This is a genomic window from Streptomyces sp. NPDC002446, from assembly GCF_053595675.1.
Window position 1 is genome coordinate 1 of record NZ_JBSFYC010000065.1, and the last position, 47,001, is coordinate 47,001.

A 47,001-nucleotide genomic window follows, 5' to 3' on the forward strand; every position below is an offset into this window, starting at 1 on the left:
CGTAAAGCGAAGCAGTCCGGACACCCTGCCCCGGAGGACCGCCACCGCACCCCGAAAAGCCCCGCGCAGCGGCACGCACCGCCCGCCGCAGGCGCAACGGCGAGCAAGCCAAACGTCGGCCCAGGCAAAGCGCAGCGGAAGGGCCGCACACATGGAAAGCCAGCCCAGCGCAGCGGATAGGCTTGCGCGGTTGCCGACCGCCGACCCAGCCGACGGAGACCGTGACTACCACCACCAGTGCCACCAACAGCCATCACCTGTCCCCGGCCTTTCCGGGGCGGGCCCCCTGGGGTACCGCGAACAAGCTGCGTGCCTGGCAGCAGGCGGCCATGGACCGGTACATCCAGAGCCAGCCGAGAGACTTCCTCGCCGTCGCGACGCCCGGGGCCGGCAAGACGACCTTCGCGCTCACCCTCGCCTCGTGGCTGCTGCACCACCACGTCGTGCAGCAGGTCACGGTCGTCGCGCCGACCGAGCATCTGAAGAAGCAGTGGGCGGAGGCGGCGGCCCGGGTGGGGATCAAGCTCGACCCCGAGTACAGCGCCGGGCCGCTGGGCCGCGAGTACCACGGTGTCGCGGTGACCTACGCGGGCGTGGGCGTACGGCCGATGCTGCACCGCAACCGCATCGAGCAGCGCAAGACGCTGGTGATCCTCGACGAGATCCACCACGCCGGTGACTCGAAGTCCTGGGGCGAGGCGTGTCTGGAGGCGTTCGAGCCGGCCACCCGGCGGCTCGCGCTGACCGGTACGCCCTTCCGGTCGGACACCAACCCGATCCCCTTCGTGACGTACGAGGAGGGCAACGACGGGATCCGGCGGTCGGCCGCCGACTACACGTACGGATACGGCAACGCGCTGGGCGACGGCGTGGTCCGGCCGGTCATCTTCCTCTCCTACAGCGGCAATATGCGCTGGCGGACGAAGGCCGGGGACGAGATCGCGGCCCGCCTGGGCGAGCCGATGACGAAGGACGCGGTCTCCCAGGCGTGGCGGACCGCGCTGGATCCGCGCGGCGACTGGATGCCGAATGTGCTGCGCGCCGCCGATCAGCGGCTGACCGAGGTCAGGAAGTCCATCCCGGACGCGGGCGCGCTGGTCATCGCCTCGGACCAGGAGCAGGCGCGGGCGTACGCCAAGCTGATCCGGGAGATCACCGGGCAGGGCGCCACCCTCGTGCTGTCCGACGACTCCGGCGCCTCCCAGCGCATCGACGACTTCTCGCACTCGCAGGAGCGCTGGATGGTCGCGGTGCGGATGGTGTCGGAGGGCGTCGACGTGCCGCGCCTCGCGGTCGGGGTGTACGCCACCACCATCTCGACCCCCCTGTTCTTCGCGCAGGCGGTGGGGCGCTTCGTACGGTCGCGCAAGCGCGGCGAGACGGCCTCCGTCTTCCTGCCCACCGTCCCGACGCTGCTCGGCTTCGCCAACGAGATGGAGGTCGAGCGCGACCACGTGCTCGACAAGCCGAAGAAGGACGGGGAGGAGGACCCGTACGCCGAATCCGAGAAGGAGATGGAGGAGGCGAACAAGGAGCAGGACGAGGACACCGGGGAGCAGGAGCAGTTCTCGTTCGAGGCTCTGGAGTCGGAGGCGGTCTTCGACCGGGTCCTCTATGACGGTGCCGAGTTCGGTATGCAGGCCCATGCGGGGAGTGAAGAGGAGCAGGACTACCTCGGCATCCCGGGGCTGCTGGAGCCCGACCAGGTGCAGATGCTGCTGCAGAAGCGGCAGGCCCGGCAGATCGCGCACAGCAGGAAGAAGCCGGACGCGGAGGCGGATCTGCTGGAGATACCGGCCGAGCGGCGCCCGGTGGTGACGCACAAGGAGCTGCTGGAGCTGAGGAAGCAGCTGAACACGCTGGTGGGGGCGTATGTCCACCAGAGCGGCAAGCCGCACGGGGTGATCCACACCGAGCTGCGCCGGGTGTGCGGCGGACCGCCGAGCGCGGAGGCCACCGCCGGGCAGCTGACCGAGCGGATCAAGAAGGTACGGGAGTGGGCCACGCGGATGCGGTGAGGGCGTCCGGGGGAGCGCGGCGGGCGGTCCGGCGGGAGTGCCGGTGCCCGTCCTCCGGCCCGTTTCCCTGTGCCGGCGCCCGTCCGGCCGTCCGTCCCCTCGTGCCGACGCCCCCTTCGCCCGTCCCCCCGTGACGGGCTCCCCTTCGCGCCCCCTCCACCCTTCCGCCTATGTCCGCATAGGGCACCTCGTAGCCCAGCCTGAAACACAACACGTCCCCTTCAGCGGGCCAATCGGGATATTCCGGGCGGGGTAGCCCGGATTCTGGACGGACTCTTCCGCTGACCGGACTGGATCGCTACTGTCCCGGTCACGCACACGCCCCGTGGCAGCGCCGCCGCGGAGCGCAGCCGGTGCCATGCGGCCGGCGGCCTCTTGCGCGCGCTGCTCCGGGACCCGCAGCGCGTCGCCCCTCGGCCGCCACTGACCCAGGAGGGGCGTCGTGACCGCAGAGACCTCTCAGACACTCGACCGAGGACTGCGCGTCCTCAAACTTCTCGCCGACACCGACCACGGGCTGACCGTCACCGAGCTCTCCAACAAGCTCGGCGTCAACCGGACCGTGGTCTACCGTCTGCTGGCCACGCTGGAGCAGCACGCTCTGGTGCGCCGCGACATCGGCGGCCGGGCCCGGGTGGGCCTCGGCGTACTGCGCCTGGGGCGTCAGGTGCATCCGCTGGTCAGAGAGGCGGCGCTGCCCGCGCTGCGGTCGCTCGCCGAGGACGTGGGGGCCACCGCGCACCTCACCCTGGTCGACGGTACCGAGGCCCTGGCCGTCGCCGTCGTGGAGCCGACCTGGACCGACTACCACGTGGCCTACCGGGCCGGTTTCCGTCATCCGCTCGACCGGGGGGCCGCCGGGCGGGCGATCCTCAAGGCCCGCCAGGGCCGGCTCCAGGACGCCGGACTCGCCCTGACGCACGGGGAGTTGGAGGCCGGCGCGAGCGGCGCGGCGGCGCCGCTGCTCGGGGTGAGCGGGATCGAGGGGAGCGTGGGTGTGGTGATGCTCGCCGACAACGTTTCCGAGCGGATCGGCCCGCGGGTGGTCGACGCGGCCCGGGAGGTGTCCGAGGCGCTGCGGTGAGCAGGCGGTGGGCCCGGCCCCGGGCCCACGGAGTGTGAAGGCGGGGTGGCCGTGCGGTGAGTGCGCAGCGCCGTCCGGGCCTGGTGGGGCAGGGGTCATTTAGGGTGGCGGGGTGTCCTCACGCGCTCGCGCCCTGGCGCTCTGCACCGCCCTCGTCGTCGCCCTGCTCGTCACCGCGGTCCTCGCCCCGCTGCCGTACTCGGTGGCGTATCCGGGGATGACGGCGAACGTCCTCGGTGAGGACAAGGGCAAGCCGGTGATCACGATCAGCGGTGCCGGGACCCGCAAGACGAGCGGCGAGCTGCGGATGACCTCGATCGTCGCCACCGGCCCGGAGGCCTCCGTCCGTCTGCCGGACATCGTCGGGGGCTGGTTCCGCTCGGACGAGGCCGTGATGCCCAGGGAGGCGGTCTATCCGGTCGGCGACAGCACCGAGGAGATCGCCGAGCACAACGCGGAGCAGATGGAGCGGTCGCAGGACACCGCCACCGAGGCCGCGCTGGGGCAGCTGAACCGGTCCGCCAAGGACGTCGAGGTCAAGCTGAGCCTCGCGGACGTCGGCGGGCCCAGCGCCGGGCTGATGTTCGCCCTCGGGATCGTCGACAAGCTGGACGGCGACGGCGCGGGGCACGACCTGACGGGCGGCCGGACCATCGCCGGTACGGGCACGATCACCGCCGACGGCACGGTCGGCGCGGTGGGCGGGGTCCCGCTCAAGACCCAGGCCGCGCACCGCGACGGCGCCTCGGTCTTCCTGGTGCCCCGCAAGGAGTGCGCCGACGCCGCCGCGGAGCTGCCGAAGGGCCTGCGGCTGATCCCCGTCACGACGCTCGACGGCGCGGTCGACGCGCTGAAGGCGCTGCGGACCGGGGGCAAGGTGCCCAGCTGCGAGGCCCCGTAGCGCCCGGGCGCCCGGCCCTGACCCATGGGACAGGCCCTGGTCACCCCTCCTTGATGAACCCCTCCTGGAGCAGCCACTCCTTGGCGACCTCGTGCGGGTCCTCGCCGTCCACATCGACCTTGCGGTTCAGCTCCTGGGCGACGGTGTTGTCGAGCGCCTTGGTGACCGGGGCCAGCACCTTGGCCATGGCCGGGTGCTTCTTCAGCGACGCGGCGTTGATCTCGGGGGCGGCGTTGTAGTTGGGGAAGAAGTGCCGGTCGTCGGCGAGGAGCCGCAGGTTCATCGCCTTGATCCGGCCGTCGGTGGTGTACACCTCGCCGAAGGTGCAGCTGCCGCCCTGCCTGATCTGGGTGTAGATGACCCCGGCGGCCATCCGCTGGACCTGGCCGGGCGGGATCTTCATGCCGTACTTCCTGGTCATGCCGGGCAGCCCGTCGTTACGGGTGGCGAACTCGTTCTCCACGCACAGGGTGACCGCGGCCGGGTCCTTCTTCAGCAGTTCGCCGAGGTCCGAGAGTGTCTTCGTGCCGTACTTCTTCTCGTCGGCGGGGCTCAGCGCCAGCGCGTAGGTGTTGTTCAGTGTCGAGGGCGGCAGCCAGACGACGCCGTTCCTGCGGTCCTCGTCGCGGACCGCCTTCCACTGCTCGATCGGGTCGACGATGGGCTCGGTGTGGCCGAGGTAGGTGATCCAGCCGGTGCCGGTGTACTCGTACGCGGCGTCCGCCGTGCCGGACCGGACGGCCTCGCGCGCGCCGATCGAGCCCTGGATGCTGGTCCGGTCGACGACCTTGGCGCCGGCCGCCTCGAAGACGATGCCCATGATCTGGCCGAGGATGATCTGCTCGGTGAACTCCTTCGAGGCCACGGTCAGCTGCGCCCCGCTGAGCGGGCGGTCCGCGTAGCCGGCGTGCGGTCCGGGCCGTACGGTGTCGGTCATCGCACTGCCGCTGACCAGCCCGCAGCCGCCGAGCGTCAGGGCGGCCAGCAGGGCCACCACGGTGCGGGAGCGGGCGGCGGGCGGGCGCCGGCGGGGCTTCATGCGGCCACCTCCAGGCCGCGCGGCCGCAGCAGCAGTTCGGCGAGCGAGGCCAGCCACTCGACGAGCAGGGCGAGCGCCACGGTCAGCACCGAGCCCAGGACGAGGACGGGCATCCGCTGGGTGACGATGCCCGCCGAGATCAGATCGCCCAGGCCGCCGCCCCCGCCGAAGGTGGCCAGCGTCGCGGTGCCGACGTTCAGCACCAGCGCGGTCCGTACGCCCGCCAGGATCAGCGGCACCGCCAGCGGCAGTTCGACCTTGCTCAGTACGCCGGTGGGGGACATGCCGATACCGCGGGCCGCCTCCGTCAGCGTCGGGTCGATGCCGCGCAGCCCGGCGATGGTGTTGGCGAGGACCGGCAGCACGGCGTAGACGACCATGCCGACGATCGCCGAGCGGGCGCCGATGCCCAGCCAGATCACCAGCAGGATCAGCAGGCCCAGGGCGGGGACGGCCTGGCCGAGGTTGGCGAAGGCCATCGCGAAGGGGGTGGCGCGCCGCAGCCGGGACCGGGTCAGTGCGATGCCCAGCGGGATCGCGATGATCAGGACGAAGAAGGTGGAGACGGCGGTCAGCTGGATGTGCTGGCGCAGTGCCAGCCACACCTTGCCGTCGTCCACCGCCTGATGGGCGATGGAGTCCAGACGGGCGCCGCGGAACCACAGCCAGGTGGCCAGCAGCGCGGCGAGCAGAAAGGCCGGCATGAAGGTCCACTTCTGCCAGCTGATCCGGCGCGCGCCGGGCGGGGCGGACGGGGTGGGCGCCTCACCGGCCGCCACCTCCCGCTGCTCCATCTCGACGTCGTCGCGGAAGGCGAGGGCCTCGTGGGTGCTCGGCCGGTGCTCGCGCCGCCGCGGACCGCTCTCCTCGCGGCGCGGCCCACCGCCGCCGTCGCCGCTCACGCCCGGCTCCCCGGACCGCCCTCGGGGCCGCCCGCGGCGCCGGTGCCCTCCTGCTCGCGCCGGGTCTGCCGGCCGTGCTCCTCCCGGAGCTCGTGCCGCTGCTCGGCGGCCTCCAGGCGGTCCGCCTCCAGCAGCTCATGGACGTTGTTCATCAGCGTCTCCATGTCGACCACGCCGATGTACTCGCCGCGCCGCCCGGTGACCGCGACCCGGCCCGTGCTGTCGGTGAGCACCGCCTCCAGGGCGTCGCGCAGCGTCGCGTCCCGGGTGACCGTGTCGGCGACCAGGGTGCCGGCCCGCGCCAGCGACCCCTTGGCGCGGGTGAGATCGCTGCGCCGCAGCCACTTGTACGGGCGGCGGTTGCGGTCCAGCAGCAGCAGTTCGTTGTGCCCGCCGGAGGCGAGCTGGTCGAAGAGCGACTGCAGCGGGTCGTCGATCCCGGCGGTGGGGAAGTCGACCACGCCCACGTCCCGTACGCGGGTCAGGTTCAGCCGCTTGAGTGCCGCTCCCGCGCCCACGAAGCCGGAGACGAAGTCGTCGGCGGGGTGGGTGAGGATCGCCTCAGGGGTGTCGAACTGGGCGATGTGGGAGCGCTCGCGGAGCACCGCGATGCGGTCACCGAGCTTGATGGCCTCGTCGAAGTCGTGGGTGACGAAGCAGATGGTCTTGCGCAGCTCGTGCTGGAGCCGGATCAGCTCGTCCTGGAGGTGGTCGCGGGTGATCGGGTCGACGGCGCCGAACGGCTCGTCCATCAGCAGGACGGGCGGGTCGGCGGCGAGCGCCCGCGCCACGCCCACGCGCTGCTGCTGGCCGCCGGAGAGCTGGCGCGGGTAGCGGCCGTGGAACTCGCCGGGGTCCAGGCCGACCAGGTCGAGCATCTCCTCGACGCGGCCCGCGATCCTGGCCCGGGACCAGCCGATCATCTTGGGGACCAGCGCGATGTTCTGGGCGACGGTCATGTGCGGGAAGAGGCCGGAGGCCTGGATGGCGTAGCCGACCTTGCGGCGCAGTTTGACCGGGTCGATGCCGGTGACGTCCTCGTCGCCGATCCGGATCCGTCCCGACGTCGGCTCGATCAGCCGGTTGATCATCTTCAGGGTGGTGGACTTGCCGCAGCCCGACGGCCCCACGAAGATCACGATCTCGCCGGCCTTGATCTCCATGCTGACGTCGTCCACCGCGGGGGCGGGGCTGCCCGGGTAGACCTTCGTCAGGTTCTCCAGCCGGATGCCCGCGCCGGAGGCGGCGGCAGCACCGGTCTTCCCGTTCGTCTCAGGCACGGATCCCCCTGGAGATGGTCAGGCGTCCGATCAGGACGTATGCGGCGTCGAAGAGCAGGGCGAGCACGGCGATCCCGAGGGTGCCGGCGAGCACCTGGTTGAGGGAGTTGGCGCTGCCCAGTGAGGCGATCCCGCGGAAGATCTCGTTGCCGAGACCGGGGCCGGAGGCGAAGGCGGCGATCGCGGCGATGCCCATCAGCATCTGGGTGGCGACCCGGATGCCGGTGAGGATCGGCGGCCAGGCCAGCGGCAGTTCGACCCGCAGCAGCCGGGCGGCGCGCGACATCCCGATGCCCTTGGCCGCGTCGACCAGCGCCGGATCCACCCCGCGCAGCCCGACGATGGCGTTGCGGACCACCGGCAGCAGCCCGTACAGGGTCAGCGCGATGACCGTCGGGGCGACGCCCAGGCCGACGACCGGGATCAGCAGGCCGATCAGGGCCAGCGAGGGGATGGTCAGGATGGTGGCGGTCGTGGTGGTGGCGAGGCTGCCCGCCCACTCGCTGCGGTAGGTGACCACGCCGATGCACACCCCCAGCAGGGTGGCGATCACCATGCACTGGAAGACCGCGCTGGCGTGCTGGTACGTGTCCATCAGCAGCTGTGCGTGCCGGTTGCCGACGTACTCCCAGAAGCTCACCCGTCGCTCTCCTCGGTCGGTCAGTCTCCCGATGCCTGCTGCACCAGCGGGATGATCCGCAACGGAACCGGATTTTCCATGACGATCGCCGTCGAGGCCCGCACAATGCCATCAAAGCCCACCACCAGGTCGATCACCCGCTGCAGATCGGCGTTGGAGCGGGCGACGAGCCTGCAGAGCATGTCCCCATGTCCCGTCGTTGTATGCAGCTCCAGCACCTCGGGAACGGTGGTCAAGTGGGCCCGTACGTCATTGCCTTGCCCCTGTTTGATCTCCAGGGTCGCGAACGCGGTCACGGGGTAGCCGAGCGCCGCCGGGTCCACGTCCGGCCCGAAACCCCTGATCACTCCATTCGACTGAAGCCGGTCGAGCCTGGCCTGGACCGTCCCGCGCGCCACCCCCAGCCGCCGAGACGCCTCCAGGACGCCGATCCGCGGCTCCTTCGCGAGCAGCTCCAGCAGCGCCCCGTCCAAATGATCGATCGCCATCGCCGGCTCCCTCGTTTTCGATGGTCATCATGTACAGATAGCCCGGCTGATCTGCGCGGCTGCTATGCATAATGCCCAGCGGATTCACAAACTATTGCGCATCTTGTGGATCGGAGGGACTCTGCGGCCATGGCAGACACCACGATGCACACCCAGCCCACCACCCCCAGCTCGGCTCGGCAGGCGGACCCCTTCCCGGTCAAGGGGATGGACGCGGTCGTCTTCGCCGTCGGCAACGCCAAGCAGGCCGCGCACTACTACTCCACCGCCTTCGGCATGAAGCGCGTCGCCTACTCCGGGCCGGAGCACGGCAACCGCGAGACCGCGAGCTATGTGCTCGAATCCGGCGGCGCCCGCTTCGTGTTCACCTCCGTCATCAAGCCCGCCACCGCATGGGGCCGCTTCCTCGCCGACCATGTCGCGGCCCACGGCGACGGCGTCGTCGACCTCGCCATCGAGGTCCCCGACGCCCGCGCCGCCTACGAGTACGCCGTCGCCCACGGCGCCACCGGCCTCGAGGAGCCCCACGAGCTCAAGGACGACCACGGCACCGTCGTCCTGGCCGCCATCGCCACCTACGGCCAGACCCGGCACACCCTCGTCGAGCGCACCGGCTACGACGGCCCCTACCTGCCCGGCTTCGTCGCCGCCGAGCCCGTGGTCGAGGCACCGCAGAAACGGTTCTTCCAGGCGATCGACCACTGCGTCGGCAATGTCGAACTCGGCAAGATGAACGAGTGGGTGGCCTTCTACAACGAGGTCATGGGCTTCACCAACATGAAGGAGTTCGTCGGCGACGACATCGCCACCGAGTACTCCGCGCTGATGTCCAAGGTCGTCGCCGACGGCACCAAGAAGGTCAAGTTCCCGATCAACGAGCCCGCGATCGCCAAGAAGAAGTCGCAGATCGACGAGTACCTGGAGTTCTACGGCGGCCCCGGCGTGCAGCACATCGCCCTCGCCACCAACGACATCGTCGCGACGGTGCGCCAGATGCGGGCCGCGGGCGTCGAGTTCCTCGACGTGCCCGACTCGTACTACGACACCCTCGGCGAGTGGGTCGGCGACACCCGCGTGCCGATCGACGAGCTGCGCGAGCTGAAGATCCTCGCGGACCGCGACGAGGACGGCTACCTGCTGCAGATCTTCACCAAGCCGGTCCAGGACCGCCCCACCGTCTTCTTCGAGATGATCGAGCGGCACGGCTCCCTGGGCTTCGGCAAGGGCAACTTCAAGGCGCTCTTCGAGGCCATCGAGCGCGAGCAGGAACGCCGCGGCAACCTCTGACCGCCGGGGGCCCACGGGCCGTACACGATCTTCCGTGTACGGCCCGCCCGCCCGTCACCCGACCTCCACCCCCAGAAGACAGCGCTGCGCGCTGGCCCCTCGTGGGAGGCTGAAGGCATGGACCTCATCGAACAGCTGCGCACCGGGCTCCCGGAGGAGACGATCCTCACCGACCCGGACGTCACCGGCTCCTACGCCCACGACATGGCGAGCTTCTGCGCGGCCGGTACGCCGGCCGTGGTCGTCCTGCCGCGCACCGTCGAACAGGTCCAGCACGTGATGCGGACCGCCACCGCCCTGCGGGTACCGGTCGTCCCCCAGGGCGCGCGGACCGGTCTGTCCGGCGCCGCCAACGCCTCCGACGGCTGCATCGTGCTCTCGCTGGTCAAGATGGACCGGATCATCGAGATCAACCCCGTCGACCGGATCGCGGTCGTCGAGCCCGGCGTCATCAACGCCGTCCTCTCCCGCGCCGTGGGCGCCCACGGCCTCTACTACCCGCCCGACCCCTCCAGTTGGGAGCAGTGCTCCATCGGCGGCAACATCGGCACCGCCTCCGGCGGCCTGTGCTGCGTCAAGTACGGCGTCACCGCCGAGTACGTCCTCGGCCTGGACGTCGTCCTCGCCGACGGCCGCCTGCTGACCACCGGCCGCCGCACCGCCAAGGGCGTCGCCGGCTACGACCTCACCCGCCTCTTCGTCGGCTCCGAGGGCAGCCTCGGCATCGTCGTACGCGCCACCCTCGCCCTGCGGCCCGAACCGCCCCGGCAGCTCGCGCTGGCCGCCGAGTTCCCCTCCGCCGCGGCCGCCTGCGAGGCCGTCTGCGAGATCATGGCGCGCGGCCACGCCCCCTCGCTGCTGGAGCTGATGGACCGTACGAGCATCCGCGCCGTCAACGACATGGCGCAGATGGGCCTCCCGGACACCACGGAGGCGCTGCTGCTGGCCGCCTTCGACACCCCCGAGCCGGCCGCCGATCTCGCCGCCGTCGGCGCGCTGTGCACCGCGGCGGGCGCCACCCAGGTCGTGCCCGCCGAGACCGCCGCTGAGTCCGACCTGCTGCTCCAGGCCCGCCGGCTGACCCTGACCGCACTGGAGAAGGTCAAGTCCGCCACCATGATCGACGACGTCTGCGTACCGCGCTCCCGGCTCGCCGAGATGCTCGACGGGACCGCCGCCATCGCCGAGAAGCACGGCCTGACCATCGGCGTCTGCGCACACGCCGGCGACGGCAACACCCACCCCACCGTCTGCTTCGACGCCGCCGACCCCGACGAGTCCCGCCGGGCCCGCGAGTCCTTCGACGACATCATGGCGCTCGGCCTGAGCCTGGGCGGCACGATCACCGGCGAACACGGCGTCGGCGTCCTGAAGAAGGAGTGGCTGGCCCGCGAACTCGGGCCCGTTGGCCTGGAGTTGCAGCGCGGCATCAAGGAAGTCTTCGACCCGCTGGGCCTGTTGAACCCCGGAAAGCTCTTCTGACGCGCACCCCGCCCGGCCCCCTCCCGCGGAATCCCTCCCGCCCCCGGACCGTTGTCAGAACCACAGGGGGCGCACCCGCCTGTCGTGTCCATGGCCCCCGCCCCGCCGCCCCCGCCCGCCGCCTCATAGAGTCCCCCCATGGACTCCTTGATCCCCGGTATCGCCCTGCTCGTACTCGCCGTCGCCATGGTGGCCTCGGCCACCGACCGCCGCTCCAAGACCCTCGACCGCCGCCTCCAGCGGCTGGAGCGGAAGGTCGACCTGCTCCTGGCCGAGGCCGGTGTCCAGGAGCCCGCGGACCCCCGTATGGCCGAGATCGACGACCTGCTGGCGCAGGGCAAGAAGATCCAGGCGATCAAGGTGCACCGCGAGCTGACCGGCTCCGGGCTCGCCGAGGCCAAGGAGGCGGTCGAACGCCGGATGCGCTGACGGCCGCCTGGGCAGAGGATGGCCGGAAGGACCGCCGGGCCCGTCCGCCGGGCCGCCTGAGCCCACCCCAGGGAGCGAGAGCCGATGGCAGCGACCGAAGCGACCAGTGCCGCCGATGAGTACGACGTCATCGTGCTGGGCGGGGGTCCGACCGGCGAGAACCTCGCCGACCGGGCGCACGCCGCCGGACTGAGCGCGGTGATCGTGGAGAGCGAACTGCTCGGCGGCGAGTGCTCCTACTGGGCCTGCATGCCCAGCAAGGCCCTGCTGCGCCCGGTCACCGCCCGCTCCGAGGCCCGCCGGGTGCCCGGCCTCAAAGAGGCCGCGGACGTCCCGCTGGACGCCTCCGCCGTACTCGCCCACCGCGACGCCTTCGCCTCCTACTGGAAGGACGACGGACAGGTCCGCTGGCTCGACTCGGCCGGCATCGACCTGGTGCGCGGACAGGGCCGGCTGGCCGGGCCCCGCCGGGTCGTCGTCGACGGGGGCCGGGTGCTCACCGCACGGCACGCGGTCGCGGTGTGCACCGGCAGCCGCGCGGTGCTGCCCGACATTCCGGGACTCGCCGTCGCCAGGCCCTGGACCAGCCGCGACGCCACCAGCGCCAAGGCCGTACCGGGCCGGCTGGTGGTGGTCGGCGGGGGCGTGGTGGGCGTGGAGATGGCCACCGCCTGGCGGGCCCTGGGCGCCTCCGTGACGCTCCTCGTCCGCGGCGACGGGCTGCTGCCCCGTATGGAGCCGTTCGCCGGCCATCTCGTCGCCGAATCGCTCGCCGAGGCGGGCGCGTTCCTGCGCACCGGCGTGGAGGTGCGGGAGGTGCGCCGGGAGGCCCCGGGCGGCCCGGTGACCGTCGTCCTGGACACCGGCGACGAGATCGTCGCCGACGAACTGCTGATCGCCACCGGACGGGCCCCGCGCACCGACGACCTGGGCCTGGAGACGGTGGGACTTGCGCCCGGCTCCTGGCTGGAGGTCGACGACAGCTGCCGGGTGACGGGGGTGACCGGCGGCTGGCTCTACGGCGTCGGCGACGTCAACCGCCGCGCCCTGCTGACCCACCAGGGCAAGTACCAGGCCCGGATCGCCGGCGCCGCGATCGCCGCCCGGGCCCGGGGCGTCCCGATCCTGGAGTCCGACCCCTGGGGCGCGCACTCCGCCACCGCGGACACCCGCGCCGTCCCGCAGGTCGTCTTCAGCGACCCCGAGGCCGCCTCGGTGGGCCTGACCGCCGCCGCGGCGGAGCGGGCCGGGTACCGGACCCGGGTGGTCGACCAGGACCTGGGGGCGGTGGCCGGGGCCTCCCTGTACGCGGACGGCTACCGCGGCCGCGCCCGGATGGTCGTCGACCTGGACCGCGAGGTGCTGCTCGGCGCCACCTTCGTCGGCCCCGGCGTCGGCGAGCTGCTGCACTCGGCGACGGTCGCGGTGGCGGGCGAGGTCCCCATCGAGCGGCTGTGGCACGCGGTACCGGCGTACCCGACGATCAGCGAGGTGTGGCTGCGGCTGCTGGAGTCCTATCGCGGCTAGGCCCTGCCCCCTCCCCAGGGCCCACCGCAGCCGGAACCCGCCATCAGCGAGGCCGGCCCGGCTCGCTGCCGCGCCGGCCCCTGGAGCAGGCCCTAAGGACGCACTCCCCGGGTGCTTGCCGGGCACCCCGTTACGCCCCGGCCTGGGGAGGCTCGTCGGAGGACCAGGGCTCGCCCGGCCACGGATCGTCCCGCGACGTCAGCGCCAGCAGCTCGCTCAGCCCTTTGTCCAGGCCCAGATGCCGCTGCTCGGCCCCGGGCGGGACCACCCGCAAGGTGCGCTCCAGCCACGCCGAGACCGCCGCGGCCGGTGCCTGAAGGAGGGCCTCGCCGTCCGGGGAGTTCAGCGCCATACAGACCACGCTGCGGCCGTCCACCTTCGTCGGCCACACCCGCACATCGCCCTGGCCGCACGGCCGGAACACGCCCTCGACGAGCAGTTCGCGGGCGAACGTCCAGGTGACGGGCGAGTCCGAACCCACATGGAAGGTGACATGGACGGCATAGGGGTCATCCGTCCGGTACGTCAGCCGCGCCGGCACCGGAATACTGCGCTCCGGCGACAGGACAAGGCCCAGCTCCAGTTCTCGTTCCACCACGGTGTGCATGCGGTCCGCCTCTCGTGTTCTCCTGCGCGGACCTGGGACGGGCCCGCACCCACTAGAGAGGCGCCCGGCGCCCGACCCTTACGCGACTTCGTACAACTTTTTTCCCGGGCCTCTTCCAGGTGGTCGTGGGCGGGCAGGAGCACGCTGCGACCCGGGGTCTGATAGATGTGGACGCCGCGTTGCGGCAGACTGCTGCCCACACCCACCAGGCCGAGTACAGATACGGGACTTCGGACATGAGCGCCCCTACCTCAGGATCCGCCGGCGGCAGCCCCACGCCAGGCTTCTACCCGGACCCGTCCATCCCCGGCTACATCCGGTACTGGAACGGTGCCGCATGGGTGCCGGGCACCAGCCGGCCCGCCCCCGCGGAGGGCGAGGCGATGCCCGCGCCGCCGCCCGGCGCGGTCCCGGCGCCGTCCCCCAAGCCGTCGGTTCCCCTTGAGCAGGGCCCCGTGTCGGTCGTCGAGGAGACCGGGCCGGTCTTCCTCGACGAGGAGGCGGCCGGCGGCAGCGGGGTTCCCGAGGTCCGCCGCAGCGGTGAGACCGAGGCCCGGCCCGCCGCCGCGAGCTGGGACGACCCGGCCCGCCTGCACGGCACCGGCCCCGAACCGGCCTCCGCCTGGCAGGCCGACGCCTCCCGGCAGAGCGGCTTCGGCGGCGAGGCCGACCGCCGGGTCTCCTGGGGCTCGCCGGACCAGGCGCCGCCGGGGACGCCGTCGGGCGGCGCTTCCTGGGGCGGGGTGCCGCCGCAGCGCGACGAGCGGACCGGAGCGGCCGACGTACCCGGTACGTCCTCGTCGGCCACGCCCGCGCCGCGCCCGACCGAGGCCCCGGCCGACGGGACGGTCACCATCCGTGCCGTCAACCCGGCCGGGCGCCGCCCGGACTCCGGCGACCAGGGCACCACGGCGATCCGCGCGGTACGGCCCAACGCCGGTCAGGCAGCCCAGGCAGCCCAGCCCGCCAAGGCCAACGAGACCATGGCGATCCGCGTCTCCGGCGCCGGGCGGCCGCAGTCCACCGCCCCCGCCGGCGGCGCCCCGCAGTCGCTGCCGTCCGGCGGCCAGCAGCAGGGCCGGCCCGCACCGCAGAACCAGGCCCCCGCCCCGCACAGCCCCGCACAGCACCCCGGCCGGCAGGCGCCCGCGCCGTCGGCCGGGTTCCCCGCGCAGGGCGGCGGCGCGTCCCCGGCGCAGGGCGGCGGCGCCGAGGGCGTCATCCCCTGGAAGCCGCCGACCGACAACGACCCCTTCTTCGCCGCCGCGCAGGCCGCACAGGGCCACCCGGCCGGGCTCGGCCGCAGGCTGGCGGCCCGGCTGATCGACACACTGGTGCTGGGCGCGGTCACCGCCGCGGTGGCCGTCCCCATGTGGAGCACGGTCACCGACCACATCGACGCCAAGGTCGAGGCGGCCAAGCAGTCCGGCCGCCAGGTGACGGTCTATCTGATCGACGGCACCACCGCCCCGGTCCTCGCCACGATCCTGGCCGTCCTGCTGGTCGGCGGCGCGCTCTACGAGGCGCTGCCGATGCTCAAGTGGGGCCGCACCCTGGGCAAGAAGCTGTGCGGGATCAGGGTCCTGGACATCGAGAGCCATGACACCCCGACGCTGGCCGCCGCGCTCAAGCGCTGGTTCCTCTACAGCGTGCTCGGCGTGCTGGCCGTCGGCGTGGTGAACGTGGTGTGGTGCGTCTTCGACCAGCCGTGGCGGCAGTGCTGGCACGACAAGCTGGCGCGCACCTTCGTCGCGTCCGACTGACGGCCTTCGCGGCCGGCGGCCCGGGCCGGCCGCCGTCCCGGTGGGCGCGGTACCCCGCCGGTGCGGCCCCCGTACGCCGATCGGACCTCGCCGGATGCGGTCCGCCCCGGCAGGGGGTCGACTCGGGCCATGAGTACCGAGCAGCCCGGAAACGGCACCCCCGGCAACGGCTCACCGCAGGGCGGCGGCACGGGCGGCGGCGAAGGCCCGCCGCCTCCGGGAGGGCAGCCGCCCCCGGGAGGTGCTCCGCCGCCCCCGCCGCCGGGAGGATCGCCGTACGGCGTCGGCCCGTATGACCGTGACCCCTACGGCGGGCAGTACGGGGCGGCCGATCCGCTGGCCGGGATGCCGCCGCTGGCGCACCGCGGCCGGCGTCTGGTGGCGCGCATCATCGACGCGATCCTGATCGGTGTGCCGGTCTCCGTGATCATGTCCGTGCTCGTCGGCGGGGTGGACTACGTCAGCACCAGCAACGTCGAGGCCGGCAAACAGTGGACGGTATCGGGCGTCACGATGCTGGCCTACCTCGTCTACGAGGGGCTGATGCTCTCCAGCCGCGGTCAGACCGTCGGCAAGATGGCGATGAAGATCCGGGTGGCGATGCTCGTGAACGGCACGGTCCCGACCCCCCAGGCGGCCTGGATCCGGGCCGCGGTCTATACGCTGCCGGAGGTCGTGCCGTGCTGCGGCCCCATCTTCTGGCTGGTCAACGTCCTGTGGTGCACCTGGGACAAGCCGTATCAGCAGTGTCTGCACGACAAGGCGGCGAAGACCGTGGTGGTCTCCACGGAGACGGGCCGCGGGCCCGGCCCTGAACCGTCGTAGAGCCCTAGGACTCGGCGGCGCCGGCCTCGCGCGCCCCTGCCGCCGGGGCGACCCGCGCCCGTGCCGGGCGTCCGCACGGCGATGACGGCGAGGGCGCGGACGGCTGTGTCTGGGCCGGCGGGGCCTGCAACGCCACGGGCGCGGCCGGTGCCTTGGCCCTTCCGCCGTGCCGCCGCACCACCCTCACCACGCCCGGGATCGGCGCCGTCATGGCGACCAGCAGCCCGAGCCCGAGCCCGGCGATGGCGATGACCGCGACCCCGATCCCGGTCTGCGTCTGGGAGAGCAGCAGCATCGCGAGGGTGGAGAGAAAGACGGTGGCCGAACCGTAGGCGAGCTGGGTGGCAGTCGGACGAGGCATGGCGGAATCCGTCCTCGGAGGGTCGGCAGGGGGGTCGGTCAAGGTCGCGCCATCACACGAGCCTACGGTCCTTACTGCCCGAGCGGAACGCCAGGTAAGCGTGACCTAACCCACGGTGCGGAGGCACGGGGGCGCACACGGCACCGGTCCGGTCGAACACCTGGGTGTGTCATGGCTGTTCGGGACGGGGGCGCATGCGCGACAGGCATATACGCCCGGCTCCTGCCCCTGTGCGCGCCGCCCTGGGGCCCGTGTGCGACAGCCGCGATGCGAAAACCGCTCAACGTATTTCGCTGACGTGACCAAGTCAAGACCTGTCTTTTTCCCCGTACTTCCGGTCGAATGCCCTCGAACAGTGACCGCGTCTAGGGGAGGACAGCGCGAAGTGAGAGACCACAGAAGGGTGTTCAGACCGGCCGCCCTGGCCACGGCGATCGCCGCGATCGGGGCGGCCGCTTTGTCTTCGGGGGTGGCCACCGCCGACCCGCAGGGACCGTCGCCCGCCGCCAAGCGCCATGACCCGGCGCCCGAGCGGACCGTGGACCACGACCTCAAGGGGCCGTTCAGCGACAGGCAGGAGGCGGCGCGCAAGGAGGCCCTCCAGCAGGTCATCTCCGGTGACGCCAAGGCCACCGAGCGGGACGGCTCGCGGGTCGTCAAGCTCGGCCGCAGCAAGTACGTCGAGCTGGCCCGGGAGAAGACCGACCGGATCTTCACCGTCCTCGTGGACTTCGGCGACAAGGTCGACGACACCACGATGTTCGACCCGGACGGCGACGGCCCCAAGCCCCCGGTCAAGAAGTACGGCGGCGACGCCGGGCCGGCGCACAACCAGATAGCCGAGCCGGACCGTGCCAAGGACAACAGCACGGCCTGGCAGAAGGACTACAACCGGCAGCACTTCCAGGACCTGTACTTCTCGCACGACAAGAAGAAGCAGTCGCTCGCCAAGTACTACGAGAAGCAGTCCTCGGGCCGCTACTCCGTCGAGGGCGAGGTCTCCGACTGGGTCAAGGTCGACTGGAACGAGGCCCGCTACGGCTCCAACTACTGCGGCCAGACCAACTGCTCCAACGCCTGGGACCTGATCCGCGACGGCGTCAACCAGTGGGCCAAGGACCAGAAGGCGGCCGGCCGTACCGACGCCCAGATCAAGACCGACCTCGCCAAGTACGACCAGTGGGACCGCTACGACCACGACGGCGACGGCAACTTCAACGAGCCCGACGGCTACATCGACCACTTCCAGATCGTGCACGCCGGCGAGGACGAGTCCGCCGGCGGCGGCGTCCAGAAGACCAACGCCATCTGGGCGCACCGCTGGTACGCGTACGGCACCGACGCCGGCAAGACCGGACCGGGCGAGAACAAGGCCGGCGGTACCCAGATCGGCGACACCGGCCTGTGGGTCGGCGACTACACGATGCAGCCCGAGAACGGCGGACTCGGCGTCTTCGCCCACGAGTACGGTCACGACCTGGGCCTGCCGGACGAGTACGACACCTCCGGCACCGGCGAGTCCTCGGTGGACTTCTGGTCGCTGATGTCGGGCGGCTCCTGGCTCGGCACCGGCAAGGACTCCATCGGCGACCTGCCCGGCGACATGAGCGCCTGGGACAAGCTGCAGCTGGGCTGGCTCAACTACGGCAAGGCGAAGGCCGCCACCAAGTCCACCCACAAGCTGGGCGTCGCCGAGTACAACACCAAGGACAAGCAGGCGGTGGTCGTCGAGCTGCCCGCCAAGGCGGTCAAGACCGACATCGTCGCGCCCGCGGAAGGCTCCAAGCAGTGGTGGAGCGACATGGGCAACGACCTGAAGAACACCCTGTCCCGGCCGGTCGACCTGACCGGCAAGGCCAAGGCGTCGCTGACGCTCAAGGGCTGGTGGGACATCGAGAAGGACTACGACTACCTCTACGCCGAGGTCTCCACCGACGGCGGCGCCAACTGGACGGCGCTGGACGGCACCGCGGGCGGCAAGGCCATCCCGCGTGACGGCAGCGACAAGCCCGCGCTGACCGGCACCGTGACCGCCTACCAGGACCTCGTCTACCCGCTGGACGCCTACGCGGGCAAGAAGTTCGACCTGCGCTTCCGCTACCAGACCGACGGTGGCGCCGCCCAGAAGGGCTTCGCGGCCGACGCCGTCAGCGTGCTCGCCGACGGGCAGCCGCTGTTCAGCGACAACGCCGAGGGCGGCGACAACGGCTGGACCAGCAAGGGCTTCTCGCGCATCGGGGCGTCCTTCACCAAGGACTACCCGCAGTACTACATCGCCGAGAACCGCCAGTACGTGTCGTACGACAAGACCCTCAAGGTCGGCCCGTACAACTTCGGCTGGACCACCGCCAAGCCGGGCTGGGTGGAGCACTTCCCGTACCAGAACGGCGTGCTGATCTGGCTGTGGGACACCTCGCAGCCGGACAACAACGTCGGCCAGCACCCCGGCTACGGCCAGATCCTCCCCATTGACGCGCACCCCAAGGCCGAGCGCTGGGCCGACGGCAAGCTGATGCGCAACCGCTTCCAGTCCTACGACTCGACCTTCACCCGCTACCGGACCGACGCCCTCACCCTCCACAAGGACGGCAAGCCGGTGACGATCAAGTCCAAGCGCGGTGTGACGCTCTTCGACGACCGGCACGGCGTCTACTACGACAAGGCGAACCCGACCGGTGGTGTGATCGTTACTGACACCAACACCCGGATCAAGATCGCCAAGGAGGCCAAGGACGGCTCCACGGTGACGCTCCAGGTGGGTCCCGCAGGTAAGTAAAAGATAAAAGCCGCAGGTCAGAGTCGAATCGGCCGTCGCCCACTAGCGGGCGGCGGCCGATTCGCGTTTAGATGCATCCTGCAGTTCCTTGTTGACGTCGAGTCTCACGGGGGAGATATGTCCATGTCCGGTGGCGGCTTCATCAGGCTTCCCGGCGGAAGCGTGGTGGTCGCCCTGTCGCTGCCCAGACCGCCCCACGGCCCGCGGTCCGGCCCGTACGACTGCGGCTGCCGGGTCCGGGTCCTGGTCCACGCCGTGAACCGCCAGCGCGCCCTGACCAGGCTGCGCAACCTCGGCCTGCGCTCCGTCTACCTCCGCGGCAACACCGAGCCGCCGACGCCCGACGAGATCACCGCCGTACTCCACCACCCGGACGGCCTGGTCTGGCGCGAGACCCCGGACGACGACACGGAGTCCTGGCACCCGATACGCGCACTGCTGCGGCCCCAGGCCCACCCGGCCGCGACGGCCGGGCCCGCCCCGGCCCCGGCCGTGACGCCCGGGCCGGCTCCGGCTCCGGCGCCCATGCCGGCCCCGGTGCTCGGACCCCCGGGCGGCGGGACGGCGGGCAGGGGGCGGGCGGCCTGAGGCCGCGGCGGGCTCAGCCGCCGGCGACCACCGGTTTGCCGGTGAGCTCGGCGCCCGCCGCCCGCAGCTCCTCGATGGCCCGCTCGGTGGTGTGCGGGAGGACGCCGGCCGTCAGGTCCAGCAGGACATGGGTGCGCAGCCCGGCCCGCAGCGCGTCGAGGGCGGTGGCCCGTACGCAGTGGTCGGTGGCGATGCCGACCACGTCGACCTCGGTGACGCCGTGGTCGCGCAGCCAGTCCGCCAGCGGGGTGCCGGTCTCGTCGGTGCCCTCGAAACCGCTGTACGCGCCGGTGTGGGCGCCCTTGTCGAAGACCGCGTCGATCGCGCCGGAGGCGATGGCCGGCGCGAAGTTGGGGTGGAATCCGCTGCCCTCGGTGCCGGCGACGCAGTGCACCGGCCAGGTGCGTTCGTAGTCGGGGTGGTCGGAGAAGTGATCACCCGGGTCGATGTGGTGGTCCCGGGTGGCCACGACGTGCCGGTAGCAGCCGCCGGCCGTCTGCCCGATCAGATCGGTGATGGCCGCCGCGACGTCCGCACCTCCCGCCACCGCGAGACTGCCGCCCTCGCAGAAGTCGTTCTGCACGTCAACGACGATCAATGCCCGGTGCATGGTGCGTGCCTTCCGGCTGGGAGTCGGTGGGGGAGGGGCGCGGCGCGGTGGTGTGACCGAGGGTAGCCACTGGAGGGGGATTGCGGGAGCGCCCTACACATACTCGGTGGGAATGACCGCCTCCCCCCGCGACAGCTGGGTCGCCGACAGGGGCAGGCCGGCGCGGGCGGCGATATGCCGGTCCCGGGCGGCGTCCAGCGGCTCGCGGGCCACGATCTGGCCGGCGCTCACCAGCGGGACCTGCAGCTGCCGGTCGTCCAGCTCCGCCGGGACCGGCCCGGTGCCGACGACCTCGGCCGCCGCGACGCCGTCCTCGTCGAGCCGGCGGGCGGCCCACTTGCGGCCGCCGACCGAGGTCTTGGCGCCCATCGACTTCTTCGCCACCGGCCGCAGCGGCGCGCCCGGCTCGTCGCTGTCGGCGCGGGCGACCAGCTTGTAGACCATCGAGCAGGTCGGGTGCCCGCTGCCGGTCACCAGCTGGGTGCCGACCCCGTACGCGTCCACCGGCGCGGCGGCCAGTGAGGCGATGGCGTACTCGTCCAGATCGCTGGTCACCACGATCTTGGTCTTGGTGGCGCCCAGCTCGTCCAGCTGCTGGCGCACGCGGTGGGCGATCAGCAGCAGATCGCCGGAGTCGATCCGTACGGCGCCGAGGCCGGGGCCGGCCACCTCCACGGCGGCGCGCACCGCCTCGGTGACGTCGAAGGTGTCCACCAGCAGGGTGGTGCCGCTGCCGAGGGTGTCGACCTGCGCGGTGAAGGCGTCCCGCTCGGTGTCGTGCAGCAGGGTGAAGGCGTGGGCGCTGGTGCCGACGGTGGGGATGTTGTAGCGGAAGCCGGCCGCCAGGTCGGAGGTGGTGTGGAAGCCGCCGACGTACGCGGCGCGGGACGCGGCCACCGCGGCGAGCTCGTGGGTGCGGCGGGCGCCCATCTCCATCAGCGGGCGGTCGCCGGCCGCCACCGACATCCGGGAGGCGGCCGCGGCCACCGCGGAGTCGTGGTTGAGGATCGAGAGGATCACCGTCTCCAGGAGGACCGCCTCGGCGAAGGTGCCCTCGATGCGCATGACCGGGGAGCCGGGGAAGTAGACCTCGCCCTCCGGGTAGCCCCAGATGTCGCCGCGGAAGCGGTAGTCGGCCAGCCATGTGAGGGTCGGCTCGTCGAGGATGCCGCGCTCACGCAGAAAGCCCAGGATGGTCTCGTCGAAGCGGAAGTTCTCCACCGCGTCCAGCACCCGGCCGGTGCCGCCCACCACGCCGTAGCGGCGGCCCTCGGGCAGCCGGCGGGTGAAGACCTCGAAGACCGAGCGGCGGTCCGCCGTGCCGGACCGCAACGCGGCCTGCAGCATGGTGAGTTCGTACTGGTCGGTGAAGAGCGCAGTCGACGGCACGGCCACCGGCAGCCCCAGGTCTGCTGTGTTCATGGTCAAGATGCTACCCCCATTACTCGTCACTTTGACGATAGTGGGGCGGATGCCCCCGGGCGCCTCCGGGAGCGGATGTGCGCAACGCGCCGACGCGGCCTGCGCGAGGGGCATTTGTGCGCCGCCCGCCCCCGGGTGGCAGCATGGGGCCTGTGAGTGCCCACCCGTCCCCAGCGATCACGCTCCGGCCGTACCGCTGCACGCTCAGTGTCCCGGTCGAGATCGAGCGTCCCGAGTCGAGCGAGGCCCCCTTCGAGGTCGCCGAACCCGACGTCCCGTGGGTCACGATCGTCCACAACGACCCCGTCAACCTCATGAGCTACGTCTCCTATGTCTTCCAGACGTACTTCGGCTACTCCAAGGACAAGGCGCACCAGCTGATGCTCGACGTCCATCACAAGGGCCGCGCCGTGGTCTCCAGCGGCAGCCGCGAGGAAATGGAACGGGACGTGCAGGCCATGCACGGCTACGGCCTGTGGGCGACCCTTCAGCAGGACCGCCGATGACCGGGCACTTCGAGCCGCTGCCCGACGGCGGCGCCGCCGTACCGCTCGACGAGGTCGAGATCTCCATCCTGCGCAGCCTGGCCGTCCAGCTGATCGAGCTGCTCGGCCCGGGCGAGGAGGCCACCGACAGCGAGAGCGACGACCTGCTGGCGTCGATCTTCAACGACGGCCCCAGCGAACCGCCCGCCGACCCGGTCCTGGCCCGTCTCTTCCCCGACGCCTACGGCGGTCCCGACCTCGTCCCGGACGACGACGTACGCGCCGCCGCCGCCGAGTTCCGCCGCTACACCGAGAACGACCTGCGCTCCCGCAAGCGCGAGGACGCCCTCACGCTGATCCGCGGCCTGGACACGCTCGCGCCGGCCGGGGAGGACGCCGTGCTGCGGCTCAAGCCCGGCGAGTGCCGGCAGTGGCTGGGCGCCCTCAACGACCTCAGGCTGGCCATCGGCACCCGTCTGGAGGTCACCGACGAGGAAGACGGCGGCGAGCTGCTGCGCCTGCCGGACAGCGACCCGCGCAAGCCGATGGTGATGGCCTACCTGTGGCTCGGCGGCCTCCAGGAGACGCTGGTCGAGTCGCTGATGGGCTGACCGCCCCGGGCGCGCCGTCCGGGCGCCCGGGTGTTCGCTCAGCGGATGCTCAAATCCGGATAACGATCGCGTCACACCATCCCGTGCGTCTTGCCGGTCTATGTGTGGTTTGCCCCGATTTTCCCGCGGTGTGACGCGCGGCATCCGTAGTCGATCAACAAAGTTGCGTGATAAATGTTCACGACCTGCCGTAAGTGACGCCACCCCTGTCGCTGCGGGAGCGCTGTGCCGGCCGACCGTCGGCGTGCAGGAACTCCATCCGGGGGGATCGGGACCCGATCCGGACAGACCGGGTCGGTATGGAGAAAGGCACACCAACTAATGACCTCTGTGCAGGTCGGCAAGAAGAACGACGGCAGTGAGGCCGCTGACAACGCCCCCGAAGAGGGCTATCAGCGGGGGCTGGGGAACCGGCAGATCCAGATGATCGCCATCGGTGGCGCCATCGGTACCGGTCTCTTTCTCGGAGCCGGAAAAGCGATCTCGAAGGCCGGGCCGAGCATCATCCTCGCCTACGCCATCGTCGGTCTCGTCATCTTCTTCATCATGCGGGCCCTGGGCGAACTGCTCATGTACCGGCCCGTCTCCGGATCCTTCTCGGAGTACGGCCGCGAATTCCTGGGCCCGTTCGTCGGCTTTGTGACCGGCTGGACGTACTGGCTTTTCTGGGTCGTCACCGGCATCACGGAAGTGACCGCGGCGGCCACCTATATCCATTACTGGAACGCGGACATACCGCAGTGGCTGTCGGCACTGGTCTTCACCGTTGCGCTCTTCGGAATCAACCTGATCTCCGTAAAGCTCTTCGGTGAGCTGGAATTCTGGTTCTCGATGGTCAAGGTCACCGCGATCATCGGCATGATCCTCATCGGCCTCGGCGTGATCATCCTCGGCTTCTCCGACGCCGGTGACACCGCCTCCTTCAGCCTCCTGTGGTCCGACGGCGGATTCTTCCCCAAGGGCATCGGCGGCACGCTGATGACGCTGCAGATCGTGATGTTCGCCTTCCTCGCCGTCGAGCTCGTCGGCGTCACCGCGGGCGAGGCGACCGACCCGAAGAAGACCCTGCCCAAGGCCATCAACACCGTGCCGTGGCGGATCGGCCTCTTCTACATCGGCGCGCTGATCATCATCCTGTCGGTCGTCAGCTGGACGGTCTTCAAGCCGAACGTCAGCCCGTTCGTCGCCGCCTTCCAGCAGATCGGCCTGCCCGCCGGCGCCGGCATCGTCAACTTCGTCGTGCTGACCGCCGCGCTCTCCTCGGCCAACTCCGGGATGTACTCCACCGGCCGGATGCTGCGCGACCTCGCGCTCAACGGCCAGGGCCCGAAGTTCTTCACCCAGCTGAGCAAGAACGGGCTGCCCACCTGGGGCACCGGCGTCTCGGTCGCGATGATGCTCGTCGGCGTCTGGATCAACTACCAGTGGCCCGGCGAGGCGTTCAACTACGTCGTCTCCTTCGCCACCATCTCCGGTATGTGGGCCTGGATCGTCATCCTGGCCTCGCAGCTGCGCTACCGCGCCAAGGCCAACCGCGGTGAGCTGCCGCAGTCCGACTTCAAGGCTCCGGGAGCCCCGTACACCTCGATCTTCGCGCTGGCCTTCATCGGCATGGTGATCGTGATGATGGGCATCGACCCGGACGCCCGGATCTCGCTCTACGCGGCCCCCGTGTGGGCGCTGATCCTGACGGTCGGCTACCTCTGCATCAAGCGGCGGGACGCGGCCAAGGCCCTGACGAAGCAGGACTAACCGCTCCGCTTGTCCAGCATGCGGGCCCGTACGTACCACCCTTCGGTACGTACGGGCCCTCCGCTTATTCTTGGCGCCATGCTGACCCTCACCAAGGCCCTCTACGACCAGATCGTCGAGCACTCCCGCCAGGACCACCCCGACGAGGCCTGCGGCGTGGTCGCGGGCCCGGCCGGCTCCGGCCGCCCCGAGCGGTTCATCCCCATGCTGAACGCCGCCCGCTCGCCCACGTTCTACGAGTTCGACTCCTCGGACCTGCTCAAGCTCTACCGCGAGATGGACGACCGGGACGAGGAGCCGGTGATCATCTACCACTCGCACACCGCCACCGAGGCCTACCCCTCGCGCACCGACATCTCCTACGCGAACGAGCCCGGCGCCCATTACGTCCTGGTTTCCACCGCCGACACCGACGACGCCGGACCCTTCCAGTTCCGCTCCTTCCGGATCGTCGACGGCGCCGTCACCGAGGAAGACGTCGAGGTCGTGGCGGAGTACTCCTGACCGCACCGGGGCCGCCGGAGTGATCGCGTCCCACCTGTCGTACAGCAAACGTCCGCATCATGGGACGAGGTTCCAATACCCGGACCGGGAATCGATACGATGACCGCATGGTTGACCACGACGTGAGCGAGAAGAGCCCGGGCATGCAGCTGCTCGCTCCGCTCGCCACGCGTCGCTCCGCATCCGCCCTGCTGGGCGCGTTCGGCTGCGGAGCCGCACGGCTGCACGTCGATCTGTGCCGCCTCTCCAGCGCCATCTGTCCGCGCTGCGCCGCCGCCTGACCCGGCCCACACCGGCCGCCCGGCGCGCCACGCCGCACTCCGCACCTCCGCGTCACCCGGCGCCCCCGGCACGCCCGCCGCCGCGCCACCGGACGCACCGCACCCGCCACCGCACTCACTCCGACAGGAGCACTTCCCATGGCCATCGAGGTCCGAATCCCCACCATCCTGCGCACCTACACCGACGGCCAGAAGGCCGTCGAGGGCAGCGGAGAGACCCTCGCCGACCTCTTCACCGACCTCGACAGCCGGCACGCCGGCATCCGGGAGCGCCTCGTCGACGGTGAGCAGCTGCGCCGCTTCGTGAACGTCTACCTCAACGACGAGGACGTCCGCTTCCTGGAAGGCATCTCCACCAAGCTCGCCGACGGCGACAGCGTGACGATCCTGCCGGCGGTAGCCGGAGGAATGAGCTGACGGTGCGTTACGACTCCCCGCTGGCGGCGGTCGGGAACACCCCTCTCGTCCGCCTCCCGCGCCTCTCGCCCTCCGACGACGTCCGCATCTGGGCGAAGCTGGAGGACCGCAACCCCACGGGCTCCGTCAAGGACCGGCCCGCGCTGCACATGATCGAACAGGCCGAGAAGGACGGCCGGCTCACCCCCGGCTGCACGATCCTCGAGCCGACCAGCGGCAACACCGGCATCTCGCTCGCCATGGCGGCCAAGCTCAAGGGCTACCGCATGGTCTGCGTGATGCCGGAGAACACCTCCTCCGAGCGGCGCGAGCTGCTCGCCATGTGGGGTGCCGAGATCATCTCGTCGCCCGCGGCCGGCGGCTCCAACACGGCCGTACGGGTCGCCAAGGAGCTCGCCGCCGAGCACCCGGACTGGGTGATGCTCTACCAGTACGGCAACCCCGACAACGCCGGTGCGCACTACGCCACCACCGGCCCGGAGATCCTCGCCGACCTGCCCTCCATCACCCACTTCGTGGCCGGTCTGGGCACCACGGGCACCCTGATGGGCGTCGGCCGCTATCTGCGCGAGCAGGTCCCCGGCGTTCAGATCGTCGCCGCCGAACCGCGCTACGACGACGTGGTCTACGGCCTGCGCAACCTCGACGAGGGCTTCATCCCCGAGCTCTACGACGAGTCCGTGCTCACCACCCGCTTCTCGGTCGGCTCCGAGGACGCGGTCCGCCGCACCCGCGAACTCCTCGCCGAGGAAGGCATCTTCGCGGGCATCTCCACCGGCGCGGCGCTGCACGCCGCGATCGGCGTCGGCAAGAAGGCCGTCAAGGCGGGCCGCAGCGCCGACATCGTCTTCATCGTCGCCGACGGCGGCTGGAAGTACCTCTCCACCGGCGTGTACACCGCCGAGACGACCGAGGCCGCGATCGCGACGCTGCAGGGCCAGCTGTGGGCGTAGGGCCTGTCCCGGGCCGCTGACACCGGGCGGTGCGGCGCGGCCGGTGCGGTCCGCGCCCGACTCCCGCCGCCGTGGCTGACCGCCGCGGCGGCGGGAGTCTTTGAGGGCGGGGGTCTCCCGGCGCGATTTCGGGACACCCGGGCGGATTCCGGGACACCCGGGCGGAGAGATGCCCGCGGCGACGATGATCGGCCACAATGGCGGGAGTCCGGCGGCACGGCGGACGGCGGCCACGTCGTACGGCCGTACGCAGGCGACAGCCGGACTGGTGATTCCGCCCACAGCTCGCCCCGCCGGAGGAGCCACACGACCTTTTGCGCCTTACGCTCGTGGGCACCGCACAGACCGCCCAGGACCCGGCAGCTACCCGGCAAGGCCCCGCCGGGACACCCGCATGGAGCCTTCCCCAAGCTCTCAACTGCGTTCGAGCAGGGGAGGCCCAGCCCGCCGCCCCCGCCCACGGAGGTTCACGCCCGTATGAAGCTCACCGTCGTCGGATGCTCGGGGTCGTTCCCTTCCATGGAATCGGCCTGCTCGAGCTACCTCGTGGAGGCCGACGGCTTCAGGCTGCTCCTCGATATGGGCAACGGCGCCCTCGGCGAGCTGCAGCGCCACTCCGGCCTCTATGACCTCGATGCCGTGCTCCTGTCGCATCTGCACGCCGATCACTGCATCGACCTGTGCGGATACTTCGTCGTGCGCTACTACCGCCCGGACGGCGGACGGTGCGCGCCGATGCCGGTGTACGGGCCGGCCGGCACCGAGCGCCGGCTGACCGTCGCGCACGCCGATCTGCCGCACGACGGCGCGATGAGCGAGGTCTTCGACTTCCGCACGCTTGCGCCCGGCACCTTCACCGTCGGGCCGTTCACCGTCCGTACCGAGCGGGTCAGCCACCCGGTGGAGGCGTTCGGCTTCCGCATCGAGCACAACGGCAGCTCGCTGACGTACTCCGGTGACACCGGCCCCTGCGACGCGCTGGACACCCTGGCGTCCGGCACCGACTTCTTCCTGTGCGAGGCGTCCTTCACCTACGGCAAGGAGGAGATCCCCGATCTGCACCTCAACGGCCGGGAGGCCGGCGAGCACGCGCGGCGGGCGGGCGTCGGCCGGCTGGTGCTGACCCACATCCCGCCGTGGACCGACCCGGACATCAACATCCGTGACGCGCAGAAGGTCTACGACGGGCCGGTCGAGGTCGCCAAGGCGGGGGCGGTGTACGAGATCTGAGCGGCGGGCACTCGGGGGCCATTAGGGGGCGTGCGAACGCATTCCCTAGGGGATGCGAAGGCCCCCTGTGGGGCCACAACGGGGTGGGGCCGGGGCGGTATTCCGGCGTGGTACTCCGGCGTGGCGGGGGCGCGAGAGCTGCGAACCAACGTCGAAGGGCCCCGGAACCAGACGGTTCCGGGGCCCTTCGGCGTTCGTGCCGGGGCGGCTAGGCCTTGAACTGGGCCTTCTCCAGCTCGGCGATCTCCTCGTCGGACTCGCGGCCCGGTGTGGGGATGTTGAACTTGGTGATGGCGAAGCGGAAGACCACGTAGTACAGCGCGGCGAAGCACAGGCCGACCAGTGCCAGCATCAGCGGTTTGGTCGCGATGCCGAGGTTGAGGACGTAGTCGATGGCGCCGGCGGAGAACCCGAAGCCGTCCTTCATGCCCAGTGCCCAGGTCAGCGCCATCGAGACGCCGGTCAGCACCGCGTGGATCGCGTAGAGCACCGGGGCGATGAACATGAAGGTGAACTCGATGGGCTCGGTCACGCCGGTGACGAAGGCGGTGAGCGCGAGGGAGAACATCATGCCGCCGACCGCCTTGCGGCGCTCGGGGCGGGCGCAGTGGGTGATCGCCAGGCAGGCGGCCGGGAGGGCGAACATCATGATCGGGAAGAAGCCGGTCATGAACTGCCCGGCGCTCGGGTCGCCGGCGAGGAAGCGGGCGATGTCGCCGTGCTTGCCGTCGTAGTCGCCGGCCTGGAACCAGGGGAAGGAGTTCAGCAGGTGGTGCATGCCGACCGCGATCAGACCGCGGTTGGCGACGCCGAAGATGCCCGCGCCGACGGCGCCGGAGCCGACCAGCCACTCGCCGAAGTTGTGCAGTCCGGCGCCGAGGACCGGCCAGACGTAGCCGAAGACGACACCGATCAGCAGACCCGCGAAGGACGCCAGGATCGGGACCAGGCGGCGGCCGCTGAAGAAGCCCAGCCAGTCGGGGAGCCGCTTGCGGCTGTAGCGCTGGTAGAGCAGGGCGACCACGATGCCCATCACCACGCCGCCGAGGACCTTGGCGTCGGCGGGCTGGGCGACCTGGACGATCTTCCCGTCGACCACCTTGTCGACCTTGGCGAGGCTGTCGTCCGAGAACGTCGCCAGCACCTTGCTGAAGACCAGGTAGCCGACGACGGCGGCGAGTCCCGTGGAGCCGTCCGCCTTCTTGGCGAAACCGATGGCGATACCCACCGCGAACAGCAGCGGCATGTTGTCCAGGAGCGCGCCGCCGCCCGCCGCCATGAACTGGGCGATCTTGTTCAGGAACGCGGGGAACGACTCCCGGCCGAGCATGTCGTCCTGGCCGAGGCGGACCATCAGCGCAGCCGCGGGCAGCGTGGCGATCGGCAGCATGAGGCTGCGGCCGATGCGCTGGGCCACTGCCATGGCGCTGGAGCCGCGGCCCTTCTTGTCGGGGGCCGCTTGAGCGGTGGCCGAACTCATCGGATTCCTCCTGGTGGGGGCGGGCACAGGGGAGAGGGGGACGGCCCGCGGAGATTGGTCTGCACCTTGGTCTACACCACTGGTGGTTTAGACCATTCTTAGCACGTGGCCGCGGCATAAAGGAATCCATTCTTCCAAGTGGTGTGGACCACATGACGACCGGCCCCTGAGTCACGGGACTCAGGGGCCGGCAGAGGTCTCACGGAAGGCCGCGCGGAGCCCCGCAGGGCCGTACACGGCACGGGATTTCGGGGTGACCGGCGGGTATTCGGGCCGATGCCTACTTCTGCCTACATCTGCCTACTTCACGTTCTCCCGCTCCATCGCATCGCCCACCTCATCCGGCTCCCGCCCCGGCGTCTGCAGATCGAATTTCGTGATCACAAAGCGGAAGACGACGTAGTAGACCGCCGCGAAACACAGACCGATCGGAATGAGCAGCCAGGGCTTGGTCGCCAGACCCCAGTTGATGACGTAGTCGATCAGCCCCGCCGAGAAGCTGAAGCCGTCATGCACCCCCAGCGCCCAGCTCACCGCCATCGACACACCCGTCAGCACCGCATGCAGTGCGTACAGCGGCGGCGCGACGAACATGAACGCATACTCGATCGGCTCGGTCACGCCCGTCACCAACGACGTCAGGCCGACCGAGAGCATCATGCCCGCGATCTCCTTACGGCGGTGCGGACGCGCGCAGTGCGCGATCGCCAGCGCCGCCGCCGGCAGCGCGAACATCATGATCGGGAAGAACCCCGTGGTGAACTGCCCCGCATCCGGGTCGCCCGCCATGAAGCGATTGATGTCGCCGTGCACGACCGTGCCGTCCGGCTTGGTGAAACTGCCGAACTGGAACCAGATGAAGGTGTTCAGGAACTGATGCAGGCCCACGACCAGCAGCGCACGGTTGGCGACACCGAAAAGGCCCGAACCCCATTCACCCAGCGCCGTCAGCCGCTCGCTGAAAGCCGTCAGGGCGTCGCCGACCGGCGGCCACACGAACAGGCACACCACCGCGAACACGAGACCGATGAAAGCCATGATGATCGGGACCAGCCGGCGGCCGTTGAAGAATCCCAGCCAGTCCACCAGCTTCACCCGGTGAAAACGCACCCAGAACCAGGCGGAGAGGAAACCCATGACGATGCCGCCGAACACCCCCGGATTCTGGAACGCGGCCTGGGTCACCTTCGTATCCGCATCCATGCACACCCCGGCCCACAAGCCCGCCTGGGTATACGTCTGCCCCGGGCCGCAGCCCGCAGGGAAGGCGTGCAGCACCGAGAAGTAGACGAGAAAACCGGTCACCGCGGCCAGCGCCGTCGAACCGTCCGCCTTCTTCGCCATGCCGATCGCCACGCCGATGCAGAACAGCAGCGGCAGCCCCAGCCCCGAATCCAGCAGTGCCCCGCCCGCCGCCGCGAACACCCTGGCCACCGCGTCCCAGCCCAGCCCGTCCGCGCCGAACACATCCGGCTGGCCCAGACGGTTGAGGATCCCCGCAGCGGGCAGTACCGCGATCGGCAGCTGCAGACTGCGCCCCATCTTCTGCAGGACCTGGAAGAGGTTCGCCCCCCAGCTCCTTCGCGGCGCCGCCGCCTGGGAACTCATCTGCCTCCTCCCGGCGGCCGGCCCGTCGACAACCGCCCCGGCGCTTGCCGCATACTGGTGGTGTAGACCACTTGGTGCGCGCCGGCCGCCCTTCCGGCCGGCCGGCGCGCACCCCGGTGATCGCATCCGTGTGATCGCCATCCTTCGTCAGACAACGGACAAACGCCCGCATAGTTGGGCTGAACGTGCGTTACGGTGTGGAAACCGCGCGGCTGAACCGCCGGCGGCCGAGACAAGCAGGAGTGGACATGGCCAGCAAGGCTGAGAAGATCGTCGCCGGGCTCGGCGGCCTCGACAACATCGAAGAGGTCGAGGGCTGCATCACCCGCCTCCGCACCGAGGTCAACGACGCCTCCCTGGTCGACGAGGCCGCCCTCAAGGCCGCCGGCGCCCACGGCGTCGTCAAGATGGGCACCGCGATCCAGGTCGTCATCGGCACCGACGCCGACCCCATCGCCGCCGAGATCGAAGACATGATGTGAGCTGACCTGCGCACTAGGGCCCCGTTCCGGACCCCCTGACCACCACCGGAACGGGGCCCTCGCCATATGCCGATAGGGTCTACGCCATGTCTCGCATCGACGGCCGCACCCCCGAACAGCTCCGCCCGGTCACCATCGAACGCGGCTGGAGCAAGCACGCCGAAGGCTCCGTCCTCATCTCCTTCGGCGACACCAAAGTCTTCTGCACCGCCTCCGTCACCGAAGGCGTACCGCGCTGGCGCAAGGGCACCGGCGAAGGCTGGGTCACCGCCGAGTACTCGATGCTGCCCCGCTCCACCAACACCCGCGGCGACCGCGAATCCGTACGCGGCAAGATCGGCGGCCGCACCCACGAGATCAGCCGCCTCATCGGCCGCTCCCTGCGCGCCGTCATCGACTACAAGGCCCTCGGCGAGAACACCGTCGTCCTGGACTGCGACGTCCTCCAGGCCGACGGCGGCACCCGCACCGCCGCCATCACCGGCGCCTACGTCGCCCTCGCCGACGCCCTCACCTGGGCCAAGGACAAGAAGCTCATCCGCCACGGCCGCCAGCCCCTGACCGGCACCGTCTCCGCCGTCAGCGTCGGCATCGTCGACGGCACCCCCCTCCTCGACCTCTGCTACGAGGAAGACGTCCGCGCCGAAACCGACATGAACGTCGTCTGCACCGGCGACGGCCGCTTCGTCGAGGTCCAGGGCACCGCCGAGGCCGAACCCTTCGCCCGCGACGAACTCAACTCCCTCCTCGACCTCGCCGTCGCCGGCTGCGCCGAACTCGACGGCGCCCAGCGGGCGGCGCTGGCGCAAACGCTCTGACGAGGACGAGAGGCGGCTGACGGCGGCACCCCGCCGTCGAGGACGGGCAGGGCGGCCGCCGCCCCGCCCGTCCGGCCCCCGCCCCCGCTTTCCACCCCGGGCAACCAAACACCCCCGCCCCGCGTTTCTTCCATTGCCCGAGCACGACTCGACGGAAGGAACCGCTCCATGGCCCCCCGGACCTCCCCGACGCGCCGCCCCGCCACCACCGCGCTCGCCGCGTTAGCCGCCGCCACACTGGCGATACCGCTCCTTTCCGCCTGCGGAGCCGTCCAGAAGGCCGTGGACTGCGCCAAGACCGCCACCTCCGTCGTCAACGCCGTCGACAAACTCCAGCAGGCCGCGGACAACGCCCTCACCGATCCGCAGGAGTCCGAGCAGGCCCTCGACAACATCGACAAGAACCTGCGCAAGCTCAGCGACGAGTCCAACGACCCCGAGCTCTCCAAGGCCATCGACAAGACGAACAACGGCATCAAGGACGCCCGCAAGGCCCTCGCCGACAACAAGGCCCCCGACATCCAGCCGATCGTCGACGGCACCAGCGAAATGACCAAGATCTGCACCCCGGGCTAGCCGGAACGGACGACCAGGGCACTCCCGCCCACACCCGGGACAACCCCGTCCCGCACACGGGATAATCACGTCCCATGCAGTCACACACCGGCGGACGCTCCGCAACCCCCCGCCGCCTCATCCTCGCCACCCGCAACGCCGGCAAGATCAGCGAGCTCCGCGCCATCCTCGACGCGGCCGGCCTCGACGTCGAACTCGTCGGGGCCGACGCCTACCCCGAGGTCCCCGACGTCAAGGAGACCGGCGTCACCTTCGCGGAGAACGCCCTCCTCAAGGCCCACGCCCTCGCCAAGGCGACCGGCCACCCCGCTGTCGCCGACGACTCCGGCCTCTGCGTCGACGTCCTCGGCGGCGCGCCCGGCATCTTCTCCGCCCGCTGGGCCGGCACCCACGGCGACGACCAGGCCAACCTCGCCCTGCTCCTCGCCCAGCTCTCCGACATCGCCGACGAACACCGCGCCGCCCACTTCGCCTGCGCCGCGGCCCTCGCCCTCCCCGACGGCACCCAGCGCGTCGTCGAGGGCACCCTCGAAGGAACCCTCCGCCACACCCCCACCGGCACCGGCGGCTTCGGCTACGACCCCATCCTCCAGCCGGCCGGGGAGACCCGGACGTGCGCCGAGCTGACCCCCGACGAGAAGAACGCGATCAGCCACCGGGGGAAGGCGTTCCGGGCGCTGGCGCCGGTGGTGAGGGAGTTGTTGGGCTGACGCCGAAGGCCCACCCGGCTGCTTGTCCCGGGTGGGCCTTCGAATCACAGGTGTGCGGCCGGAGGGACTCGAACCCTCAAGGGATTTCTCCCACAACATCCTAAGTGTTGCGCGTAGGCCAATTCCGCCACGGCCGCATGCACCGCCATGGTACCGGTCACGGTGTGCCCGGTTGAGGGGAACGTCGGCGGCCGCCCCGACACCACGTACTCGTGACTGCGTGACAGTTGGGGCACAGCAACCGCAGGTTCTCGCGCCGGTTGTCGCTCCATTCCCCGTTGATGTGGTCGACCTCCAATGTCATGGGCCTCCCGAGCCATTCAGGACCGACACCGCACTCGGCGCACTCCTCGGGTACGCCGACTTCGCGAAGCGCACGACGGAGCAGATGGGTTCGCGTTCGGCGCCTGCCGTCGTGCTGGACCAAGATGTCTTCGGGACGTTTGGTAGGCACCGCACCCGGCTTTCCGCGCTGATGTGCCTGCCCCAGGAAGTGGGAGGTATCGAGACCGTCCTGGGCAACCCACGAGTGGAAGAGAGCACGCAGTCGGTTGCTATAGGGCTCCTTCCCGAGCGCGCGGAGAGCGCCGGCGATGGACGTCGCCTCCTCGACCGCGCGACGTAGCTCGTCACCGGCGGGCTTGGCAGGCGCTCCCTTGGCCCGCCGCCGACGTGGCATGTGGGAGACATCGATCCCGAAGTGGTCGAAGCGCCCGAAGAGATGGCGGCGGAGGTTGTCGTACGGCCGGGTGCCCAGGAACGCGATGACCTCGTCGATGTCGGAACACTGTGCGGCAGCCTCGGCCAACCGCTCGCGGGTGTACTGCACACCACGGCTCATACGGCGCCACCCCTGGTGCGCCCCTTGCCCCGCCCGCGGTAATTGTCCGTCGTCGAGTGGCAGTTGGGGCAGAGGAGCCGTAAGTTCTCGATGCGGTTGTCTCGCCAGTCGCCATCGATGTGGTCGACCTCTAGCGGCAGCGGGTGTCCTCGCCAGACCGCCTCCGCCCCGCAGAGGGCACACCGCTCCGGGACGCCCAGTGTCGCCATCGCCCCCTTGAGGCGGTCGCTCTGGATGCGCCGGGCCTGCGCCACCGGCTGCTTGACGAGCAGATCCTCCGGTGTCCGGGGGCGCCAGGGCCGGCCTCGCGTGGTCGGTACCTGAAAGTGCGAGGTGTCGATCCCGTACGCCTTGATCCGACGGCTGATGTGCGTGTGGTGCCCACCGACGACCTCAAGTCCGAGACGGCGCAGCACCTCGCACATGTTCGTCGAGGCCGATACAGCGGCTTGAAGGGTTTCTCTCGTCCACCGTACCCCCTCCCGCTCGAAGTGCGACGTGTCCACCCCCAGCTTCCTCATCCGCTCCCTGAGGTAGTGCCGCTTCGCCCACCCCGTGCGCGTTCTCGGTTCTCGAACGTGTCAACGAGTGGGCGGGTGGGTGGTTACGCAGAGTCAGAAGCGGGGTTCCTGGGTCTGGGCCGTGATGAGTTCTACGGCCTCTTCCTTGGTGGCCACGGAGGGTGGGGAGCCTTCCAGGGGCTGCTGGGCGGTCTCCTTCATGAAGGTGACGGCGATGATGCCGACGAGGGCGGCGCCCATCGTGTAGTAGGCGGGGACCATGACGTTCTTGTCGAAGGTGTCCATGAGGGCGGTGATCACCAGGGGGGTGGTGCCGCCGAAGAGGGAGACGGCCACGTTGTAGCCGATGGAGAGGGAGCCGTAGCGGACGTGGGTGGGGAAGAGGGCGGGCAGGGCGGCGGACATGGTGCCCAGGAGGCAGACCAGGCTGAGGCCGAGGAGGGCCATGCCGAGGCAGACGGCGGTCAGTGAGCCCTGTTTGACCAGGAGGAAGGCGGGGATGGCGAGGAGGAAGAAGCCGAGCATGCCGGTCATCAGCAGGGGTTTGCGGCCGTAGCGGTCGTTGAGTCTGCCGACGGTGCTGATGACGCACATGAGCGCGATCATCGTGCCGAGGAGGACCAGGAGGCCGTGGGACTCCTCGTAGTGGAGGGCGTCCGTGAGGTACGTCGGCATGTAGGAGAGCAGCATGTAGTCGGTGATGTTGTAGGCGCCGACCAGGGCTATGCACAGGATCAGGGTGGGCCACTGCTGGGCGAAGATCTCGCCCAGTTTCTTCTTGGGGGCGTTCTCGGAGAGGTGGGAGAACTCCGCCTCCGCCTCGATGACGGACCCCGTGGAGCTGTGGGTGTGCGACGCCTCGAATTTCTGGAAGGCGGGGGTCTCGTCGAGTTTGATCCTCAGGTAGAGGCCGACCAGGCCGAGGGGGCCGGCGATCAGGAAGGGCAGGCGCCAGCCCCAGGCGAGCATGGCGTCGTCGCCGAGGGCGGTGTTGAGGAGGAGGACGGTGCCGGCGGCGCCGGTGTAGCCGATGAGGGTGCCGAGTTCCAGGAAGCTGCCGAAGTAGCCGCGCTTCTTGTCGGGGGCGTATTCGGCGATGAAGGTCGAGGCGCCGCCGTATTCGCCGCCGGTGGAGAAGCCCTGGAGGAGGCGGAAGGCGATCAGCAGGACGGGGGACCAGAAGCCGATGGCCGCGTAGGAGGGGATCAGTCCGATGCAGAAGGTGCCCAGGGCCATCATGATCATGGTGAGGGCGAGGACCTTCTTGCGGCCGACGCGGTCGCCGAGGGGGCCGAAGTAGGCGCCGCCGAGGGGCCGTACGAGGAAGGCCACGGCGAAGGTCGCGAAGGACGACAGCAGGCTGGTGGTGTCGCTGCCGCCGGGGAAGAAGACCTTGCCGATGGTGACCGCGAGGTAGCTGTAGATCCCGAAGTCGAACCATTCCATGGCGTTGCCGAGCGCGGCGGCCTTCACCGCGCGCTTGACGACGCGTTCGTCGGTGACGGTGATGTCGGTGCGCCGCAGTCGGGGGTTCTTGCGGCGGGCGACGGCACGGAAGAGGACGCGGTGGCGTTTGAGTGCTGCCGGGTCCCGGTCGGGGGCGCGGTCGGCTTCGGTGCTGCCGGTCGGCACGGGGCGGTCCTCTCGTTCGGGCAGCGCGCGGTGCGCGGTGTGCGGTGGGATACGACAGGTACGTCTGCGCGGTGACGCGCGAGGCAAACCCAAACTGGCTGGATCGCGCCGGTGACGTCGCGGGTGGCCGTGCCGTGTGGCCCGGGTTCGCGGGGGCGCGCCAGAGGTGTCGCAGGGCTTGTTACAGGACTGGTACACAGCCGCGCGGTCACCGCAGTGTTCGGGCAATCAGCCCGTGCAGCGGGGACGGGAGAGTGTCTGCGCCGGGCGCGGCATTCGTGTTTGCTGGTGGGGGTACAGGGCGTGGTCCCTGGGAGGAGATCGTGATGACCGACCGCGAGGGGTCCCGCTGGGTCCGGGGCCGCACCGCGCTGCTGACGTTCGTCGTGGTGACCGCGCTGGCGGCCGGCGGGGTGTGGTTCAGCCAGGCGTCGGACCGTGCGTCGGCGGTGGGCGCGGCGCCGAAGACCTCCGCGGTGCAGGACGTCAAGGAGGACGCCAAGGAGCCGGGGGGCCTGCCGGGGGTGCGGGACTGCGGTTTCGGCGATCCGGAGATCAAGCCGCATGTGATTACGCTGACCTGCGCGGATGCCGGGATGGTGGCGACCGAGATCACCTGGAAGACGTACGGGACGCGGGACGCTCTGGGGGCGGGTGTGGTGCAGGTGGAGAAGACCGCCGCCGGTGTGGGCACGGATTCGGGGTTCCCGGCGAGGTTCCGGCTCTTCGGGCCGAAGCCGGTCGACGGGCGGATGGCGTTCACCGGGCTTGAGGTGACGTACGAGGGCTCGACACCGCTCGGTGACACGACGGAGATGTACAACCTCGCGTGATGGGCATACGGGGCCGGATCGCGCTGGCCATTTCGTGTATGACGGCACTGGCCGTGGTGGTGCTCGGGTTCGCCGTGCACCACATCGCCGATGCCGAGCGGGAGCGCTCGGCGCGGGCGTACCAGGACGACCGGCTGAGTTCGGCGCTGCAGATCTACGAGCGGGACGGCAAGCTGGCGCTGGGCGCGCAGTTGGACGATGCGACCTTGCCGGCGCCGCTGCGCGAGGCGGTGTTCAGGAACCGGTCGGGGACGTATGTCAGCGGTGGTGAGGATCCGCGGGTGTGGGCGGCGACCGGCGTCGGTGACGGTGCGGGGAGCGGTCCGACGCGTTCGTTGTCGGTGTCGGCGGCGTATCCGGACGATGATCCGGCGCAGGTGGCGCTGGACCGGGCGCTGTTGATCGCCGGGTGCGGCACGGTCGTGCTGATGGCGCTGGTGTCGTGGTTCGTCTCCCAGCGGCTGTCGCGGCGGCTGCGGCTGAGCGCGGCGGCGGCGCGGCGGATCGCGGCGGGTGAGGCGCCGGACGCGGACGCGCTGGCGAGTCATGGCCGGGACGAGGTGGCCGAGCTGGGCCGCAGTGTGCATCACATGGCGACGTCGCTGGCGGCGCGGGTGGAGGCGGAGCGGGAGTTCACCGCGGATGTGGCGCATGAGCTGCGGACGCCGGTGGCGGGCCTGGTGGCGGCCGCCGAGCTGTTGCCGCAGCCGCGGGCGGTGGAGATGGTGCGTGACCGGGCGCAGGCGATGCGGCGGCTGGTGGAGGATCTGCTGGAAGTGTCGCGGCTGGACGCGGGGGTGGAGCGGGCCGATGTGGACGCCTGTGAGCTGCCGTCGCTGGTGCGCGGGATCGTGAAGCGGGCGGCGCGGCAGCGCGGGGTGGACGAGGTGTCGGTGGCCGTGGAGGGCGAGCCGCGGATCGTGGAGACGGACCGGCGGCGGGTCGAGCGGGTGCTGGTGAATCTGCTGGCGAACGCGGCCAAGCACGGCAAGCCGCCGATCGAGGTGGTGGTGGCCGGGTCGCGGATCGTGGTGCGCGATCACGGGCCGGGGTATCCGGCGGAGCTGTGTGCGGAGGGGCCGCGGCGGTTCCGTACGGCGGCGCCGGAGCGGGGGACCGGGCACGGTCTGGGGCTGACGATCGCGGCCGGCCAGGCGGAGGTGCTGGGGGCGCGGCTGGACTTCGGCGCCGCCGCGGAGGGCGGCGCCGAGGCCGTGCTGGAGCTGCCGGACCGGGCGGTGGTGGAGCCGGGGGCTACAGCCCCAGATCCTTGATGATCTTGGCGACGTGGCCGGTGGCCTTGACGTTGTACAGGGCGCGCTCGACCTTGCCGTCCTCGTCGACGATCACGGTGGAGCGGATGACGCCGGTGACGGTCTTGCCGTAGAGCTTCTTCTCGCCGAAGGCGCCGTAGGCCTCCAGGACCTGCTTGTCGGGGTCGCCGAGCAGGGTGACCTTGAGGTCCTCCTTCTCCCGGAACTTGGCGAGCTTCTCCGGCTTGTCGGGGGAGACGCCGATGACGTCGTAGCCGTGGCCGGCCAGGAAGTCGAGGTTGTCGGTGAAGTCGCAGGCCTGCTTGGTGCAGCCGGGGGTCAGCGCGGCCGGGTAGAAGTAGACGATGACCTTGCGGCCCTTGCGGTCGGCGAGCGAGACCTGCTTGCCGTCCGCGTCGGGCAGGGTGAAGGCGGGGGCGGTGTCGCCGGGCTGCAGTCGCTCACTCATGGTTTCCTGGCTCTCCTTTTGAGTGGATCCGTACGTCCCGACATTAGCCAGGCGGGGCGGACGGTGGGGCCGGGGGCGGCCGCGGTGCGCGAAACGGGGGTGCTGTGGGGCGTGTACGGGGGTGAGCTGACAGACTGTCCATCACGAATGGCGCGAGACGACGGAGGCAGCGCGGTGGCGGAGGCCAGGACCCCGGCGCAGATCGAGGCGGACATCGCCCGCAGGCGGCAGGAGCTCGCCGTCACGCTCGACGAGATCGGGGTGCGGCTGCACCCGCAGACGATCATCGGTGAGGCGAAGGCGAGGGCGGCGGCCGCCGTGGACCGTACGGCGGGGCGGGCGTATGTGGCCGCCAACCGTGCGGTCTCCGACGTCCGGGCGCAGTTGGTGTCGGAGGACGGGGCGCCGCGGCTGGAGCGCATCGTTCCGGTGGCGATGATCGGTGTCGCCCTGGTGGGTCTGCTGGCGCTGCGCGCCAAGCGGCGCCGCTGAGCTGCGGGCGGATGGGACTGCGGTGAGCCGCTTTCGGCGCGGCGCGACGCGGCCCGCGGTGCGTGGCGGGCTGCGCGGGGCAGGTACGGTCGTGCCGTGAGCCCGAATAACACCAAGGACACCCACGACAAGCTGCCGATCCGAATGCTGCACGACCGTGTGCTGGTCCGGACGGACATCCCCGAGGGCGAGCGCCGCTCGACCGGTGGCATCGTCATCCCCGCGACCGCGGCCGTCGGCCGCCGCCTGGCCTGGGCGGAGGTGGTCGCGGTCGGGCAGAACGTGCGGACCGTCGAGGTGGGGGACCGGGTGCTGTACGACCCGGAGGACCGGGCCGAGGTCGAGGTGCGCGGCGTGGCGTATGTGCTGATGCGGGAGCGTGACCTGCATGCGGTGGCCGCGGAGCGGCTGGAGGGCGCGGACGATTCGACGGGCCTGTACCTGTAGCTCCGGCATGTGTCTGTGGCGGGCGGTGACCGGTGTCACCGCCCGTTTCGCTGCGCTTTGCTAGCCTCGGGAGGAACCCGACGAGACGCGCCGTACCGGGTCAGGACAAGACGACGCACCCCTGTTGAAGCTCTTTCCGGAGGTGCCGTCATGGCGTGGGTCCTGCTTGTGGTCGCCGGTCTGCTGGAGGTCGGCTGGTCGGTCGGGATGAAGTTCACCGAGGGTTTCACCCGGCTGTGGCCGAGTGTGTTCACCGGCGCGGGCATCGTCGTCAGCATGCTGCTGCTGTCGTACGCGGCGCGGACCCTGCCGATCGGCACGGCGTACGGCGTGTGGGTGGGTATCGGGGCGGCCGGTGCGGCGGTGGTGGGGATGATGGTGCTCGGCGAGCCGGCGACGGCGGCGCGGATCTTCTTCATCTGCCTGCTGCTGGTGGCGGTGGTGGGCCTCAAGGCGACGTCGGGACACTGAGGAGCCGCGCCCGTGCGGTGCGGCCGCCCCTGACCCATCGGACAGCCCCTAGCCGCGCCCCCGTGACCTCAGCCAGTCCGGCTCGTCCTCGTCCCCCGGGCCCACGGTCGGGAAGTCCTCCGTGGGCTCCTCGGTCGGCGGGGTCTGGGTCGGGACGGTGGGGGACGGCGGCTGGGTGGTCGGCGGCTTCGGGGCGGCGGTGGGCGGTGCGGCGTCGGTGGGGGAGGTGGACGGGCCGGGGACCGGTGAGCTCGTTGCGTCGGGCGACGGCGAGGCGGTGTCGGACGGTTCGGCGGACGGCGAGGCCTCGGCGCCCTTCGCCAGCCGCAGGTCGAAGTCGTGCACCGGGCGTCCGTGCAGGGCGGCCGCGGTGTAGTCGGCCCAGATCTGGGCGGGGAAGTCGCCGCCGTTGACCCGTGGCAGGCCCGCCGCGCCGTACAGCGGCTCCTGGGCGGCGCTGTCCGGGTGCTGGCCCAGTACGGCGACGACGGTGGCGAGGTCGGGGGTGTAGCCCGCGAACCAGGCTGCCTTGTCCTCCTCCGCGGTGCCGGTCTTGCCGGCCGCGGGCCGCCCGGCCGCCTGTGCGGCGGTGCCGGTGCCGCCGTCGACGACGCTGCGCAGGATCGAGGTGGTGGTGTCGGCGGCCTCGCGCGGGATGGCGGTGGTCCGTTCGCGGTCGGGCAGCTCGACCGTGTCATCGCTCTTGGTGACCTTGTCGACCAGGGTGTAGGGCCGGTGGCTGCCGTGCCGGGCGAGGGTGGCGTAGACCTGCGTCATGTCCAGGACGCTGGGGGTGGCGGTGCCCAGGGCGATCGCGCCCCGGGAGGCGGCGAGGCCGGGGGTGCCGGCGGGGATGCCCAGGCTGACGGCGGTGTCCTTGACCTTGTCGGGGCCGACGTCGATGCCCATCTGGGCGTAGACGGCGTTGACGGACTTGTCGGTGGCCTCGGTGACGGTGATCGGGCCGTAGGAGCGGTCGTCCTCGTTGGCGGGCGCGAAGCCGGTGGAGCGGCCCCGGCTGACCGTCATCCGCTTGTTGGTGCCGTCGTAGACGGTGTGCGGGGTGATGGGCACGCCGTCCTGGGTGGTGGAGCGGTTCTGTACGGCGGAGGCGAAGACGATCGGCTTGAAGGTGGAGCCGACCTGGTAGTCGCTGCGGGTGGCGCCGTTGACGTACTGCTTGGCGTAGTCGATGCCGCCGTAGAGGGCGACGACCCGGCCGCTCTTGGGGTCGATGGAGGCGCCGCCGGCCCGTACGTAGCGGTCGACCTCGCGGGAGTCGTCGAGCCGGTCCATCAGCCGCGTGTTCACCGCCTTCACGAAGGCGTTCTGGCGCCGCTTGCTGATGGTGGTGGTGATGCGGTAGCCGCCGCCGCGCAGGGTGTCCTCGTCGAGGATCCGGTGGTCGGTGAGGTAGTCCTTGACGGCTTCGACGAGGTAGCCGCGCTGGCCGGTCAGGCCGGGGGAGGTCCGGGCGGGCTTGGGCACGGGGAAGCGCATCGCGGCCCGCTCCTCGGGGCCGAGCCACTTCTGGGTGACCATGCCGTCCAGTACGTAGTTCCAGCGCGCCAGTACCCGCGGCCGGTTCCCGGGGTGCGCGGTGATGTCGTAGGCGCTGGGGGCGTTGAGGAGGGCGGCGAGGTAGGCGCCCTGAGCGGTGGTCAGCTGGTCGCTGTCGCGGCCGTAGTAGGCCTGGGCGGCGGCCTGGATGCCGTAGGCGTTGCGGCCGTAGTAGCTGGAGTTGAGGTAGCCCTCCAGGATGTTGTCCTTGCTCACCTCGCGGTCCAGCTTGATCGCGATGAAGAACTCCTTGGCCTTGCGGGTGAGGGTCTGTTCCTGGGCGAGGTAGTAGTTCTTCACGTACTGCTGGGTGATGGTGGAGCCGGACTGCTTGCCCTTGCCGGTGACGGTGTTCCAGGCGGCACGCAGCATGGCCGCCGGGTCGACGGCGGACTCGGAGTAGAAGTCGCGGTCCTCGGCGGCGAGTACGGCCTGCTGGACGTCCTTGGGGACCTGGCTGAGCCGCACGTTCTGCCGGTTGACGTCGCCGTCGCGGGCCAGTTCGGAGCCGTCGGAGTAGAGGTAGATGTTGCTCTGGGCCTTGGCGGCGCTGTTGGCCTGCGGGATGTCGACGAGGAGGTAGCCGCCGATCAGGCCGCCGATGACGATCAGCAGGAACAGCAGCACGGTGCCGAGCACCGTGCGCCAGCTGGGCAGGACCCGGCGCCAGCCTGTGCGTTGTCCGCTCATGTCTGTATGGACTCCTCGGCCGCCGCCGGAGGTTGTACCGCGGCGGAGGATTGGTGTCGTGTCGGGGTGTTCGCGCCGTACGCCGGAAAGCAACTGCCGCCCGTGGGGAAACTCTCGCATCATCCGCCCCGGTCAAAGGGGGTGGCGCGCACCCGGGACGGCCAGCTGACCGGCTGAATGGCGCCCATGGCTCACCCGAAGCGGTGATAAACCGATGGTGCCCGCCACGCCCACGACTTAGGCTCCGGTGCTTTGCCGTCCGGTGAGCGGGAGGAGGGGAGCGCGGCGTGTGGTACGTGGCGGTGGCGGCCGGGAGCTTTCGGCGGTACGCGACCTATCGGGTCGCCACCCTGGCCGGGGTGTTCACCAACAGCGTCTTCGGCTTCATCGTCGCCTACACGTACATCGCCCTGTGGGACGCGCGGCCGCATCTGGGCGGCTACGACCAGGCGCAGGCGCTGACCTTCGTGTGGACCGCGCAGGCGCTGCTGGCGGCGTCGGCGCTGATGTCCGGCGGCGGCCTGGACGAGCTGCAGGAGCGGATCCGTACGGGTGATGTCGCGGTGGACCTCTACCGGCCGGCGGATCTGCAGGTGTGGTGGCTCTCCGCGGACCTGGGGCGGGCCGCGCTGCAGCTGATCGGCCGCGGGGTGGTGCCGATGGTGGTGGGTGCGCTGGCCTTTCCGCTCGCGCTGCCCGCGGACGTGGCGACCTGGGGCTGCTTCCTGCTGTCGGTGGGGCTCGGTGTGGTGGTCAGCTTCGCCCTGCGCTATCTGGTGGCGCTGGCGTCGTTCTGGTTGCTGGACGGCTCGGGCCTGGCCCTGATCAGCGGTCTGGCCTGCATGTTCTTCTCGGGGATGCTGCTGCCGCTGCGGGTCTTCCCCGGTGGCTTCGGTGAGGTGGCGCAGCTGCTGCCGTGGGCGGCGATCCTGCAGGTGCCCGTCGATGTGCTGCTGGGCGCGCGCAGCGGCGGTGCGCTGGTGCGGGGGCTGCTGTTCCAGGCGGTGTGGGGTGCGGCGCTGCTGGCGGTGGGCCGGCTGGTGCAGTCGGCGGCGACCCGCAAGGTGGTGGTGCACGGTGGCTGAGAGGGGCCGGGACGGCGGCCGGCTCGCCCAGGGGCTCTTCGCGTACGGGCTGATCGTGCGGATGTGGGTGCGCTCCACGCTGGCCTACCGGGCGTCGTTCGTGATGATGACGGTCGGCAACTTCGCCGGCTGCGCCCTGGACTTCGTCGCGATCATGCTGATGTTCTCGCAGGTCGATGCCCTCGGTGGCTTCTCGCTGCCCGAAGTGGCGTTTCTGTACGGCACGTCCGGTGCCGCGCTGGGCCTGGCGGATCTGCTGCTGGGCAGCATGGAACGGCTGGGGCGGCGGGTGCGTGACGGCACCCTCGACCCGCTGCTGCTGCGCCCCGCACCGGTCTTCGCGCAGATCGCCGCGGACCGGTTCGCGCTGCGCCGGCTGGGCCGGATCACCCAGGCGCTGCTGGTGCTCGGCTGGTCGCTGACCGGTCTGGAGGTGGACTGGACGGTGGGCCGGGTGCTGATGGCGGTGCTGATGGTGGTGTGCGGTACGGCCATCTTCGGGGCGGTGTTCGCCACCGGGGCCGCCTTCCAGTTCTGGGCGCAGGACGCCGCCGAGGTGCAGAACTCCTTCACGTACGGCGGCAACGCCCTGCTGCAGTACCCGCCGACGGTGTTCGCCAGGGACCTGGTGCGCGGGGTGACCTTCCTGGTCCCGCTGGCCTTTGTGAACTGGCTGCCCGCGCTGCGGCTGCTGGGCCGCGAGGACCCGCTGGGGCTGCCGGGCTGGGTGGACTTCCTGGGGCCGGCGGTCGCGGCGCTGATGTGCGCGGGGGCCGCGCTGGCCTGGCGGTGCGGGCTGCGGGCGTACCGCAGCACCGGCAGCTGACGGTATGTCAAACAGACGGGTGCGGAAGGAGTCGTGGGGTGAGCGGTGACAGTGGTGCGGCGGAGCGGCTGATCGAGGTGGACGGCGTCGAGAAGGTCTTCTCGGTGCGGCGCAAGGCGGGCCGGCTGCGCCGCGTCCGGCAGGAGGTGCGGGCCGTGGACGGCATCAGCTTCCGGGTGTCGCGCGGGGAGATGGTCGGCTACATCGGGCCGAACGGCGCGGGGAAGTCCACCACCATCAAGATGCTGACGGGCATCCTGGTGCCCAGCGGCGGCCGGCTGCGGGTCGCCGGTATCGATCCCGCCCGCGAGCGGACCCGGCTCGCCCGCCGGATGGGGGTGGTCTTCGGCCAGCGCACCACGCTGTGGTGGGACCTGCCGCTGAAGGACTCCTACGAGCTGGTACGGCGGATGTACCGGGTCCCCGACGCCGCCTACCGCGCCACCTTCGACCGCTGCGTGGAACTACTGGACCTGGCCCCGCTGCTGGCGGTGCCCGTACGCCAGCTCTCCCTCGGGCAGCGGATGCGCGGCGACATCGCGGCGGCGCTGCTGCACGACCCCGAGGTGCTCTATCTGGACGAGCCGACGATCGGGCTCGACGTCATCAGCAAGGCGAAGGTGCGGCAGTTCCTCCGCGAGGTGAACGCCGAGCGCGGCACGACGGTCCTGCTGACCACGCACGATCTGACCGACATCGAGCAGCTGTGCCGCCGGGTGATGGTCATCGACCACGGGCACCTGGTCTACGACGGCGGGCTCGACGGCCTGCGGGCGGCCGCCGACGGCGAGCGGACGCTGGTGGTGGACCTGGCCCGCGAACTGCCGCCCATCGAGGGCGTTCCGGGCGCCCGTACGGTCAAGGTCGAAGGCCCCCGCCAGTGGCTGGCGTTCCCGGCGGCGCAGAGCGCGGCGCCGCTGGTCGCCGCGGTCGCCGAGCGCTATCCGCTGGTGGATCTGTCGGTGCGGGAACCGGACATCGAGTCGCTGATCGCCGAGCTGTACGCGAGCGGCGGCACGCGGCGGAAAGCCGGTCCGGCCGAGGGGGCGACGGCACCCGCACCCTAATCTGTTCGTATGACTGAAGACCTCCCTGAATTGCGCGCCTCCGACGCCGACCGTGAGCGGGTCGCGGAGATCCTGCGGGACGCCCTCGCGGAGGGGCGGCTGCTGATGGAGGAATTCACCGAGCGGCTGGAGGCGACGTACCAGGCCCGTACGTACGGGGAGTTGGCGCCGATCACCGCCGATCTGCCGGCGGCCGCGGCGCCGCCGGCCCCTTCGGCGCTGTCGCTGCGCAAGGACGGCGGTGCGGTGGCGTCCTGGTCCGAGCGGATCGTGGGCGAGGCGGAGGGCACCACCGCGGGCATCGGCATCCTGAGCGGCTTCCAGCGCAAGGGACGCTGGACGATCGGGCGCCGCTTCACGGCCGTGTGCATCATGGGCGGCGGCGAGATCGACCTGCGGGAGGCGGACTTCGCCGGGCCCGAGATCACCCTCAGCTGCTGGGCGTTCATGGGCGGGGTGAACATCCTGGTACCGCCGGGCGTCGAGATCGATGTGCGCGGCCTGGGCATCATGGGCGGCTTCGACTCACGCGAGGACGGCGTCCCCGGCGACCGCGGCGCACCCCGGGTGATCGTCAAGGGCGTGGCCCTGATGGGCGGCGTGGGCATCGAACGCAAACTGCCCAGGGCCGAGCGGCGCCGTTTGAAGGAGGAACGGCGCCGCCTGAAGGCGGAGGAGCGGGGGCGGCGTAAGGGACTGGAGGACTGAGGTCCGCTGCGGTTTGGGCTCGGCTTTCCCGCCGTGGGGGTTGTTCGCCGTTGCGCCTGCGGCGGGCGGTGGGTGCCGCTGCGCGGGGCTTTTCGGCTGCCGGTGACGGTCCTCCGGGGCAGGGTGTCCGGACTGCTTCGCTTTAATTCAGGTCACCCACCCCCACCCGC

The 47,001-nt window shown here is 70.9% G+C and carries 46 protein-coding genes, 1 tRNA gene, 2 pseudogenes and 1 riboswitch; of the genes and pseudogenes, 32 read left to right on the top strand and 17 right to left on the bottom strand.

Features of this window, described 5'->3' with window-relative positions; translation table 11 throughout:
• The first annotated feature begins 221 nt into the window (after positions 1 to 221).
• From ACWD6P_RS28810 to ACWD6P_RS28820, 3 genes are all read left to right on the top strand, one after another.
• Positions 222 to 2,018, top strand: coding sequence for a DEAD/DEAH box helicase (locus ACWD6P_RS28810; protein ID WP_451447092.1), 1,797 nt, complete (start codon positions 222 to 224; stop codon positions 2,016 to 2,018).
• A gap of 442 nt (positions 2,019 to 2,460) precedes the next feature.
• A complete protein-coding gene (locus ACWD6P_RS28815; protein ID WP_399146955.1) occupies positions 2,461 to 3,102 on the top strand; it encodes an IclR family transcriptional regulator in 642 nt (213 codons plus the stop codon).
• A gap of 112 nt (positions 3,103 to 3,214) precedes the next feature.
• Positions 3,215 to 4,003: a YlbL family protein gene (locus ACWD6P_RS28820; RefSeq protein ID WP_451447093.1), complete on the top strand. Its 789-nt coding sequence runs from the start codon at positions 3,215 to 3,217 to the stop codon at positions 4,001 to 4,003.
• Between the two features lie 40 nt (positions 4,004 to 4,043).
• Here ACWD6P_RS28820 and ACWD6P_RS28825 read toward each other — a convergent pair whose 3' ends face one another.
• The 5 genes from ACWD6P_RS28825 to ACWD6P_RS28845 form a co-directional block, all read right to left on the bottom strand.
• Positions 4,044 to 5,042 (bottom strand): glycine betaine ABC transporter substrate-binding protein, encoded by a 999-nt coding sequence (locus ACWD6P_RS28825; RefSeq protein WP_451447094.1) that lies wholly within the window; start codon positions 5,040 to 5,042, stop codon positions 4,044 to 4,046.
• On the bottom strand, positions 5,039 to 5,836 hold the full coding sequence (locus tag ACWD6P_RS28830) for an ABC transporter permease (protein WP_451447132.1): 798 nt from the start codon (positions 5,834 to 5,836) through the stop codon (positions 5,039 to 5,041). Before ACWD6P_RS28830 ends, ACWD6P_RS28825 begins: the two co-directional genes overlap by 4 nt.
• A gap of 104 nt (positions 5,837 to 5,940) precedes the next feature.
• The gene (locus tag ACWD6P_RS28835; RefSeq protein WP_451447095.1) at positions 5,941 to 7,224 is read right to left on the bottom strand and encodes an ATP-binding cassette domain-containing protein; all 1,284 of its coding nucleotides are present in this window, start codon (positions 7,222 to 7,224) and stop codon (positions 5,941 to 5,943) included.
• Positions 7,217 to 7,864, bottom strand: coding sequence for an ABC transporter permease (locus ACWD6P_RS28840; RefSeq protein ID WP_451447096.1), 648 nt, complete (start codon positions 7,862 to 7,864; stop codon positions 7,217 to 7,219). The genes ACWD6P_RS28835 and ACWD6P_RS28840 overlap by 8 nt, the downstream gene beginning before the upstream one ends.
• Before the next feature lie 20 nt (positions 7,865 to 7,884).
• Complete coding sequence (locus ACWD6P_RS28845; protein WP_451447097.1) at positions 7,885 to 8,352, bottom strand: Lrp/AsnC family transcriptional regulator; 468 nt, start codon at positions 8,350 to 8,352, stop codon at positions 7,885 to 7,887.
• 129 nt (positions 8,353 to 8,481) lie between these two features.
• Here ACWD6P_RS28845 and hppD point away from each other — a divergent pair, with 129 nt between their 5' ends.
• The 4 genes from hppD (at position 8,482) to ACWD6P_RS28865 (ending at position 13,077) form a co-directional block, all read left to right on the top strand.
• The gene (gene hppD / locus ACWD6P_RS28850; RefSeq protein ID WP_451447098.1) at positions 8,482 to 9,639 is read left to right on the top strand and encodes a 4-hydroxyphenylpyruvate dioxygenase; all 1,158 of its coding nucleotides are present in this window, start codon (positions 8,482 to 8,484) and stop codon (positions 9,637 to 9,639) included.
• 117 nt (positions 9,640 to 9,756) lie between these two features.
• On the top strand, positions 9,757 to 11,121 hold the full coding sequence (locus ACWD6P_RS28855; protein WP_451447099.1) for an FAD-binding oxidoreductase: 1,365 nt from the start codon (positions 9,757 to 9,759) through the stop codon (positions 11,119 to 11,121).
• A 138-nt stretch (positions 11,122 to 11,259) separates the two neighbouring features.
• The gene (locus tag ACWD6P_RS28860) at positions 11,260 to 11,550 is read left to right on the top strand and encodes a ribosomal protein L7/L12 (protein WP_451447100.1); all 291 of its coding nucleotides are present in this window, start codon (positions 11,260 to 11,262) and stop codon (positions 11,548 to 11,550) included.
• A gap of 84 nt (positions 11,551 to 11,634) precedes the next feature.
• On the top strand, positions 11,635 to 13,077 hold the full coding sequence (locus tag ACWD6P_RS28865) for a dihydrolipoyl dehydrogenase family protein (protein ID WP_451447101.1): 1,443 nt from the start codon (positions 11,635 to 11,637) through the stop codon (positions 13,075 to 13,077).
• Positions 13,078 to 13,207: 130 nt separating this feature from the next.
• Here the strand turns inward: ACWD6P_RS28865 and ACWD6P_RS28870 are convergent, their stop codons facing one another.
• Positions 13,208 to 13,684 (bottom strand): SsgA family sporulation/cell division regulator, encoded by a 477-nt coding sequence (locus ACWD6P_RS28870; RefSeq protein ID WP_451447102.1) that lies wholly within the window; start codon positions 13,682 to 13,684, stop codon positions 13,208 to 13,210.
• 236 nt (positions 13,685 to 13,920) lie between these two features.
• On the opposite strand from ACWD6P_RS28870, the gene ACWD6P_RS28875 reads away from it, so the two are divergent.
• Together ACWD6P_RS28875 and ACWD6P_RS28880 are read left to right on the top strand one after the other, a co-directional pair.
• Positions 13,921 to 15,447: an RDD family protein gene (locus ACWD6P_RS28875; protein ID WP_451447103.1), complete on the top strand. Its 1,527-nt coding sequence runs from the start codon at positions 13,921 to 13,923 to the stop codon at positions 15,445 to 15,447.
• A 129-nt stretch (positions 15,448 to 15,576) separates the two neighbouring features.
• A complete protein-coding gene (locus tag ACWD6P_RS28880) occupies positions 15,577 to 16,272 on the top strand; it encodes an RDD family protein (RefSeq protein WP_451447104.1) in 696 nt (231 codons plus the stop codon).
• A 4-nt stretch (positions 16,273 to 16,276) separates the two neighbouring features.
• Here ACWD6P_RS28880 and ACWD6P_RS28885 read toward each other — a convergent pair whose 3' ends face one another.
• Positions 16,277 to 16,633: a hypothetical protein gene (locus ACWD6P_RS28885; RefSeq protein ID WP_451447105.1), complete on the bottom strand. Its 357-nt coding sequence runs from the start codon at positions 16,631 to 16,633 to the stop codon at positions 16,277 to 16,279.
• A 385-nt stretch (positions 16,634 to 17,018) separates the two neighbouring features.
• Between ACWD6P_RS28885 and ACWD6P_RS28890 the strand changes: the two genes are divergently transcribed.
• Both ACWD6P_RS28890 and ACWD6P_RS28895 read left to right on the top strand, forming a co-directional pair.
• Positions 17,019 to 19,409 (top strand): immune inhibitor A domain-containing protein, encoded by a 2,391-nt coding sequence (locus ACWD6P_RS28890; protein ID WP_451447106.1) that lies wholly within the window; start codon positions 17,019 to 17,021, stop codon positions 19,407 to 19,409.
• A 123-nt stretch (positions 19,410 to 19,532) separates the two neighbouring features.
• Positions 19,533 to 19,883 (top strand): annotated as a pseudogene (locus ACWD6P_RS28895) (hypothetical protein); the annotation flags it as partial.
• Positions 19,884 to 20,010: 127 nt separating this feature from the next.
• Here the strand turns inward: ACWD6P_RS28895 and ACWD6P_RS28900 are convergent.
• Together ACWD6P_RS28900 and ACWD6P_RS28905 are read right to left on the bottom strand one after the other, a co-directional pair.
• Entirely contained in the window at positions 20,011 to 20,607 is a 597-nt protein-coding gene (locus ACWD6P_RS28900) for an isochorismatase family protein (RefSeq protein WP_451447107.1), read from the bottom strand.
• A 93-nt stretch (positions 20,608 to 20,700) separates the two neighbouring features.
• Positions 20,701 to 22,029, bottom strand: coding sequence for a nicotinate phosphoribosyltransferase (locus ACWD6P_RS28905; protein ID WP_451447108.1), 1,329 nt, complete (start codon positions 22,027 to 22,029; stop codon positions 20,701 to 20,703).
• Positions 22,030 to 22,181: 152 nt separating this feature from the next.
• Between ACWD6P_RS28905 and clpS the strand changes: the two genes are divergently transcribed.
• From clpS to ACWD6P_RS28945, 8 genes are all read left to right on the top strand, one after another.
• On the top strand, positions 22,182 to 22,535 hold the full coding sequence (gene clpS / locus ACWD6P_RS28910; protein ID WP_451447109.1) for an ATP-dependent Clp protease adapter ClpS: 354 nt from the start codon (positions 22,182 to 22,184) through the stop codon (positions 22,533 to 22,535).
• Positions 22,532 to 23,125: a DUF2017 domain-containing protein gene (locus ACWD6P_RS28915; protein WP_451447110.1), complete on the top strand. Its 594-nt coding sequence runs from the start codon at positions 22,532 to 22,534 to the stop codon at positions 23,123 to 23,125. Before clpS ends, ACWD6P_RS28915 begins: the two co-directional genes overlap by 4 nt.
• Positions 23,126 to 23,446: 321 nt before the next feature.
• A complete protein-coding gene (locus tag ACWD6P_RS28920; protein WP_451447111.1) occupies positions 23,447 to 24,877 on the top strand; it encodes an amino acid permease in 1,431 nt (476 codons plus the stop codon).
• A 78-nt stretch (positions 24,878 to 24,955) separates the two neighbouring features.
• Positions 24,956 to 25,381 carry a Mov34/MPN/PAD-1 family protein gene (locus ACWD6P_RS28925; protein ID WP_451447112.1) on the top strand — a complete coding sequence of 142 codons (426 nt, stop codon included), beginning with the start codon at positions 24,956 to 24,958 and terminating at the stop codon, positions 25,379 to 25,381.
• A gap of 107 nt (positions 25,382 to 25,488) precedes the next feature.
• On the top strand, positions 25,489 to 25,662 hold the full coding sequence (locus ACWD6P_RS28930; RefSeq protein WP_451447113.1) for a putative leader peptide: 174 nt from the start codon (positions 25,489 to 25,491) through the stop codon (positions 25,660 to 25,662).
• A gap of 138 nt (positions 25,663 to 25,800) precedes the next feature.
• A complete protein-coding gene (locus ACWD6P_RS28935) occupies positions 25,801 to 26,079 on the top strand; it encodes a MoaD/ThiS family protein (RefSeq protein WP_451447114.1) in 279 nt (92 codons plus the stop codon).
• 2 nt (positions 26,080 to 26,081) lie between these two features.
• A complete protein-coding gene (locus tag ACWD6P_RS28940) occupies positions 26,082 to 27,032 on the top strand; it encodes a PLP-dependent cysteine synthase family protein (RefSeq protein WP_451447115.1) in 951 nt (316 codons plus the stop codon).
• A gap of 477 nt (positions 27,033 to 27,509) precedes the next feature.
• Positions 27,510 to 28,262, top strand: a complete 753-nt coding sequence (locus ACWD6P_RS28945; protein WP_451447116.1) for an MBL fold metallo-hydrolase — start codon at positions 27,510 to 27,512, stop codon at positions 28,260 to 28,262.
• 208 nt (positions 28,263 to 28,470) lie between these two features.
• Here ACWD6P_RS28945 and ACWD6P_RS28950 read toward each other — a convergent pair whose 3' ends face one another.
• Positions 28,471 to 29,742 carry a PTS transporter subunit EIIC gene (locus ACWD6P_RS28950; RefSeq protein ID WP_451447117.1) on the bottom strand — a complete coding sequence of 424 codons (1,272 nt, stop codon included), beginning with the start codon at positions 29,740 to 29,742 and terminating at the stop codon, positions 28,471 to 28,473.
• A gap of 300 nt (positions 29,743 to 30,042) precedes the next feature.
• On the bottom strand, positions 30,043 to 31,350 hold the full coding sequence (locus tag ACWD6P_RS28955) for a PTS transporter subunit EIIC (RefSeq protein ID WP_451447118.1): 1,308 nt from the start codon (positions 31,348 to 31,350) through the stop codon (positions 30,043 to 30,045).
• 248 nt (positions 31,351 to 31,598) lie between these two features.
• On the opposite strand from ACWD6P_RS28955, the gene ACWD6P_RS28960 reads away from it, so the two are divergent.
• The 4 genes from ACWD6P_RS28960 (at position 31,599) to rdgB (ending at position 33,936) form a co-directional block, all read left to right on the top strand.
• Positions 31,599 to 31,832 carry a glucose PTS transporter subunit EIIB gene (locus tag ACWD6P_RS28960; protein WP_018542266.1) on the top strand — a complete coding sequence of 78 codons (234 nt, stop codon included), beginning with the start codon at positions 31,599 to 31,601 and terminating at the stop codon, positions 31,830 to 31,832.
• Between the two features lie 86 nt (positions 31,833 to 31,918).
• The gene (rph, locus tag ACWD6P_RS28965) at positions 31,919 to 32,650 is read left to right on the top strand and encodes a ribonuclease PH (protein ID WP_451447119.1); all 732 of its coding nucleotides are present in this window, start codon (positions 31,919 to 31,921) and stop codon (positions 32,648 to 32,650) included.
• A gap of 168 nt (positions 32,651 to 32,818) precedes the next feature.
• The gene (locus tag ACWD6P_RS28970) at positions 32,819 to 33,226 is read left to right on the top strand and encodes a hypothetical protein (RefSeq protein ID WP_451447120.1); all 408 of its coding nucleotides are present in this window, start codon (positions 32,819 to 32,821) and stop codon (positions 33,224 to 33,226) included.
• 74 nt (positions 33,227 to 33,300) lie between these two features.
• Positions 33,301 to 33,936: an RdgB/HAM1 family non-canonical purine NTP pyrophosphatase gene (gene rdgB, locus ACWD6P_RS28975; protein ID WP_451447121.1), complete on the top strand. Its 636-nt coding sequence runs from the start codon at positions 33,301 to 33,303 to the stop codon at positions 33,934 to 33,936.
• A 53-nt stretch (positions 33,937 to 33,989) separates the two neighbouring features.
• Here rdgB and ACWD6P_RS28980 read toward each other — a convergent pair.
• From ACWD6P_RS28980 to ACWD6P_RS28995, 4 genes and pseudogenes are all read right to left on the bottom strand, one after another.
• Positions 33,990 to 34,073, bottom strand: a tRNA-Leu gene (locus ACWD6P_RS28980).
• A 20-nt stretch (positions 34,074 to 34,093) separates the two neighbouring features.
• The gene (locus ACWD6P_RS28985; protein ID WP_451447122.1) at positions 34,094 to 34,777 is read right to left on the bottom strand and encodes an HNH endonuclease; all 684 of its coding nucleotides are present in this window, start codon (positions 34,775 to 34,777) and stop codon (positions 34,094 to 34,096) included.
• Positions 34,774 to 35,319, bottom strand: a pseudogene (locus tag ACWD6P_RS28990) (HNH endonuclease signature motif containing protein); the annotation flags it as partial. The gene ACWD6P_RS28985 and the pseudogene ACWD6P_RS28990, both read right to left, overlap by 4 nt.
• A 72-nt stretch (positions 35,320 to 35,391) precedes the next feature.
• On the bottom strand, positions 35,392 to 36,930 hold the full coding sequence (locus tag ACWD6P_RS28995) for an MFS transporter (protein WP_451447123.1): 1,539 nt from the start codon (positions 36,928 to 36,930) through the stop codon (positions 35,392 to 35,394).
• Positions 36,931 to 37,256: 326 nt separating this feature from the next.
• Between ACWD6P_RS28995 and ACWD6P_RS29000 the strand changes: the two genes are divergently transcribed.
• Positions 37,257 to 37,763 (top strand): hypothetical protein, encoded by a 507-nt coding sequence (locus ACWD6P_RS29000; protein ID WP_451447124.1) that lies wholly within the window; start codon positions 37,257 to 37,259, stop codon positions 37,761 to 37,763.
• Complete coding sequence (locus ACWD6P_RS29005; RefSeq protein WP_451447125.1) at positions 37,763 to 39,037, top strand: sensor histidine kinase; 1,275 nt, start codon at positions 37,763 to 37,765, stop codon at positions 39,035 to 39,037. The genes ACWD6P_RS29000 and ACWD6P_RS29005 overlap by 1 nt, the downstream gene beginning before the upstream one ends.
• Here the strand turns inward: ACWD6P_RS29005 and bcp are convergent.
• The gene (bcp, locus tag ACWD6P_RS29010; RefSeq protein WP_451447126.1) at positions 39,018 to 39,485 is read right to left on the bottom strand and encodes a thioredoxin-dependent thiol peroxidase; all 468 of its coding nucleotides are present in this window, start codon (positions 39,483 to 39,485) and stop codon (positions 39,018 to 39,020) included. The two genes, ACWD6P_RS29005 and bcp, sit on opposite strands and share 20 nt — an antisense overlap.
• 174 nt (positions 39,486 to 39,659) lie before the next feature.
• Here bcp and ACWD6P_RS29015 point away from each other — a divergent pair, with 174 nt between their 5' ends.
• The 3 genes from ACWD6P_RS29015 to ACWD6P_RS29025 all read left to right on the top strand — a co-directional run bounded on the left by ACWD6P_RS29015 (position 39,660) and on the right by ACWD6P_RS29025 (position 40,895).
• Entirely contained in the window at positions 39,660 to 39,977 is a 318-nt protein-coding gene (locus ACWD6P_RS29015; RefSeq protein ID WP_451447133.1) for a DUF3618 domain-containing protein, read from the top strand.
• Between the two features lie 144 nt (positions 39,978 to 40,121).
• Positions 40,122 to 40,424, top strand: coding sequence for a GroES family chaperonin (locus ACWD6P_RS29020; protein ID WP_362703681.1), 303 nt, complete (start codon positions 40,122 to 40,124; stop codon positions 40,422 to 40,424).
• A 59-nt stretch (positions 40,425 to 40,483) separates the two neighbouring features.
• Positions 40,484 to 40,544, top strand: a riboswitch (guanidine-III (ykkC-III) riboswitch).
• 30 nt (positions 40,545 to 40,574) lie between these two features.
• Positions 40,575 to 40,895: a DMT family transporter gene (locus tag ACWD6P_RS29025; RefSeq protein WP_451447127.1), complete on the top strand. Its 321-nt coding sequence runs from the start codon at positions 40,575 to 40,577 to the stop codon at positions 40,893 to 40,895.
• Between the two features lie 48 nt (positions 40,896 to 40,943).
• On the opposite strand, the gene ACWD6P_RS29030 is transcribed toward ACWD6P_RS29025, so the two are convergent.
• Positions 40,944 to 43,268 (bottom strand): transglycosylase domain-containing protein, encoded by a 2,325-nt coding sequence (locus ACWD6P_RS29030; RefSeq protein WP_451447128.1) that lies wholly within the window; start codon positions 43,266 to 43,268, stop codon positions 40,944 to 40,946.
• Between the two features lie 164 nt (positions 43,269 to 43,432).
• On the opposite strand from ACWD6P_RS29030, the gene ACWD6P_RS29035 reads away from it, so the two are divergent.
• The 4 genes from ACWD6P_RS29035 (at position 43,433) to ACWD6P_RS29050 (ending at position 46,831) form a co-directional block, all read left to right on the top strand.
• Positions 43,433 to 44,230: an ABC transporter permease gene (locus ACWD6P_RS29035; protein ID WP_451447129.1), complete on the top strand. Its 798-nt coding sequence runs from the start codon at positions 43,433 to 43,435 to the stop codon at positions 44,228 to 44,230.
• A gap of 61 nt (positions 44,231 to 44,291) precedes the next feature.
• On the top strand, positions 44,292 to 45,056 hold the full coding sequence (locus ACWD6P_RS29040; protein ID WP_451447134.1) for an ABC transporter permease: 765 nt from the start codon (positions 44,292 to 44,294) through the stop codon (positions 45,054 to 45,056).
• 38 nt (positions 45,057 to 45,094) lie between these two features.
• Complete coding sequence (locus ACWD6P_RS29045; protein WP_451447130.1) at positions 45,095 to 46,123, top strand: ABC transporter ATP-binding protein; 1,029 nt, start codon at positions 45,095 to 45,097, stop codon at positions 46,121 to 46,123.
• Between the two features lie 9 nt (positions 46,124 to 46,132).
• Entirely contained in the window at positions 46,133 to 46,831 is a 699-nt protein-coding gene (locus tag ACWD6P_RS29050) for a DUF1707 SHOCT-like domain-containing protein (protein WP_451447131.1), read from the top strand.
• Positions 46,832 to 47,001 lie beyond the last annotated feature (170 nt).

Bases quoted from the DNA above. Each gene is read 5' to 3' on its own strand.
- ACWD6P_RS28825 (WP_451447094.1), bottom strand. From the start codon at position 5,042: ATGAAGCCCCGCCGGCGCCCGCCCGCCGCCCGCTCCCGCACCGTGGTG.
- ACWD6P_RS28830 (WP_451447132.1), bottom strand. From the start codon at position 5,836: ATGGAGCAGCGGGAGGTGGCGGCCGGTGAGGCGCCCACCCCGTCCGCC.
- ACWD6P_RS28845 (WP_451447097.1), bottom strand. From the start codon at position 8,352: ATGGCGATCGATCATTTGGACGGGGCGCTGCTGGAGCTGCTCGCGAAG.
- hppD (WP_451447098.1), top strand. From the start codon at position 8,482: ATGGCAGACACCACGATGCACACCCAGCCCACCACCCCCAGCTCGGCT.
- ACWD6P_RS28855 (WP_451447099.1), top strand. From the start codon at position 9,757: ATGGACCTCATCGAACAGCTGCGCACCGGGCTCCCGGAGGAGACGATC.
- ACWD6P_RS28860 (WP_451447100.1), top strand. From the start codon at position 11,260: ATGGACTCCTTGATCCCCGGTATCGCCCTGCTCGTACTCGCCGTCGCC.
- ACWD6P_RS28865 (WP_451447101.1), top strand. From the start codon at position 11,635: ATGGCAGCGACCGAAGCGACCAGTGCCGCCGATGAGTACGACGTCATC.
- ACWD6P_RS28870 (WP_451447102.1), bottom strand. From the start codon at position 13,684: ATGCACACCGTGGTGGAACGAGAACTGGAGCTGGGCCTTGTCCTGTCG.
- ACWD6P_RS28875 (WP_451447103.1), top strand. From the start codon at position 13,921: ATGAGCGCCCCTACCTCAGGATCCGCCGGCGGCAGCCCCACGCCAGGC.
- ACWD6P_RS28880 (WP_451447104.1), top strand. From the start codon at position 15,577: ATGAGTACCGAGCAGCCCGGAAACGGCACCCCCGGCAACGGCTCACCG.
- ACWD6P_RS28885 (WP_451447105.1), bottom strand. From the start codon at position 16,633: ATGCCTCGTCCGACTGCCACCCAGCTCGCCTACGGTTCGGCCACCGTC.
- ACWD6P_RS28900 (WP_451447107.1), bottom strand. From the start codon at position 20,607: ATGCACCGGGCATTGATCGTCGTTGACGTGCAGAACGACTTCTGCGAG.
- ACWD6P_RS28905 (WP_451447108.1), bottom strand. From the start codon at position 22,029: ATGAACACAGCAGACCTGGGGCTGCCGGTGGCCGTGCCGTCGACTGCG.
- ACWD6P_RS28915 (WP_451447110.1), top strand. From the start codon at position 22,532: ATGACCGGGCACTTCGAGCCGCTGCCCGACGGCGGCGCCGCCGTACCG.
- ACWD6P_RS28920 (WP_451447111.1), top strand. From the start codon at position 23,447: ATGACCTCTGTGCAGGTCGGCAAGAAGAACGACGGCAGTGAGGCCGCT.
- ACWD6P_RS28925 (WP_451447112.1), top strand. From the start codon at position 24,956: ATGCTGACCCTCACCAAGGCCCTCTACGACCAGATCGTCGAGCACTCC.
- ACWD6P_RS28930 (WP_451447113.1), top strand. From the start codon at position 25,489: ATGGTTGACCACGACGTGAGCGAGAAGAGCCCGGGCATGCAGCTGCTC.
- ACWD6P_RS28935 (WP_451447114.1), top strand. From the start codon at position 25,801: ATGGCCATCGAGGTCCGAATCCCCACCATCCTGCGCACCTACACCGAC.
- ACWD6P_RS28945 (WP_451447116.1), top strand. From the start codon at position 27,510: ATGAAGCTCACCGTCGTCGGATGCTCGGGGTCGTTCCCTTCCATGGAA.
- ACWD6P_RS28950 (WP_451447117.1), bottom strand. From the start codon at position 29,742: ATGAGTTCGGCCACCGCTCAAGCGGCCCCCGACAAGAAGGGCCGCGGC.
- ACWD6P_RS28955 (WP_451447118.1), bottom strand. From the start codon at position 31,350: ATGAGTTCCCAGGCGGCGGCGCCGCGAAGGAGCTGGGGGGCGAACCTC.
- ACWD6P_RS28960 (WP_018542266.1), top strand. From the start codon at position 31,599: ATGGCCAGCAAGGCTGAGAAGATCGTCGCCGGGCTCGGCGGCCTCGAC.
- rph (WP_451447119.1), top strand. From the start codon at position 31,919: ATGTCTCGCATCGACGGCCGCACCCCCGAACAGCTCCGCCCGGTCACC.
- ACWD6P_RS28970 (WP_451447120.1), top strand. From the start codon at position 32,819: ATGGCCCCCCGGACCTCCCCGACGCGCCGCCCCGCCACCACCGCGCTC.
- rdgB (WP_451447121.1), top strand. From the start codon at position 33,301: ATGCAGTCACACACCGGCGGACGCTCCGCAACCCCCCGCCGCCTCATC.
- ACWD6P_RS28985 (WP_451447122.1), bottom strand. From the start codon at position 34,777: ATGAGCCGTGGTGTGCAGTACACCCGCGAGCGGTTGGCCGAGGCTGCC.
- ACWD6P_RS29000 (WP_451447124.1), top strand. From the start codon at position 37,257: ATGACCGACCGCGAGGGGTCCCGCTGGGTCCGGGGCCGCACCGCGCTG.
- ACWD6P_RS29005 (WP_451447125.1), top strand. From the start codon at position 37,763: ATGGGCATACGGGGCCGGATCGCGCTGGCCATTTCGTGTATGACGGCA.
- bcp (WP_451447126.1), bottom strand. From the start codon at position 39,485: ATGAGTGAGCGACTGCAGCCCGGCGACACCGCCCCCGCCTTCACCCTG.
- ACWD6P_RS29020 (WP_362703681.1), top strand. From the start codon at position 40,122: ATGCTGCACGACCGTGTGCTGGTCCGGACGGACATCCCCGAGGGCGAG.
- ACWD6P_RS29025 (WP_451447127.1), top strand. From the start codon at position 40,575: ATGGCGTGGGTCCTGCTTGTGGTCGCCGGTCTGCTGGAGGTCGGCTGG.
- ACWD6P_RS29030 (WP_451447128.1), bottom strand. From the start codon at position 43,268: ATGATGCGAGAGTTTCCCCACGGGCGGCAGTTGCTTTCCGGCGTACGG.
- ACWD6P_RS29040 (WP_451447134.1), top strand. From the start codon at position 44,292: ATGTGGGTGCGCTCCACGCTGGCCTACCGGGCGTCGTTCGTGATGATG.
- ACWD6P_RS29050 (WP_451447131.1), top strand. From the start codon at position 46,133: ATGACTGAAGACCTCCCTGAATTGCGCGCCTCCGACGCCGACCGTGAG.